This is a genomic window from Exiguobacterium sp. s157, assembly GCF_018618205.1.
Classification (GTDB): domain Bacteria; phylum Bacillota; class Bacilli; order Exiguobacteriales; family Exiguobacteriaceae; genus Exiguobacterium; species Exiguobacterium chiriqhucha.
This window is the reverse complement of record NZ_JACSLQ010000002.1, coordinates 482,471-540,141: the sequence shown is the minus strand read 5'-3', so window position 1 is coordinate 540,141 and position 57,671 is coordinate 482,471. Positions and strand designations below refer to the sequence as shown.

The following is a 57,671-nucleotide window of genomic DNA, read 5'->3' as shown; positions in this document are numbered from 1 at the left end:
ACGTGCCGCTCAAGTCGGATGACAAGTGGACGGCGATGCCCATGTCATACTGATCTTTGATTCCTTCATACAATGTGACGAAGTCGCCGATGGCCGGTTGGCTCGTCGAGACGCGTTCGCCCGCATCAATCCATTCGTACACGGTCTTGGCATCGACCTCGACCCCATCTTTATACGGTTGATCCCCTTTGACGACGTAGAGCGGGACGATATGGATGTCCGGGTGGTGCTGAATCGAATCTGGAAGGACAACGGTGCTGTCCGTAATATAAGCAATTTTCATGTTAGGGCTCTCCTTCAATCAAAATTAGTACCTGGTAATATTATTTTATCACAGGTGAAGCGGTTTCACTATTTTTTCAAAAATCGAATTCCCTTGAAGTTTCACATATTCCCGTCCACAATGCGCCTGAAACGGGTAAAAGATAGCATCGGACAAAGGAGGAATCGGCATGATTCACATCGAGCACGTCAATAAAATCTATAAGACCGGGGATGTCGAGACGGCGGCGCTTAAAGACATCGAGTTGACGATTCAGGACGGCGCGTTCGTCGTGATCCTGGGACCGAGCGGGAGCGGCAAGAGCACGCTGTTGAACGTCATCAGCGGACTCGACACGGTGACGTCCGGGACAATCATGTTCGGTGATACCGTCCTGACCAAGTTGTCCCCGGAACAAATGACCGCGTTTCGGCGCGACCATCTCGGCTTTATCTTTCAACAGTATAATCTGCTCCAAAACCTGACCGTCTATGAAAACATTCAAATCGGGGCCGATTTATCTGACAACCCACTCCCAATCGATGAATTGCTTGAGCAGGTCGGACTGACGGCCGCCCGCGACAAGTATCCGTACCAACTGTCCGGTGGCGAACAACAGCGCGTCTCGGTCGCCCGCAGCCTCGCCAAAAATCCGTCCATCGTCTTCTGTGACGAACCGACCGGGTCACTCGACGAGGACAACTCGAAACGGGTGCTTGAACTGCTCGAACGGTTGAATAAGGAGTATGACAAGACCGTCGTCGTTATCACGCACAACACCGGCATCAGCGAGATGGCCGATGACGTCATCAAAATGAACTCGGGTCGAATTATTGAACTGACGCATAACCCGATCAAACGATCTGCTCGTGACATCCACTGGGGGTGAGACAGATGCTTTATAAAAATGTATGGAAGACGCTCGCCGGTAAATGGATGCAGCTTCTCGCCATCGCCGTCATTATCGTCATGAGCTCGCTCACGTACACGATGATGTTTTATGGCATCAGCGGCATCGAGGTCCCGACCGAGGAATATCTTGCGTCATCGAATCAAGAAGACTTTGCCGTCGAGATGCTCAACCGCGTCACCGCGGAAGAAGCAACCGCCCCTGCGCTCTCCGACTTCATCGCCTCAGGTCGATATACACTATCGGACTTGCAGCGTGTCGACGAGGCGGCGTTCGATGCGTTGGTCACGGCACGGATCGATGCCGTCGAGCGTGACATGGGCAACGCGACGCTCGAACTGCGTGCTTCAAAACTGATTAACTATCCCTTCGGCTCGAGTGAGCACCGCGGACTCGTCTTGAAAGAAGCGGACGCCATCAACCTCTCGTATCTCGAAGCGGGCAAGCGCCCCGTGCGAGACGACGAGGTCGCCATCAACGCGAAATACGCCGAGAAGAATGACATTGCCATCGGCGACACGATTGACCTCGGCAGCCCGTTCACGGTGAGCGGGTTCGTCCTGTTCCCGGACTATACGTTGCCGCTGTTTGATGAAAATTACTTTAACCTCGACCCGGGCACGCAGACGCTTCTCCTCATGACGGACAACGCTTACGAGGAAGTGACCGGCACGGAATCGTTCCGTTTGGCTGGTGCCACCGACGGGACAGTCGTGACGGACATTGAGCTCCCGTTCGTCATCTCGGTCATGGAGACGGAGAACATCATGCGTAGCGGCGCGATCTATAGCGAAATCTCGTCCGGTAAAGCGATGGCGCTCGGCTTGAGCTTATTCATCGTCTCCATCGCCGTCATCATCGTCGCCATCTTGATTTCGAACATGCTCGAGGCAGAACGCGGACAAATCGGTCTATTGAAAGCAATCGGGTATAACCGACGCCAAATTGCCATACCGTATCTGGTGCTCATCTTGGTGTTCGCGACGATCATGCTCGTCATCGGCTACTTTCTCGGGCTCTATTTCGCCGAACCGCTCAAAAACCTGTATCTCGATTTCTATCTATTGCCGTCCATCACCATCGCTCAAAGCCCGCTCGTCTTTCTCACGGCCGTCTTCGCCCCGCTCTTCTTCTTCGCCCTCGTCGCAGGGGCGGTCATCTATAAAATCATGGGTGAGAGCGCGCTCGCTTTGTTGTCACCTCGCGACAACGTATCGCTCAACCGCCTCAGTCGGATCGTCAGCCGCATGCTCCGCAACACACGCGGCAAGACGAAGTTCAAATATTTATACGCCGTCAAAAGCACGGGCAGTTTCATCATCTTCTTCCTCGGCATCCTGTTCTCCACCCTTCTCATCGTCTTCGCCCTCATGATGAACGGGGCCGTCGACCGGATGACCGTCGGGGAATTGAATGAGGCCGACTATGCGTATGAGGCGTATACGACGACGCAGCCTACGCTTCGTGACGGACAAGAACCGTTCCTCACCTATCCGTTCGCGTTCGTCGAAGACAAGCTCGTCACGTTGAAAGGGCTCGATGCGACGAACACGCTCGATCGGCTTATAGACGAAGATGGGAATGACTTGACGCCCGCCGCAGACGAGGTCATCGTGAGCGCCTCGCTCGCCTTGAAGCTCGGACTCGAGACCGGGGACACCCTCAAGATCGAACTCGAGGACGAGACGCTGTCGTATCCGATTAGAGGCATCGCGGAGGAGTATATGGGGGACACGGTCTATCTATCGCGTGCGGCGCTCAGCGAACAGTTGTCGGACGGGACGACGGACGAGTTGTTCAACGGCATTTACGCGACCGAACGTCCGGACGAGACGGACTATCCGACCATCATCTCTCGGAGCGGCCTCATCGAGCAGTCCCAGTCCATCAATGAATATATGAACTTGATGATGAACGTCATGATCGGCGGGTCGGCATTGATCGCCTTCAGTATCCTGTTCGTCTTGACGGCGCTCACGGTCGAGAAAAACTATTACGTCATCTCGCTGTTGAAAGTGATGGGCTATGACCGTCGTGAGGTCCGTTCGATGATTTTGAACAGCTATTTCATGTACGCGCTCGCCTCTGCGCTCCTCAGCATCCCGATCGCCCTCCTCATCTTGCGGGTCATCATCGTCGTGTTCGCAGAAGATTACGGCCTCGTCCTGCCGCTCGAATTTGAATGGGTGTACGTGCTGTATACGCTCGGCGCGGTGACGCTCCTCTTCTTCGCGAGTACGTTCATCAGTCGTCGGAAAATCGATCAAATCCCGTTACAAGAAGTATTGAAGACATATCAAGAATAATTTGTCGCCAAATAGGGCATAATAAGAGAAGAGACCGGGCCTCTCCCTGTGAGGGGCCTGACTATTAGAAGAAGAGGATGATTCTTATGAACCGTACACAAGTATTGCTCGCCATCCCAGGAAACTGGTCATCGGGCGAGGCAGTCAGCGAACAAATCAGTTTACATAGCGAAGGCTACACGATGGCAGGCCTATTGCTGTTAGAAGACGAGACTGGGAAAGCATTCACGGTCGAAGTCGTCGAGCGCGACCCTGCCCTCGCCGAGGCGATGATTCACGCCAGTTCAGGTGGCTTCACGCCGAAAATCGCGAAAGGGCTCGCCCGCCATACGCACATCGTCTATTTGATTGTTGACGTCAATGACGTGTCAGACATCGCGGCGGCGCGCCGTGCAGCCAACGCCATCTTGAACGCCGGCGGCCTCGGCGTCATGGTCGAGACGGCTGGTGTTGCCTACTCGAAAGACGAATGGCAGGAGTCGAAAGAAGAAGACCTCGCCCTCGACTACTCGCTTCTGACGGCCATCACGGAAGAAGAAGACGCCTACGTCTCGTGGGGCATGAAAGCGTTCGGTCACGCCGACGTCGCCGTACCGGCCACGCTCGAGATTGAAGACGCGATTCACGTCGTCCACTCGTTCAACTTCCACCTCATCTCGGGTGGTTCGATGTTCGGAGACGGAGACAGCTTCACGTTCGAGGACGGCAAGACGTTCACGGTCGAGATGGGTGAAGACGAGCGGACGTCAATCGACAACTTGCTCCATAACCCGTTCGGCTTGATTTACCTCGTGCCACAAGTCGCAGCAGAATAAAAACAAAGGCTCACAGACTTTCGTCTGTGGGCCCTTATTTTGGTTGCGGCGGCATATCGAGCGGCGAGAAATAATGCGCGCACCCTTCCCATCCGAGCTGTTCACTCAATAGGTCGAACGATGTCCGGAAGAACGCTTGGATGTCACTTGACCGGTCTACTTTCTCCAGCGACAGAAAACATTCGCTCATGTTGGCGTCATAGTAGGCATCCGTCGGTTGTAGCCGTTCCGAGGCGAGCTCGGTGTATTGAAACGGATACGGCAAGATAAAGAACATCGGCACGTCGACGGACGCATCCCCGAGCCAAAACCCGAACTCGATCATGTGCTCATCGAACGCCGCCTTCTCAATCAGTTTGTCTTCCGGGAACGGCTCGGACTTCCCGTAGACGATCATCGACGAGACGTCGAACGTGCCCCAAAACAAAGCCGGTTTCACTTTCCGGCATCGGAGCGGGGCGAGAAACGTCGCTTGTTCCCGTGCGGCATATTGGAACAAACGCAGCCCTTTCAGCGCGGCATCGGCATCGTAAGCGAGCGGCGCCTCATCCCGGTCCAAGTATCTGAGTTCTCGCATTTCCTGCGTCTTCGGATTGAGCTCGAGTCGAACACCGGACGCTTGAAGCGTACCGATGATTTCCATGTAATACGTTTTGAGCGATTTTCCGTCCTCAAGCGGAAACATCGTTCGATTCGACTCGACGTGCACCGTAATGATTCCAGCCGCAACGTCGACGTCCACCTCGAACAACGTCTCCCCGCTCCAGAGCGGCCCGGTCGTAAACCCGGTCACGGTGAGCGGCAATGTGACGTGAGCCCATTGCGGTTCTTGCGGGGCGAGTGCAACCTTTAGTTTCCCTAGAATCTGTGACAAAAGATGCAGCGTGAGCTTCGTGTCAGCCCAGTCGGAGTGGCGGATCAGATTCATTCGCGTTTCCCCATTTCTTCTTTCGAACAAGTGACGCAACTACTCTCCTGATTCCCCGTGTCCGGCTCCGACAATCAAAAAAATCCACAGACGTATGTCTGTGGACTTAGCTGCGCATCTCTTGGAGACGTTCGAGTTGATGCGTCAGCTCGCCGATCGGGACGAACTTTGCCCGACGGAGTGTCTCTCTTCCGTCGAGGAAGAATAGGACGACCGGGACGGTGAAAATCGAGTAGGCTCCGGCAATCTCCGGCACCTGATCCGAATCGATGGCGACCGCCTCGATATCGGGGAACTCCGTCAACATCTCCTCGACTTGCGGTTTGAGCGAGTGGCAGACGCTACAGGTCGGATGCGAGACGTAGACGAGCAATTGGTCCGAGTCCGCAATCCGGTCGTGTAACGCCGTGAGCGTGGTGACAGCTTCCATCGAACTCCCTCCTTTTTTGATTACGCGTCGAGCCAAAGCACCCCGACCGTCTCAAAGCCGGCGTGGACCGCGATCGATGGGCAGAAGCGCGTCTTGACGACTTCAATATCTGGCAATTTCGCCTGGATGAGCGCGACGAGATTGTCTTGCATTTCCGGCGCGAGTGCCGTCTGGACGAAGACACGGTTGTTGTGAATCCCGTTCGCGGCGTGGCGGCGTTCAAGCTCGGTTACCATCTCAGCGTACGCTTTTTTGAGCGACCGTGCTTTTTTGAACGGGATGACTTTTCCGGTCTCATCGAGCGTGATAATCGGTTTGATGTTCAAGATGTTAGCAAGGAACATCTCACCAGACGAGACGCGACCGCCGCGGCGCATCGTTTCCATGTTCCCGATGATCATGAAGAAGTTTTTCTTGTCACGCCACGCTTCGAGCAAGGCGACGATTTCTTCGACCGACTTACCTTCAGCCTCAGCGGCGAGACCGAGACGGACGAGTTCTTGCTGCTCCTCGAGCGCTGCGTGCGAGTCGACCGTGTACACTTTGAAGTCGGCCGCTTCGGCCGCCGCACTCGAGTTTTTCACGGTCGAGCTCAAGCCGTTCGAGCAATGGACGGCGATGGCGCAGTCATACCCTTCTTCTTTCAAACGTTCATAACGGGCGATGAAGTCACCGAAGATCGGCTGTGACGTCTTCGCTTCTTTCTTTTGGTCGATCATATAGCGATGCAAGTCTTCGAGCGACAAGTCCACTTCGCTGTAGCCGCTGCCGTCGACGATCAATTGAATCGGGACGATATCGACACCGAGACGGGCCGCCTCTTCTTTCGAGAAATTGGCCATACTATCGGTAATCCATGCGATTTTGGTCATAACAAAAATCCTCCAATGGTCGTTCAATTTTTTCCTAACTCATTATACCTTATTTTTCGAAATCCTTCCTTTCTGACTGATTCGCACGAAAAAGACAGCCCGACTCATCGTCGCGCTGTCTTCGGCTTCGACTCATCGTGTCGAAATCAATTTTGTATGGGCAAACTCATCGTGCGGCAATTCCATGTCTTTGCCTGACTTGATCTGTTGCAACGCTTTTAACAACGGGAGACCGAGCGTGGCCGGATAGACGACATCTTTATACAACGTCCGCTTCACGACTTGTTCGAGCGAGAGCGGTCGACCGTCTTGACTGACGACTTTAATCCCGACGACTTGGTCACCGATCGTCTGGCCATTTTTGTTGAGCAGGAAGTACACTTCCCCGGCCATCGTCACGAGCGTCGGCAAATAGTAACGTTTCACTTCTTTTCCAGGAAACAACTTTTGCCGAATCGTCTTCTCGACGAGTTTCGCTGGGGTTTGAAAAATGAGTTGATCAATTTGACTAGCAACGGCACGTTTCCAAATTGGGACTGCCACGTTCATCATCCTCTCGTTTCGGTTCTAGGCTTTAGATTCCTCTTTTGCCTTCGCTTGAAACGCCGAAAACGGACAACCCGAACGCGCGAACAAGTTGGGCGTCACAATTTTGTCATCATAATGGCGGTGGAACACGTGCGTCGCGGCGGGTGACAGCGGCGGGATGAGCCAGCTCCATTGGCCGGTCACGTCGCGCCCTGCGTCCTGTTCGTTCTTCTCGAACCGTTTGAACTGTTTTGCCGCCGTGTGGTGGTCGACAATCGTCACCCCGGCCCGCTCGAACGACTGCAAGACAGCCACGTTCAATTCGACGAGAGCCCGGTCGCGCCAAAGCGTCCGCTCTTTCGATGTGTCGAGACCGAGCGACGCGCCGACGAGCGGCAAGAGATTATAGCGGTCCGTATCGGCCAAGTTGCGCGCCCCAATCTCAGTCTCCATATACCAGCCGTTGAACGGGATTGATGTGAAGCGCTGGCCACCGATTTCAAGCTCCATATCCGCGATGGCCGGGACGGCGTGCCACTTGATCGTGCGTCCGCTGAACAAGTCGTACGCCTCATGCCGAATCTCGACTTCGAGCACGACATCGTCTGGCAGTTCATAGAGCCGGACCTCACGACCATCCGTAATCAACAGCGGCAAGACGTCAAACTCGGTCCCGGTCCCGCTCCAGCCGAGTCGTTCGGCCTGTCGCGTCATCGTCAAGGATAGCGGGTCGCCAATGATTCCGTCCTCCGTCTCATACGCCGCGTACCGGATGAGTTGCGCGTTCAACAAACGAAACTCATTCGGGAGCACCGTCATCGTCGAGCGAATCTTGCCATCGTTCGTCGCATACCGTAAATGACTGACGAGCGCCTCGAACACGTCGTCGAACGTCTCTGCGTCGCGGGCATCCCGAACGTTCAGCGTCTGCCAAAACAGACGGCCGATACATCGATTCGAGTTGCGCCAGGCGAGTTTTGCCCCTTCCGTCAACTCATCGGTCGTGAGCGTATACGATCCTGTTCGTTCAATCTCATCCGCAATCGTCTGTAGCCGTTTCGAATGATCGCCTTCTAGTTGTGAGAAAAAGTGTCGGGCTACCTGAATGTCCATATTGTCGATCTCCTCTATATAGTCTGTCCCTCTCATCTTAGAGAATATCATAACGGGTTTCTACTTTTAGCGTACAGAAAAAGCGAGCCAATCGGCTCGCTTTCAGTCTGTCTGATCAATCAAGTCTGTCGCTTTTTGAATCGTAAAGCCTCGTGGTTTTTCGCTTTCCAAGGCAGTCAATCGTTTTTCAAGTTCAACCGTCTGTTCATATGACGCCTCATATTGATAGAGGCCATTGGCAAGCTCGGTCAAACGCTTCACTTGAATCGGGAATGGTGCCATTCCATCGTCAAGCAAGATGACGAGGCTGAGATCACTATCAACCGGTAAGCGGATTGACCCGTAAAAGGCGATGGCCTTGAAGCCGCGACGCATGATGACGATTGGTGATGTGCCGACCGCGACGTCTCGATTGCGCAAGCGCGTGATGGTGATGCCCGCATGAATCAATCGACTCGACGACGGTAGCGTCTCGACATACTCTTCGATCGGCGTCAGCGTTCCAGCTTCGAGTGCTTGTTCGAACTCTGACTCTTTGAGCGGACGGCTGAAAATAAATCCTTGAATGACGTGACAGCCAAATTCGCGGAGACGGAGCAGGTCGTCCATCATCTCGACACCCTCGACGACGACATTCATCCCGAACTCCTCGGCGATGAGGAGTAGACTGCGAATGATTCCTTGGGCCTTCCGGCTTTGGTTAACGTTGTGGGCGAACACCCGGTCGATTTTAATCGTCTGAGCGCTATACGCCTGCAAGTACGCGAGCGACGAGTAGCCTTTCCCGGAATCGTCGAACGCGATTGGGATGCCGAGGTCATTCAATCGTTCGAACGCTTGCGTGATTTGTTGGGCGTCTTCTAACAGCGATGTCTCCGAGATTTCGACCTCGAGATAGCTCGCGGGGATATGGTGACGGGCGAGCGTGTCCTCGAGCACATGCTCGAAATGCTCTTGATATAAATATTTGGCTGAGACGTTGATTGAAATCGGCACTTTTTTCGGGAGCGTCATCAAATAGTGGCACACTTCTTCAATCAGCCAATTCGTCAGCTCGAGATGAAGGCTGCTCTCCTCGGCGAGCGGGATGAACTCGGCTGGTGAAATCGATCCCCACGTCGGATGCGTCCAACGCATGAGTGCCTCGGCCCCGACGATTTGTCCGGTTCACGCGTTCACTTTCGGTTGATACATTAAATAAAACTCTTTTTTTTGAAGCGCACCACGCATATCCCGCAGCAGTTCATATCGCTTTAATGACTCAATATCCATTTGTGAGGAATACAGTTCAAGTTGAGCCCCGATTTTCTTGTCGGCTCGGTTCATAGCAATATAGGCGTGTTTAATTAGCTCACTCGCCTGCACCCCGTCTTCCGGATATCGGCTCACCCCGATTGAAATGCGGGCGAATAAGTCATAGACGTCAACGCGGAAGCGATGGGTCGAGAGCGTGCCGAGCTTTTTCCCAAGCGCGAGCACTTCGGGATCTTCCATGCGTCGCGGCAAGACGATGAGCACGTTATCCGCATCTAAATGCCCGAGCATGGCGTCTTTCGGTAATAGGCGAATCAATTGGTTCACCGTCGCGACACGCCACTCGTCGCCAAGTTCGTAGCCGAACGTATGATTGATCTCGGCAATCCGGTTGAACGATAGTGAGAATAGCGTGAACGGGTCCCGCTTGCGAGTCAAATGATATACCGACTCCGTGATCGACTCGCGATTCGGCATGTTCGTAATCGGATCGAGCGAGGCAAGACGCCAAATCTCTTCTTGTTGCTCTTTCAACTGCGTGATGTCTTTGACGAGCGTCCGGAATCCGATGACGTTCCGCCCTCAGAAAAAATCGGTTCCCGATTCTCTTCGATCCACTTGATGTTCCCTTTGGCGAAAATACGATACGAGAACGTCGATGGTTTTCCGTTCAGTGTCACTTCCCGCGCCTGCTTGACTTTCGGAATGTCGTCCGGGACGACAACTTTTTGCCAGTAATCCGGGTGAGCGTTGAATTGGTCTTCCGTATATCCAAAGATAAGTGAGAATCCTGGCGTCAAAAACTTGAATTGTTTTGACTCAAAATAGCGCTCAAAAATGACTGAGTCGACAATCTCGCAAAGCTGCCTTACTTTCGACCGTTCTCTCGTCAATTCTTCCTCGGCCGTGACGAAATTCGTCACATCAAACATCGCCCAGGTGACGGCTTTTCGGTCTTTCGAGACACCGACTTTCACAATCAACTCCAAATACTGTTCCACTTTCGGATTAAAAGCGCGAAGTTGCGTCTCGTATTCAAATTGTTCGGTGTCTTGAAGCAACGTTTCGATTGCCGCCGCGAACGTACCCCGATCGTCTTCATGAATCAATTTCCGAAAATCTTCCCGCTTCATCTCAGCGAGCTGTCGTTTCGTCAAACCAAGCAGTTGTCCGGTTTGCGGAGAATGATAGAACGTGTCCGCTTCAAGGTCGAGTTCAATCAAGATGAGTCCAGGGATCCGCTCGAATAGCGATCGGCTCACTTTCATCCGAATTGTAACGTTCTCTCAACTCCGTCTGTGTCGTCAAATCTTCGACGACCCCGTAAAGGCCCGTGATGACCCGTCCGGTATAGAGTGGCGTGTTCGTAATCGACAGATGAATCGAGCGACCGTCTGCATTACGCGCTTGCAGTTCATAATGTACGGTTTCACCTTGGAGCGACCGTTGATGGAACGTCTGGACCCGTTCACTTTCTGTACGAGGCAACCATGATGCCGGATGAACGAACCGTTCTTCTTCCCCGTTGAAAAGAAGCGACAGTTTTTCATTCGAGTCGACGAGCCTTAACTCTCGATCGAGTACATAGACGGCATCTGGATACTGATCTAACAGGAGCGGATCGATATTGATTCGTTCTCCACGTTCCATTTGTTCAACGTTTGATTCCAATGCATGCTTCCATTGTCGGAAGAAGCCTATTTCCACCACTCCCCGGTGTGACGAACGTCACATGAATGTCGTATTACTTTGATTATATAAGATGGAACCCGTCAAGGAGGCTTCTACTTTTGAAAATAAGGGGAATAATCTCTCTTTTGTACATATTTTGAAATTAATGTCATTATTTCAAGCATCATAAAAGACCACGGCTCAATTGAGTCCGTGGTCTCCCGTTTAACGTTGTTTCACGACGACCGATCCGTAGGCCGGTACATCGACCGTGCCCGAGACGCGTTTAATCGTCTTCGTGCCCGCTTGTTTCCCATCGACGATGAGGTTCCATTGCCCGCTCGGCAATTTCACTTTAACCGTCTTAGCGTTGGCGTTGTGCGTGATGAACAAGTCTTTCTTCTGGCCAGGTGCTTTGTCATCAATCGAGTAGCTGATGACGTTCGCTTCGGCTTTGTAGAATTTCAAGTTTTTCTTCACGTCAACCGCCTTCGTCATGCGGAGACCTGGGTTATCTTTACGCATTTCGATTAAGCCCTTCATGTACTGGACGTCCGCCTTACGGTCGGCGGCCCGTTTCCAGTCCATTTGGTTAATGCGGTCCGGCGATTTGTACGAGTTGTGGTCGCCTTCTTTCGTGCGCATGAACTCTTGACCTGCATGAATGAACGTTGTTCCTTGGCTCGTCAAGAGGATGCTCGACGCGAGACGGTGCATCTTCGTACGGTCCGCTTCCGACGTTTCTGGGTTCGTGAGTTCAAGCTTGTCCCAGAGCGTGTGGTTGTCGTGCGCTTCGACGTACGTGATCGCTTGCGTCGGTTCTTTCGTGAAGCCTTTGATGTCGGCGCTATAATCGATTTCACCGACGATGCCTGTCTTGATGCGGTTCTCAAGGCCGGCTTTCCCGTTGATGAAGCCGTTGTCCGTGTCGATGAAGACACTGCCTTTCAAGCCGTCGCGGATGTTGTCGTTGAAGTGTGCGACGCCTGGCATCTTGTATGCGTTCTTCTGGTTCGCTTTCTTCGCCGGGTCGAGCGGCGTGCTGAGGTCCCAACCTTCGCCGAAGACGAGGATAGATGGATCCACTTTGTTCAACGCCGAACGGACTTGGTTCATCGTCTTGACGTCATGGATGCCCATGAGGTCGAAACGGAACCCGTCCCAATGGTACTCTTGCGCCCAATAGACGACCGAGTCGACGATGAGCTTCTGCATCATCTTGCGTTCCGAAGCGGTATCGTTACCGACACCCGTTCCGTTCGCGAAATCGCCGCCTTCTGTGTAGCGGTAGTAGTAACCTGGAACGATTTTGTGCAAGTTCGAGGCTTGCGCATCGAACATGTGGTTATAGACGACATCCATGACGGCGCGCAAATTGTTGTCATGAAGCCCTTGAATCATTTGTTTCATCTCACGAATCCGGACTTTTGCGTCATATGGATTCGTCGAATACGAGCCTTCCGGCGCGTTATAGTTTTTCGGGTCATACCCCCAGTTGTATGATGCATCCGGTTTCGTCTCATCGACCGAGGCCGTGTTATAGTCGTACACCGGAATGAACTGGACGTGTGTGACACCGAGGTCTTTCATATGGTCGAGGCCAGTCTTTGTGGCTGTCTTCTTGCCGTTGACGAGGAGGCGTGTGCCTGGCTCGACGACACCGAGATATTTGCCTTTGTTTTTAATCCCTGAATCGTACTTGTCTGACGTGACGTCGAAAATCGACAAGTCGCGGACGTGCGTCTCATAGATGATGGCGTCTGTCCGTTTCGCCAATTTCGGCTTCATCGAGTTCCAACGTTTCGGTTTCGTCTCGTTCAAGTCGACGACGACCCCTTGGTCCCCGTTCACACCGACTGCTGTCGCGTACGGATCGACCGCGCGGACGCTGCCTGACGCGTGCTTGACGTTGTACGTGTAGCCGATGCCGTCCAAATCGCCACGGACGTCCGCGACCCATGTGCCGCGCTCGCCACGCTTCATCGAGATCGTCTTCTTCAAGTCTTTATCTGAAGCTGGACGCGTTTTCGGCATGTTCCATAGTTCGAGCTTCACGTCTTGTGCCGTCGGGGCCCAAAGGACGAATTGTGATTTTGACTGCTTGTAAGTCACGCCGAGTTTGCCGTCATAGGCATACTTCGCATCGAACTCCGGTGACCGAAGGACGTCGCCCGCTTGGAGTACTTTATCTCCGAACGTCGGGTGCTTCGCCGTGATGACCGCCGCCAAATCGATGTCGGCACTGAAACGGACGGTGACCGACTTGTCGCCTGACTTCTCAACCGATTCAACGGTCGCACCTTCGACCGTCAATTCGCTCAAGAACTTATTGTCGATGACGCGGTTGAGCGTGAGCTCCGCTTGACGGAACGTGTCCGCCTCGAATGAGACGATTTTCGGTGAACGATCGATTTCTGGTTCTGAATAGTAAATCGTCGAATCCCCTTCGACGAGCCAAATCTCTTTCGCCGTGCTGAGCGCGAAACGGTCTGTGCCGTCTTTTTCGGCCCATTCGCCTTTTTTCGTGACGAGTCCGATGAGTTTCTTCGCGTCCGGGTTGGCAAACTTCACGTTCGCGACACCGCCGAAGGCGTCCGTCTCATCGAAGTTGATGTTTTGACCGTCGCCACCGTCTGGCCATGTCCAAAGACCCCAGTCCGTGTATGTATTGTCGTAACGGAAGTAATGAACTTTCATATCCACGTCCGTTGCTGCCGTCTCCCCGTCTGGGTTCGACGTATAGATTTTCGAGTCCCCTGACTTGATCCATACTTCGGCAACGCCGTCTTTGATCATATCGCTCGTGATGAAGCGGTCGTTCTCCGACCCTTTATCTTTCTCCCAGTTGTCCGTACGGACGATGAGACCGAGCTTTTCAGGTGAATCGACCGGGAATTCGTAGGCCGCCACCTTTCCGAAATCGTCCTCGCCGTTGAAGGCGAAGGCTTTATTCGGGAAATAATCTGGGTTATTCGCCCAAAGCCATAAGTTCCAATCCGTTTGATTGTCCGGGGCCTCTTGATAGTGAACGACGACGAGCGTCGACTTGCCTTTATCGAGAGCGGACGATGACATCGGAAACATTGAGAACACTAGTGCAAACGTTAGCACAACTGCCCATGCCTGTTTCCATCGCTTGTTGACCATGTGGGTCCCTCCTTGTAGCATGATTTTAGGAAAACGCTTACACAAAAATTGTAAACGTTTCCTTTTCGGAATTCAATGTTTTTCTAGACAAACACCTAACGCCTTCCTCTTTGCGCCATCACTTGGGAAACCTCCGCTATTTTCCATTCCGAAAATAATTGCATTTTCGGATTAATGGACTGTATATAGAAGTTAGAGGAGGAATTTTAAATATATGTCACTTACGAACCTCATTAACAACTTGATCGCCAACGCCAGTCTGTTGCTGGTCGGTCTCTATATTATTTCGCGCCTCACGAAGCTGGGCGTGACGACGAAGCTCCCGCTCCGGCGTCAAGTCACCATCTCCTTCTTACTTGCCGGGCTATCGATTGTGATCACCCTGCACGGCGTGTTGTGGAACGCGCAGGCCGACTTTCAATACGGGTTTGTCCCCATCATCATGTCGGCGCTCTATTTCGGCCTGCCGGGTGTACGGATCACGTATGTCGCGAGCATTCTCGTTTTGCCGTTCATCTTGAGCGAGACGCTTTTGTTGATCACGTTTCTCGACTACACGCTCGCCGCATCGATTGCTGTCGCTTTCCTATGGTTCCGTGAACGAATCAAACCGGCGCGGGACATCCGAATTGTCAATGCGATCAGCCTCGGATTCATCTCGTTGTTCTCGCTGTTAAACGTCAGCAATTATAATCAAATCGAAACGTATGTGATGACGCTCCTCGCCTTCATCACCATCGGGTACTCGGCCGGATTCCTTCTCCATATCGTCTACGGGGGCATCCATAAAATCCAACGCTCGGAACGGCTCATCTCGAAATATAAAGAAGCGGCCTTCACCGATTCGTTGACCGGACTTGGCAATCGCCGCCGCTTCGAGGAAGAGATGAAGCGCGTCGACGAGGAAGTGTTCAATGGAACGCAAGACGTCGCCTTGCTCTTCCTCGACATCGATCATTTCAAATCGATTAACGATACGTACGGCCATGATGCCGGTGATGCCATCTTGGTCGAATTAGGCAACCGGTTGACGAAGACGGCCCGGACCGATGACATGGTCTGCCGCAACGGCGGCGAAGAATTCTCGGTTTTATTGGCTGACTGCACGTTGTCGCAAGGGTTCGTCATTGGCAAACGCTATTTGCGGCAAATCGCCGAAACGCCGTTCTTATTGCCGGACGGATCCTTCATTGACGTCACCGTCTCCATCGGCATCGCCAGCACGTCAGAGTCCAAAATCGCCACGTCGAGCCAACTGATTAAAAAAGCCGACGTCGGCTTATATGTCGCCAAACGGAGCGGACGCAACCGACTCGGCAAGTGGAACGAAAAGAAAGCGAACTAACCCCTGATGCGCGGCATCAGGGGTTCATTATAGTTTCTTCCATTCTTCTAACGCCTCTAAGTGCCAACGATAGCTCAGCTTGAACGCTTCGTCCTTCTCATGCAACACCCGATAATATCCTGTTCACCTCACTTCTCAGCATACCAAAAAACGGCGTCCGAATGGCTCGGACGCCGTCTGTGTTAGTTCCCGTATTTTTTAAAGAGTTGATAATTTTTATTCCCACCTGACAAGTTGTAAACGTCGGTGAAACCGAGGTTGCGGAGCACGTTTTGAGCCGCGTTCCCCGTCACCCCGCCGTTGCAATAGACGACGGTCGGCTTGTCTTTTTCCATGTCCTTGGCGGCATCACGCAAGTTACCGAGCGGGATGTTGACCGCACAGTCGACACATGCTTTTTCGAACTGCGAAGCTTTACGCGTATCGATAATCTGCATGTCTTCACCCGCATCGATCCGCTTCTGCAGCTCACCCGGTGTGATGAGTCGCGCCGATTGATTCATACTGTTCGCGAGCGCCATGCCCGTGTACATGACCGGGTCTTTCGTCGTCGAGAACGGCGGAGCGTACGCGAGGTCGAGATGGAACAAGTCATCGACTTTCGCCTTAAACGTGATAGCCGTGACGAACACGTCGATGCGCTTGTCGACACCTTCGAACCCGACGATTTGAACGCCGAGCAATTGGCGTGTCGACCGGTCGCCGATTGCTTTAATCGTCAAGTCTTTCCCGCCCATATAAGCCGGCTTGTCCGGCTTCGTGTTATGGAGCACTTCGACGTCATACCCGAGCTCGCGGGCCTCACGTTCCGATAGACCGGTCTGGGCGACGGCTTGGCCAAACACTTTGAAGATGCCTGTGCCGAGGATGCCACGGTGTTCAAGGTCGCCTCCTGTGATGAGGTCCCCGAGGGCACGCCCCATCTTGTTCGCCGTCGAACCGAGCGGACGCCAAATCGGTTTGCCCGTGACGAGCGAGAAACTTTCGGCGACATCGCCGGCCGCATAGACGTTCTTCACGTTCGTCTCCATCCGCTCATTGATGGCAATCGCACCCGTCTCGCCGATTGTGACACCGATCGATTTCGCGAGTTCTGTGTTCGGACGGACACCGACCGAGAGGATAACGAGGTCCGTATCAATTGTCTTGCCACTCTCCGTGACAACGCGTTCGACATGACCATCACCGACGAGTTCCGTCACCGTCTCACCGAGCATGAGCTCGATCCCGTTCTTCTCGAGGTGGTCCTCGACGCGACAAGCCATATCTTTATCGAGTGGTGGCATCACTTGCGGGAAACGCTCGATGACGGTGACGTCGACGCCGCGCAGTTTGAGTTGCTCGGCCATCTCGAGACCGATGAACCCGGCGCCGATGATGGTTGCATGTTTCGGGTTCGTCGCATCGACGAAGTTACGTGTCGCTTCCGCGTTCTGAATGTTACGGATTGGGAACACGTTGTCCGAATCGACACCCGGAATCGGCGGGATGATGCTCGAGGCACCTGTCGCGAGGACCAACGAATCATAGCTGTCCGTGAACGATTCACCCGTTTCAAGGTTCTCGACCGTGATCGTCTGTGCGTCGGCATCGACTGCCATCACGTTATGACGTGTCATGACGTCGATGTTGTAGCGTTTCTTGAAGAATGCCGCATCGCGAGGCGTCAAATCGTCGCGCGACTCGACTTCACCGCCAACATAATACGGAATGCCGCAACCCGAGTACGAGATATCGTAGTCGCGGTCGTAAATCGTAATCTGTGCGTCTTCGTTGTTACGACGTGCTTTCGCCGCGACCGATGTACCGGCGGCGACTGAACCGATGATGACCAATTTCATAGAAAAACACTCCTTAGTAAAGTAGTAGACTGATATATAGTCCAAGCAACGTGATGGCGAGCGTTGGAATCGTCAAGATGATCCCGACTTTAAAGTATTGACCCCAACCGATCTTAAGCCCTTTCGTACGGAGCACGTGGAGCCATAGCAACGTCGCGAGTGACCCAATCGGTGTGATTTTTGGACCGAGATCGGACCCGATGACGTTCGCATAGATGAGTGCTTCCCGAATCTGACCGGTCGTATTCGTCAAATCGATGGCGAGCGCGTCAATCATGACGGTCGGCATATTGTTCATGACCGATGACAAGATGGCGGCCAAGAAGCCCATCCCGAACGTAGCGCTGAAGGCGTTCACGGCGAACCAGTCGATGAAGTTGGCGAGCACTTGCGTCAGTCCCGCGTTTTGCAGACCGTAGACGACGATATACATCCCGAGCGAGAAGAAGACGATCGCCCATGGCGCCCCGCGTAGAACGGACCGGGTCGGCACGGCCGGTGAACGGTTCGCCATGATCAGGAAGAACAACGAGATAATCCCAGCGACGAGCGAGACCGGAATGCCGACGATGTCACTCGTGAAGTATCCGATGACGAGAAGTGCGAGCACGACCCACGACAAGCGGAACATTTTATGGTCTTTGATGACCGAGGCCGGCTCGACGAGTTTCGATAAATCATATTGCTTCGGAATGTCCTTTTTGAAATACAAATACAAGACAAGTAAACTTCCGGTAACGGCGAAGACGTTGACGAACACCATCCGTGCCGCATATTCGGCGAAACCGATGCCGAAGAAATCGGCCGAGACGATGTTGACGAGGTTCGAGACGACGAACGGCAGACTCGCCGAATCAGCGATGAACCCAGACGCCATGACGTATGCCAAAACGACCGCATCCGGCAGTTTGAGTGCCCGCACCATGGCGAGGACAATCGGCGTCAAGATGAGCGCCGCCCCGTCATTCGCGAACAACGCCGCGACGAGCGCACCGAGCAACGTGATATAGACGAACAGCTTGACGCCGCCGCCTTTGGCGATGCGGGCCATATGTAAGGCAGCCCATTCAAAGAATCCAATCTCGTCCAAAATGAGCGAGATGATGATGATTGCAATAAACGTGAACGTCGCGTTCCAAATGATTCCCCAGACAGTACCGACGTCATCTAAATTGACGACCCCGGTGAGAAGGGCGATGACCGCCATCCCCATCGCCGAGTAACCGATGCCAAGGCCTTTCGGTTGCTTGATGATGAGGAAGAGCGTGACCAAAAAGATAATACTAGCAATCCACTGCACAATGAGTTCCTCCAATAAATCTCTATTTTTTTAGCAAGTCTGTTGCAGACCGCGAAGCACAAGGCTAACGCCGTCTTCTGTCGACTCGACGTCGAGCGTAACGTTTTCCGCCATCGCTTCGGCGTCGTTCGCGACGGCGAACGTGAGGCCGTCGAAGTCTTTGACCGCATCCGTCGCTTCCGGAGCCGCGACGACTAGACCGAGCGTCGGTCCACAGCACCCGGCTTCCGTACAGATACGGACTGATTTGATTTCTTCTTCAACCAGTGCGTCTTTCATAAAATCGATGGCTTCATTCGTGATTTTCATGTAACTTCCTCCTTGAGTAGTTGTGACAGTGCCGGATAACCGACCGGCAGTTGTTCTTGCCATGCGAGTAACGTCGGACGCGGATAGGCGTTCACCCGTTCGAGCCATGGCGTCTCGCTCGCAACTTTCGCCGTCAGCAGCTTGCTTGTCACATCGAGCGGTGTGAACGATTGGTTGACGACCCAGGCGAACGGTTGAATCTCGGCCCGTTTCAAGTCAGCGACGAGCCGTTCGGCTTCATACACCGGTGTCGCTTCAGGTAGCGTCGTGATGATGACGTGCGTCTGTTTCGGATCGCGCAGTTTTGGTAACAGGTCGCGAACCGCTTCCGGGACGACCCCTGTCGATCGTTCGAGTTCGCGGTGATAACTCTCGGTCGCATCCAAGAGAAGCAGCGTATGACCTGTCGGCGCCGTATCGATGACGACGAAGCGGTCTTTCGCTTTCGCCACTTGATCAGCGAAGGCGCGGAAGACTGCAATCTCCTCGGTGCATGGCGAGCGCAAGTCCTCTTCGAGCATCATGCGCTGCTCCTCGTTCATATCCCCCGCTTCCCCGAACACGTCCATCCGGTACTTCTCGATTTCGACTTTCGGGTCGATCGCATCGACGGTGAACGTACCCGGGACATCCAACCCGATTGTGAAAGCCACATGTGCGGCCGGGTCTGTCGTCGTCAAATGGACGGCGTGCCCTCGCTCACTGAGCGCAACGGCGACAAGCGAGGCGAGCGTCGTCTTGCCGACCCCGCCTTTCCCCATCGTCATGATGACGCTCGGTCCATCCCTCTCGATTTCATCGACGAGTCGGTCGATCGAGCCATAATGACTTGTGTCATAGCTTGTAGTTAGGACGGTGGCCGTCTCCCCGTTTACCCAGCGTCGGAGCGCCGGGACACCGACGAGATTCTCGTACGCATATGGCAACGTGAACGTCTCGAGGTCGGCGATGCCTTTCGGCAGTTCGTGGAGCGCTTGTTGTTGACGCTCGATGAACCGTTTCGTATAGCGGTCCGTCCCTTCGTCTGATGCGACGACGCCGTTGATGACAAGTTGCATCTGTTCGATTCCAATCGCGTGAAGCTCGATCGCGGCACGCGCCGCCTCGACGAGCGTCGATGTCTCGGGACGGGCGACGAGCAACAATGTCGTCTCGCTGCCGTCGGTGAGCGTCTCGACAGCCCGTTTGTATTGCAGTTGCTTGTCGGCCAGACCAGCGAGCGGACCGAGGCAAGACGCGCCGGTCGTATTCGTCTCTAAAAATTCGTCCCACGCACTTGGCAACGTCAACAACCGTAGCGTGTGACCAGTCGGTGCCGTGTCAAAGATGACGTGATCGTATGTCTCACGTGCCGACTCAGACGTCAGTAACTCGGTAAACTGGTCGAACGCCGCGATCTCAACCGTACAGGCGCCGGACAGCTGTTCTTCCATCGACTGGATGGCCACGTCCGGAAGGACACCGCGATAAGGACCGACCATCCGTTCCATGTACTGCTTCGCCGCCTCTTCCGGGTCGAAGTTCGCGATGAACAGACCGGTTCCCGGGACGAGGCGTGGTGTCTCGTCGAGCTCCATCTCGAACACGTCCTGAAGGTTGCTCGCAGGGTCGGTCGAGACGAGCAAGACTCGCTTACCGCGGTCAGCAAGCGTCAACGCGAGGCTCGAAGCGGTCGACGTCTTGCCGACACCGCCTTTACCGGTCAAAAACACATAGCGCGTTGGTTCGATTGTCGTGAAATCAAAGCGATTCATCATGACCCGCCTCCTTATTTTTTAAGCGTGATGCGGACTTTCGGCTTTTCGCCATCTTGTTTCGCGAACGCTTCGACCGGGAGTCCTGTCAACTCGGCAATCTCCTCGTTCGTCATGTAAGCGCCTCGTTTGACGACGGCACCGTCGACGACCGTGAGTGGGAGCGTCTCAAGGCCGTTCGCGATTTCAGCTTGAACATGGACGTTCTCGACGAATCGGTTTGGCTCGGAGGCGAGATTATAACGGGCCACATCAAAGCCGCGTTGTTTTAATACGTAATGGATGGTCGCAATCCGCGTCAGCTCCGGATCGATTGAAGGACCACAAAGTCCGGTCGGGCAGCACATGGCTGGTTCGAATACTTCAAGTTTCATCGTTGACTCCTCCTTAAATCGCACAGTCCGTTTCGCAGTCACAATTCGCCTCGACCGTCTCGATTTTGTCGAGCAAATCGATGACGATTGAGTAGAATGGGCTCGTCTCGTTCAATCGATAGTGAATCCATTGCTTGTCGCGGCGCTCTAACAGGAGCCCTGCTTGCCGCATCATCTTCAAGTGGCGGCTGATGGCCGGCTGCGAGATGTCAAAACAATCAACAAAACTGCAGGCACATTGCTCTCCGCCTTGCATTTGTTTGAGCATCGTCAAACGGGTCGGGTCGGCGAGTACTTTGAGCACTTTACTTAAATCATCTACCGTATGCATCGTCATTCTCCTTCTCTGTATAACAAATCCGTTATATAACCTTTACGTTATGAAAATACCATAGTTTCTCATGCGGAGCAATTGTCTTCTCATAAAAAGTTCGGTATGATGGAACACGTTGTGAAAACATGTGTCGGTCGAACGACTTCTCTCATATAATGCGGCGTTTGATCTTCGTGAGACTCGGAGATCAAAGTCAAAAAATATATAGAGAGGTGTGTTCTTTTGGAAAAATTGAATACGATTAAACAAGATTGGCTCGGCAACGTCCGGGCCGACGTCCTAGCCGGCTTCGTCGTCGCACTCGCCCTCATCCCTGAGGCGATTGCGTTCTCGCTCATCGCTGGCGTCGATCCGATGGTAGGGTTATACGCGTCATTCATCATCGCGATGGTCATCTCGATTGCCGGCGGTCGTCCGGCCATGATTTCGGCTGCGACCGGGGCGATGGCGCTCGTCATCGTCTCGCTCGTCGCCGACTACGGGTTGCAGTATTTACTCGCTGCCGGGATTCTCGCAGGAATCATTCAAATCGCGCTCGGCTATTTCGGCATCGCCCGCTTGATGAAGTTCATCCCGCGCGCCGTCATGGTCGGCTTCGTCAACGCGCTCGCGATTTTGATTTTCCAGGCACAGTTGACGAACTTTGAAGGTGAAAGCTGGATTATCTGGGCGCTCGTCATTGGATCGCTCGCCATCATCTTCTTGTTCCCACGCATCAACAAAGTCATCCCGGCACCGCTCGTCGCCATCGTCGTCATGACGATTCTGGCGGTCACGCTCGGGCTCGAGACGAAAAACATTAGCGACATGGGTACGATTTCAGCAACGCTCCCGGAATTTTTATTCCCGAACGTCCCGTTGACGTTTGAGACGTTGATGATCATCCTCCCCTACTCGATCTCCCTCGCCTTCGTCGGATTGATCGAGTCGCTGTTGACGGCACAAATCGTCGATGACATGACGGGCACGGATTCGAACAAGAACCGAGAATCAAAAGGACAAGGTATCGCCAACATCATCGCCGGTCTCTTCGGTGGGATGCCAGGGTGTGCGATGATCGGTCAATCGGTCATCAACGTCTCGTCCGGTGCTCGCGGCCGTCTGTCGACGTTTGTCGCCGGACTCGCGTTATTCATCATGATCATGACGATGAGTGACGTGTTGATGCTCATCCCGGTCGGCGCCCTTGTCGGTGTCATGTTCTTTGTCTCGTATGCGACGTTTGACTGGGGCTCGCTCAAAGCGATGCGCACCGCTCAAAAATCGGATACGGTCGTCATGCTCGTGACGGTGCTCGTCACGGTCGTCACGCACGACTTGTCACTCGGTGTGTTCGCCGGGATCTTGACGGCAGCCATCCTGTTCGCCGCAAAAATCTCGAAAGTCGAACTTGACCGCAGTGTAGACGCCGACCGTGCCCGCTACGTCGTGAACGGTCAGCTCTTCTTCGCTTCGACGTCCGAGTTCGTCAATCAGTTCGATGTGACCGAAGACGCCGAAGCCGGGATCAAACATGTCACAATCGACTTCTCGAACACGCATCTATGGGACGATTCGGCCATCGGTGCCATCGATAAAGTTGTCTTCAAGTACCGTGAAGTCGGGATCGAGCCGGAACTGTTGAACTTGAACAAAGATTCAGAGAAACTGCTCAATACGCTCGCGCTGCACTTGAAGCAACAAGAAACAAGCGTCGGCCATTGATTCAATTTCTTCGGGAGTGAACATTCACGTTCGCTCCCTATTTTATATCCATGGCTCTAGTAAATCGCATATACTAAAAGTAGATTGTGTGAAAGAGGAGGACGTTTCAATGGGAAAGGTATTTTTAGCGGCAGACGGATCTGCCCACTCGAAGCGGGCACTTGAGAAAGCGATTCAGCTCGCCAAGGCATCAGACGCATCCATCGACATCGTCCATGTCGTCAGCGCCAAAGAATCGAAAGAAGCCGCACTCAACTCGACCGGGAAAATCGATCTCGAAGCGAAACGCAAATTGATGTTGCAACCGCTCTTCGATCAAATCGTTGCAGCCGGGCTTGAATATGAATATATTGAACTTCGCGGGGAGCCGGACGTCGAGCTCGTCAAATACGCGAACCATCAACCGTACGAGTACGTCGTCGTCGGTTCACGCGGACTGAACACGTTTCAAGAGTTCGTGCTCGGCAGCGTCAGCCATAAGCTCGCCAAACGCGCCCTCGCCCCGGTCATCATCGTCAAATGATTGCCACCCTTTCTTTACGGAGAAAGGGCTTTTTTCTGTTCCATACAGGAAATAGGTCCTATATGTGGAATGGAATAGTGAACTCATTTATGAAGGAGGAACCTAATTGGACATTACCAATGACTCAAATTTATTGCTCATCCTCTTGCCATTGCTCGTGTTGCAACTCATCTTGCTCGTCGTCGCCTTGATTGATTTGCTCAAACGGCAAGAAACGAATGGACCGAAATGGGTATGGCTTCTCGTCATCCTATTCATCAACATCCTCGGGCCGATCGTCTACTTCCTATGGGGACGGACGAAGCGATGAACGTCACCCAACTGACGAAACGATTCGGCACGTTCACCGCGCTCGACGACGTCAGCTTCTCGCTCCGCCCCGGCTGTACCTCGCTCCTCGGTGAGAACGGGGCCGGCAAGACGACACTGCTCAATATGATTGCCCGCGTGACGACACCGACGTCCGGACAGATCGTCGGGCATGACGCCATCCGCATCGGCTATCTGCCACAGCGACCGGCGCTCTATCCATCGCTCACACCGGTCGAGACGATTCGCTATGCGGCCGAGTTGACCGGCGTCACGAATGTCGACCCGGTCCATCTGTTGAAACGGGTCGGACTCGAGCCCGTCGATCGACCGGCGGCACACTTGTCCGGCGGCATGCGGCAACGGCTCGGCATCGCCCAGGCACTCGTGCATGACCCGGAGCTGTTACTGCTCGATGAACCCGTCTCGGCGCTCGACCCGCGCGGCCGCCGGGAAGTACTCGACCTCTTAAGCGACTTGAAACGAGAGCGGATGATTCTCTATTCGACGCACGTGCTCCCCGATGCCGAGGAAGCGAGCGACTGGGTACTCCTGCTCCGACAAGGTCGCCTGCTCATGGAAGGGACCGTGACCGATTTGCTCGGCTCGAAGTCCTCGATTCAAGTCCGTCTGTTCAACGACGTCGTGACAGAGGATGAGTGGCGAACGCTCCCGGGTGTCAGCCACGCCACCCGCTCCGGGACGACATGGGAACTGGAGACCGACGCGAAAGACGTGACGGAACGGGCGCTACTGCAGTTGCTGCTGGAGCGCGGTCTAAGACTCCAATCGCTCCATGTCGGGCATCCATCGCTCGAGTCACTCTTTTTGGAGGTGAACGCCTGATGAAACTGGCCATCTTCAAACAAGAGTGGAAAGAGTCATGGCGCAATAAACGGATGATTTGGGTACCGATTGCCTTGATGTTGCTTGCGGCGATGCAACCGCTCACGCTTTATTTCCTCCCGGACATCTTGGCCTCGGGCGGCAACCTGCCGGACGGGGCGGTCATCGAAATTCCGACCCCGTCACCAGAAGAAGTGCTCATGTCGGCGAGCGAACAGTTGCGACAAATCGGCCTGCTCGTCGTGCTGTTATCCGCCATGCATACGTTCAGTCACGAACGGTCGCTCGGCACGCTCGCCTGGCTCAAGTCGCTCAAGATTCCGGGCACGCGCATTGTCCTCAGCAAATGGGGACATTATTCGCTACTCGCCGTCGTCGCCATCGGCCTCGCCCAATTGAGCGCCGCCTACTATACAATCGTTTTGTTCGATTCGTTCGACGTCACCGATTTCTTAATCGCGACCGGGCTGCTCATGCTCCATTTCGTCGTCCAGCTATCGATTTTCTTCTTGTTCGCAGCGTTGCTCGAGAGCGGCCTCGTCGCCCTCGTCATCACGCTCGCCCTCCACTTCATCATGTCGCTCCTTCTCGGGTGGCTCGAGTGGGACTGGATGCCGTGGCGGCTCGGCTCGTTATCGGCCGAAGTGCTCATGGGCGAGAGTTTACTCGTTTGGCCGATCGTCAGCAGCGTCTTGTTGATTGGCGTGACGCTCTTCGTCGCCTCGAAACGGTTGTTGTTCATAAGCCGTTCGTCCTGATGTAACACCTTCTCAAAATAGTCCTTTAGCCGCCGAGTCAGGGCGGCTTTTCTCATGTATACTTAATTTACAAAATAATTCCAATTTTGAAAATCGATTGTGGAGGAACGACTATGAAGTGGAGTCATATAGTGGCAGGGGTGGCCATCAGTATGAGCATCATCCTCAGTAACGACCACGTCCATGCCGCGGCCGGGTTTCAAACGACGGCGACGGGAACAGTCTATACGACAGAAGACGGCACGGTGCTGACCGGCTGGCAAGTGATTGACGGCAAGACGTACTATTTCGCGGCAGATGGGACGATGGCCGTCGGTTGGCAAGCAATCGATGGCGCTACATATTATTTTGAAACGGACGGTGTGCTCGTCACCGGGCGCTATTCGATTGACGGGGCGACCTACTTGTTCGCCGCCGACGGGAAGCAGCTGAAAGGCTGGCAACAACTCACGGACGGTCTCTATTACTTCAAATCGAATGGCGTCATGGCAACCGGCTTTTTGACCGTGGACGGGAAACGCTACTTGTTCTCTCTTGAAGGGAAACGGTTGAGCGGTTGGCAAACCGTCAACGGCGTGAAGCATTACATATTCGAAAACGGAACGATCCGGTCGGGCATGTACACGATCAACGGTAAGAAATACTTGCTCTTGAAAGACGGACAGGTCGCGACCGGCTGGCAACAAATCGGCACGCGCCACTACTACTTCGGTACAAGCGGTGTACGCCAGCACGGGCTGAAAAAGATTGGGACGACCGTTTACGGTTTCCATGAGACGTACGGCTATCGGTTGGCCGGCGTCCAAAAAGTCGCCTCTCGCTATTACTATTTCGGGACGGACGGAAAACGTCGCTACGGCCTGCAGACGATTGACGGCAAAGTGTACGGGTTCCATCCCGTTTACGGCTATCGTTTGCAAGGAAAACACAAAGTCGGGACCCGCTATTACTACTTCCACTCGACCGGCGTCCGTGAGACTGGTTGGAAGTATACGACGCAATACGAATATTTTGCACCGACCTTGACGAAGAAGACAGATTGGCAAGTCATCAACGGCAAATGGTATTTCTTCGATCCGTCGGGCGTCATGTATAAGAACAAACGCATCGGCAACGCCGCGTTCGATACCCGGGGTGCCTATAGCAACCCGCTCTCCACCTATAAGATGAGCGTGCCGCTCTATCGTCAGTTCCAGATGGGCTACCCGTCCGGCTGCGAGTTCTTTTCGCTCAAGATGGCGCTCGAGAAAAAAGGACGCGTCGTCAGCGCCGAGACGCTGTACCGGGAGATGCCGAAAAGCATGTGGAACGCCCGCTATGAGAATCGGCTCTACCGCTGGGTCGACCCGAACGTTATGTTCACAGGCGACCCGAAAGGCAAGCTCAGCAAATATCGCAACTACGGGATTTATCCGAAAGGCATGATTAACTTCTCGAGCAAATACCGGCCTGTGAAAGACTTGTCCGGCCAAGGATTAGCTTCAATTGAGCGCGAACTCTCACTCGGCAACCCGGTCATCGTCTGGGCGAGCGTCGACTTCAAACAGCCATACGGTCACTTCAATTGGTACACCGCTTCGAACAAAAAATTCACCGGTTTCGTCAATTATCATGTCATGCTCGCGACGGGCTATGACAAGAATAACTTCTACATCAACGACCCGTACCGCGGTCGCCTCGTCATCCCGAAAAGCCAAGTCAGCTCTGTCATGGGCGCGACGGGATGGAAAGCACTTGCCGTACGATAATCGTCCAGCCATCGGAAAAATCCGGTGGCTTTTTAGGTACAACGAATCAAATTCAGAAATAAAATTTCCTATTTTACTCACTTTATATTGAATTAAAAATACAGAATGGTACACTTTCCAATAAGTAGTAAAGCGCTTACATTCATAAAGGAGGAATAGTTATGAAGAAATGGATTGGCGGCCTCGCCGCCCTCACGCTCGTCACGTCATCTGTCATGTTGCTCGATGCCGATGCCAAGTCAGAGCCGAAGAAACCGAAAGTCGAGCTCGGGGTCGACCGGTTGATGGCCAATCCTGAAATCTTGGCCGGTAAACGAGTCGGACTGATTACGAATCCGACCGGAATCGATGCTAACATGACGAGCATCGTCGACTTGTTCCATAACTCAGATGATTTCGAATTGACGGCACTGTACGGACCAGAACACGGTGTCCGCGGTGATGCGCAAGCCGGATCGACAATCAGTTCATATATCGACGAAGTGACGGGACTCCCCGTCTATAGTCTGTATGGGGCGACGAAAAAACCGACGGCCGAGATGCTCAAAGACGTCGATGTGCTCGTCTTCGACATTCAGGACGTCGGCACACGCTTCTATACGTACATCTATACGATGGCGTATGCGATGGAAGCAGCAGCCGAGAATGGCATCCCGTTCGTCGTCCTTGATCGTCCAAACCCGCAAGGTGGCCTCCGCGTCGAAGGTCCAGTGCTCAACCCGGCCTATTCGAGCTTCATCGGCCTCTATCCGATCCCGCTCAAGCATGGGATGACCGTCGGTGAGCTCGCACGCTTGTTCAATTCGGAGTATCAGATTCAAGCCGACCTCGAAGTCGTCAAGATGAAGGGTTGGAAGCGCTCGATGCTGTACGAGGATACGGGACTCCCGTTCGTCATGCCGTCACCGAACATGCCGACGACGGACACGGTCAACGTCTATCCGGCGACCGGTCTGTTCGAAGGGACGAACCTGTCAGAAGGACGCGGCACAACGAAACCGTTCCAATTGATTGGCGCCCCTTACGTGAAGGCGCATGACTATGCTAAGACGCTGAACGCGCTCGAGCTTCCGGGCGTCACGTTCCGTGCCGCCTCGTTCACGCCGACGTTCTCGAAGAACGCGGGCAAACTGTCGCACGGCGTCGAGGTGTACGTCACAGAGCCGACGAAGTTCGAAGCGGTCAAGACCGGTATCGCCATGGTCAAGACGGCGCACGACCTGTATCCGGACGAGTTCGAGTTCCTCTCAAACGACTTCATCACGAAGCTGACCGGGAACGCCTACGTGAAAGACATGATTCTCGCCGGCGAGTCGCTTGAGGCGATCATGACGAAAGTCGATGCCGAGCGCGATGCGTTCTTGCCGATTCGGAAAGAGTATTTGTTGTATAAATAAGGAGCAGGCAGGCTCACTTGAGTCTGCCTCTTTTTGTAATCAAATGGTAATACCCATTCCCGCCCTATTCAATATATTATATGGTTATATGATCGAAAAAGGAGCTTCCCATTTTGAAAAAATCTGCCTCAGTCTTGCTCGCTGCCGCCTTAGCGACCGCGTTCACATTTACCCCGACGTCCCCGCTCACCGTCAATCCGATCACGGTCGAAGCCTCATATCGTGAGACGGCCGTCAACACGAAAGGTTCCGTTACGGGAATCAGTCAAATCAACGTCCGAAAAACACCGTCAAGCTCAGCGACGAGTGTAGGTAAAATTGTTCGCGACGGCACGATAATGGTCCGGACGTCATTTACGACGAACGGGGCCCGCTGGTACAAAATCCAATGGGGCACGGGGTACGGTTACGTTCCGGCCACGTATATCAAGCTGTCGACAGCCGAAGTCGCGTTCACGAAGGCGACGTACGTCGCCCCATCGAGCGTCTACTTAAAGTCGCGTCCGCTCACGACCTCGTCGAACGTCGTGTTCTTGCGCCAAGGAATGAAGCTTGAGACGATTTCGTACCGGTACACAGGCACGACGCGTTGGTATAAAGTGAACATCGGCACGAAGACGGGGTATATTTTGGCGAAACACATCACGTTCAAAGCCCCGGCGAGCGGTGTCTTGGCTGAGACGAACGAAGAGCGGCAGACGGCAGGCTTGTCGGCGCTCGCAGCGTCGAGCGAGGCGAACCGTGTCGCCCAAGTTCGGGCCGACGAGATGGCACGGACGGGACAGTTCTCACATCAGCTCCGTGAGAACGGGAGCCCAGGCGACACGCTCGATGCCTACAATGTCAGCTATCGCGGTTGGGGCGAGAACATCTATATGGGGTCGAACGACCCAGGCGCAGCGGTGAACGCCTGGATGAACTCGAGCGGCCACCGCGCGAACATCTTGAACGAGAACTTCACGCACCTCGGTGTCGGCACAGCCAAGAACGCGCAAGGCTCGACGATTCACGTCCAAGTCTTTTTGACCAAATGAAAAAACGGGAAGTCGCTGTTGTCTCGACTTCCCGTTTTGTATTAGCGGCGTTCGTCTTTCAGGCTTTCGAGGTTTTGTTGGGCTTGGCCGGTCTTCTCTTTGGCCGTACCCTTCACTTGATCTTTCTGGCCTTCACGCTTGAGCGATTGATTGTCCGTCGCTTTGCCGACCGCTTCTTTCGCTTTGCCTGCCGCTTTATCGATCAAACCATCAACTTTTTTGTTTAGTCCGTCTTTCATGTGAATCTCCTCCTCGTGGTATCATGTCTAATTCATGTACCACTCTGAGGAAAATTCAAACGTAATGCTCTTTGACAAGAACCCGGAAACGCGGTCGGACGGTCAACTCGATCGTCGTCACCGTGCGGTTCCGGTCTTCGTTCATGACGATCAACAGTTCGCCGTGATCGCGTCGATCCTCGAGCACCTCGACTTTCCCGACCGTTCGCAGCAGCTGATAGTACAACAACTCCCCCGACGCGTCCTTGACGTTCACCTCAAACTCGTGATAGCTCGGGGAGATTTTAAAATAAAATGACTCCGTCCCGTTCGAGAAACGGAACACCGACTCGTCATAATAAAACGGGAGTGTCGTATCCATCCGCTTCGGCTCGACCGTACAAAACAACGCCCACGCCATCTCATCTGGAAACTTCTCGCTCGACTCTTCTTTGTTGAACTGCCACCCTTTCATCGCGATCCCTCACTTCAACTTCCATTAATTGTCTGAATAATTCGACTATTATAATTCATTCGTCATTGGGTTCGGAAGTTCCTGCAAACGGGAACAAAACATTGTATGCTTTTTCACGTTCCTGATTTGAAAGGAGTTGCGTCCATGTGTCTATCATCGCGCTCGACCATGTCACGAAACGGTTCGGTGAGACAATTGCCTTGAACGACTTTTCACTTCACGTCGAGGCCGGCGAGTTGTTCGGCTTGCTCGGACCGAATGGGGCCGGAAAGACGACCGCCATTTCTGTCATGCTGAACTTATATCCTGCCGACAGCGGTACCATCCGTATTTTCGACCACTCGATGCCAAAAGACGAGCAGACGATTAAACGGCGCGTCGGTATCGTCCCGCAGCATGTCTCCGTGTACGACCAGCTGACGGTGTTCGAGAACATTCAATTTTTCGCCGAGCTGTACGGGTTCAAACCGGCCGAGGCCAAACAAAAGACCGTGGCCGCCCTCGACTTCGTCGAACTCACCGCGCACCAAAAGAAACGTCCGCCGGAACTGTCCGGGGGGCTCCTTCGTCGTCTCAACATCGCCTGCGGCATCGTGCATGAACCAGAACTCATCTTTATGGATGAACCGACCGTCGCCATCGACCCGCAGTCACGCAACACCATCCTCGAGAACATCCGTGAGTTGAATCGACGCGGGGCGACGATCATCTATACGTCCCACTATATGGAGGAAGTCGAGATGCTCTGCGACCGTGTCGCCATCGTCGATGAGGGACGAATTATCGCCGAGGGCACGCAAGATGAGCTGAAAGATCAAGTCATGACGCTCGAGACGGCCCGCATCAAAGTCGACGCCCTCACTCCGGGCCTCTTGGAACGACTCGAATCACTCGAGCGGGTGAAGAAAGTCGATTACGAGGAACCGTTCCTCGACGTGTCACTCGAGAAAGACACCCCGCTCGCCCCGCTGCTCGACGTCCTTCATGACGAGCGGGTTCGCTTCACCTCGATCACGGTCGACCGTCCATCCTTGAATACCGTCTTCCTGGCCCTGACCGGTAAGACACTTAGGGAGTGATGACGATGAAACTATGGACGTTCATCAAATATGATGTCAAACAGCAACTGCGGGACCGCTCGACCTTGTTTTGGATGCTCATCTTCCCAATCATTCTCATCTTCGGGCTCGGGACGATGCTGTCGGCCATCTTCAATAGCAACTTCTCGCTCCCGGTCACGGACGTCGCCTACGTCGAACAGTCGACGGATGATTACCGGGTGCCGCTCGAGACGTTTCTCGCCGACGACGACATCAAAGCATTCATCAATCTCGTCCCGTACGATAGTATCGCCGCTGCTGAAACCGGCGTGAACGATGGCGACGCCGACGTCATCCTCCATTTGGACGGTCCCGACGTCCGTCTGCTGTACGAGGAACCGTCGACAATCGAATTTGACGTCATCGAGGCCATTCTCCGGCAATATACGGACGTCGCCAATCAGCAGATTATGCTCGCTGAGGCAGGTGTTTCCGCCCCGTTCGAGCCCACGACGTTCATCGACAGCGAGAGCGTCGATTTGTCGGGTCGGACCCCGACATCACTCGAATATTTCACCGTCACGATTTCCATCATGACGGCACTGTTCGGTGCATTCTACATTACCGGCATGCTCAGTGAGGAGAAGCCGATGACCGGGAGTTATCTCCGGATTCAAGCCGCTCCCGTCAAACGGATCGAATATCGCCTGGCTCGCAGCTTGAGCCGATACACACTCATCTTCCTGCAACTCGTGCTCGTGTTTTGGTTCAGCCACTTCGTTTATCGCAGCTTCTCACTCGATTATGTCGAGTTCGGGCTCTTGTTTATCGCTTGGCTCGCCCTCGCCTTATACGGTACCGCGTTCGGTTTTCTCGTATCGAGTCTGCCCCGTCTCTCGCGCGGTACAAAAGATGCGATCGTCAACGGATTCGTCGCCATCATCATGATCCTTTCCGGCGGTTACGTCCCTGGTTTCGATCAAGTGACGCTGAGCGTGGCACCATGGGCCCAATACGTCTTCATGCCGATCTTTATGCGGGAAGGCATGCTCCAGGTGCTTCTGCGCGGTGGGGATACGACCGTGTTTTGGCAGAGCCTTGGTTGGCTCTCCTTGCATCTCCTCGTGTTCGCCGTCCTCAGTCTCTTGCTTTGGAAAGGGGTGAACCGTCGTGGTGCTATTTAGACATGTCGCCAAGCGCATGCTGCGGAAAAAAGGGCTATGGGTGTTCACGTTCGTCTCCGTGTTCGGTTTCGCCTTGATTCTATCGTTCCTCAGCTCGACGTCGGCGTTGAACGCCTCCATCGGCATCCTCGACCGGGATGGCGGGACACTCGCCGGGCGTGTGATTGAAGAAGCGGGACGGTTCGGTTCGGTGACACCGCTCGAGACGAACGAGACCGATGAAGCGTTACTGCAAGGACAAGACGTCGTCCTGACGATTCCGGACGGATTCACCGAGGCGCTCTTGAATGGCGAGACGCCGCGTCTCTCGTTCAGCGCGACCGAAGGAAGTGACGCTGCGTTGATCGAGCAAGCACTCAACTCGCACCTGTCCCGTGAGCGGCAGCTACTGCTTGCAAGTGATTTTGACGAAGAGCGTTTCAACGAACTGGCCGATCTTGAGACGGAGAACGGCTATACGCTCTCGAGCGAGCCGTTTCAACAGAGCGTGGCGACGACGGCGCGAACGCAGGCGTTCCTCGGTCTACTGTCGTTCGTCATGATGTCGGCCTTTCTCCAGTTCATCCCGTTGTTCGTCGCCGACGACCGGGACGAGAAAATCTATTCCCGCCTGTTCGCCGCCCCGGTCACACCGCGGCGTTACATCGGTTCGTTGTTCGTATCGTTCTGTGCGGTCGGGTTGCTCTACGTGCTCATGTTGCTCGCCTTCAGTGCCGTGCTCTATCGACAAGATATTCTGGCTCACCTGCCTGTCCTGACGTTGTTGTTCATCGTCTATTTGTTCGTCTGTCTCGCCATCGGGTCGCTCATCGCCATCCTCGCGACGAATCGGGAGAAAGCGAACATTTGGCAGACGTCCGTGACGATGGCAGCGGCCATCACCGGAGGCGCCTTCATCAGTCTGACGTGGCTTCCGGAGACGCTCCAAGCCGTCGGGCGCTTCTTGCCGACGTATTGGTTCAACTACGGGGTCGCCCAGATGTATGAGGACCGTTTCCCGGTCAACTCGGTCCTCATATTGCTCGGGATGGCGCTCGTCATCTTCCTCGTCATCGCCTGGGCGTTGAAGAAGCGACCGCTCACATGAAAAAGGAGAGCCGCGATGGCTCTCCTTTTTCTAATGCTTCAATCACCGCTGCAACGTCGGCACGATTTTCTTGAAGAACACCTCGACGAGTTCAGGGTCGAACTGCCGGCCCGCTTCTTCTTCGATGACCGCGAGTGCCTCATCAAGCGTCTTCGCTTTCCGGTACGGGCGTCCCGTCACCATCACGTCGAACGTGTCGGCAATCGAGATAATTCGTGCCGCGAGCGGAATCTGCTCGCCGCTGATCCCTTTCGGATATCCTTTCCCGTCCCACCGCTCATGATGGGCGAGTACAATCTCGGATAGTGGCCCATACTCCGGCACCGTGCTCAAGATGTTATAACTCACTTCGGGATGACGTTTAATTTCACGCCATTCGGCCTCAGTCAACATCCCAGGCTTGTCTAAAATCTCATTGCTAATCGCGACCTTGCCGATATCGTGAAGCGTTGCGGCCGTAACGAGCTCGTTCACTTCGGCGCTCGTGAAGTTCATCGCTTGCCCCAGTTGTCGTGACAATTCGGCGACGCGCTGTGAATGGGCCTCCTCGCGCGGAATCTTCTCATAAAGCGTCCGCATGATGAGTTGAATCGAGTAATGTCGCCGGCTCTGTTTCTCGGAAACCTTATGGTGGTACATTCGATTTTCGGCCAAGTTGAACACTTCGGAAATGGAGAGCGAGTCGTCGACTTTCACCGCTTCCCCGAACGATGCCGAGATCGGCAAGCCTTCAATCGCTTTATCGTGAAACAACTGACTCAAACGTTCTGATAGAAGAATTGCCTCATCGCGCGACGTGTTCGGCATGATGATGACGAACTCATCACCTCCGATTCGAGCGACCGTATCCTTGCCACGAATCTCACGCTTGAGCGTCATCGTCGCTTCAATCAACAAACGGTCCCCGACAAGATGACCAAACGCATCGTTCGTCAACTTTAATCCGTTAATATCAACGACAATCAAAGCGAGCGGATAATAGCATGGTTCGTCGTATGTGATCAGTGCCTCATCGAAATATCGACGATTTTTCACTCCGGTCAGTTGATCGTGATAACTCAAGTATTCGATTTCCATCTCATACTTCTTCTTCTCGGTCACGTCACCGATATAGCCATGCCAGAGGACATGACCTTCATCGAGCTTTTCTGGACGCGATGATCCTAAAATCCACGTCGTCCCTCCGTCCGGTGTGATGACGCGGAACTCCGCATCCCAAATCGTCAAATTCTCATACGACGCCTCGATGCTCGCCATCACGTTCGGATAGTCATCAGGATGAATCTTCGAGAAGACGAGACCCGGATCGTCCTTCATCTCCTCGAGCGTGATCCCGGTCAACACTTCGAACCCCCGGCTAAAGAACGGGAAGTTGAAACTACCGTCTGGGAGGCGCTCGAATTGATAGATGGCACCGGGCACTTGATCTGACAGCTTCGTGAGTAAGCGATCTCGTTCGGCCAGCTCTTCTTCGAGCTGGACTCGCTCCGTCACATCTTTGGCGACGGCGTATATATAATTGCCTTGCACTTTTGAGTGCCATTCAATCGAACGATAGTCCCCATCAATCGTGCGGTAACGGTTGATGAATCGATAGATTTCTTGTCCTTCTTCAAGCGAGGCGAACGCTTCCTCTGTCTTCATGACATCGTCGGGATGGACGAGACTCGTGAAGTCCATATTTTCCAGTTCTTCAAGCGGAAAACCGAGCACACGCTCCCAGGCCACGTTCAAATGAAAAATTTCATGTGTTTTCAACGACATGATGCATTCCAAATCAACATTGGCGAACCCTTCGAACATCGATTCTTTCGTCTCACCAATTTGTTGATCCGCTTTCTTCATCTGTTCGAGGATATGGACGATATACAAATCAACGAGACCGAGCCGGTTCGCCTGTCTATTTTTGTCCATCACAATCGTCAAATCTCCATAAAATACACCGTCTTTCTCGATTTTAAAGAGGATGACTTGACCGAGGTCGAAGATGCGCAAAATATTCTTGATGAGTCGTTTTGGCAACATGCCATCGATGAGTGGCATGATGTCATCGAATACGATTGGACTTGGTGCCTTTAACAGCTCTTTACGTTTCGCACTGATCGGCCATTTACGTCCGACCGGGTGAAAACCGAGAACGTCGAGGCTCCGTTCAAGTAGTTCATCCATCCCCGACAACGCCACAGTCGAATACGTCTTCCCGTCATCATCCATCAAGTTGAGCGTCACGGCCTTTGCTCCAGTAAAACCTCGAATCTGATCGAGGAAATGTTGGTTCATCAACAGTTCACGCCCAGTCGTGACAAACCGGTGCGACACGTTAACGAGTTGTTTCAGCGCATTGTTCTCTTGGACGTGCGGTGTGATGTCATGGAACAACGTCGACACATAGCCCGGACGTTCACTGAACACGGACAGCTCATACCAAGCCTTGTTGCGACGTGAGAAATGTTCGAACGTGATTGCTTCACCGCTATCGACGGCTCGAGCGACTTGAACGATCCACTCCCGCTCGCTGTACTCAAAGTCTTTCAACTTGTCGGTGATGCGTCCCCCGAGAAAGTGTTCGCGCTTCGCCTTCATGATGCGCTCGAACGCCTCGTTCACTTCGTGGAACTCGTAATCGACGGGCTCCCCCGCCTCATCGTAGAGCACTTTAAATTCGACGTAGCCTTGGGGCATATGGCGCAACAAGGATTGGAATTTTGTATGGTCTAGGTCTGCCACGTCGTTTCCTCCTCTGCTGACTTCTATTATTCAGTTTACCTCATTTTTTATGAATTCCCTATATTTGCCGATTCGATTCTTATGAATCGGTTACATTACGTTTTTGTAAAGGTGGACGTTCGTCGGTTGCATAAATTTGCTTAGGTTGTTACACTGATTTCGACATCCGATATCGAAAATCGATTTCAAGGAGATGATGTACGTGGAAGACCGCGTCCTTCGCAAGCTGTTCCTCGGCTTTATTCATATTCATATCTTGCATCATGCTGCCGAACATCCGGTATATGGCGCGTGGATGGTCGAAGAACTTCGAGAGCACGGCTACTCAATCAGTGCCGGCACGCTCTATCCAATTTTACACACGATGGAGCAGGATGGCCTGCTCGTCCGGACCAATGAGCTCGTCGGAGGCCATATCCGGAAGAACTATACGACGACCGAAAAAGGTCTCGTCGTATTGGCGGAAGCCCGTCAAAAAGCGTATGAACTATTTAAAGAGATTAAGGAGTGAATCACATGTCTAAACAACGTGTAACGTTTAAGACGTTACTAGAGATTTTATTCGTCTCGACCCGACTCGGACTGACGTCGTTCGGCGGACCGGTCGCCCACCTCGGTTATTTCCATGAGGAGTACGTCCGTCGCCGCAAATGGATGGACGAACGTGCCTACGCCGACCTCGTCGCCCTCTGTCAGTTCTTGCCCGGTCCGGCCAGTAGTCAGGTCGGGATTGGGATTGGCATCGTCCGAGGCGGGATTCTCGGCGGGATCACGTCGTTCATCGGCTTCACATCACCGTCCGTCATCGCCCTCATCTTGTTCGCCTTGCTCGTCTCGGGACTCGACGTCTCCGATGCCGGCTGGCTCTACGGCTTGAAAGTCGTCGCCGTCGCCATCGTCGCCCACGCCATTCTCGGCATGGCCGGCAAATTGACACCGGATGCGAAGACTCGCACGATCGCGTTCTTCGCGCTCGCCGGCGTGTTGTTATGGCAAACCGCCTATAGCCAGGTGCTCGTCATCTTGCTCGCCGGTCTGGCCGGCTTCTTGCTATTCAAACCGAACAACTTGGACGTCAAATCGGCGTCGTTCCCGCTCTCGAAACGACTCGGGGCGACGCTGCTCGGTCTATTCGGTGCGTTGCTCGTCATCTTGCCGATTTTACGTGAGACGATTGAAAGTCAATCGATTGCCCTGTTCGACAGCTTTTACCGGGCCGGTGCACTCGTCTTCGGTGGCGGTCACGTCGTCTTGCCGCTGCTCGAGCGTGAGCTCGTACCGACCGGTTTCTTGAGCGAAGAGGCGTTCCTTGCTGGTTACGGGGCCGCCCAAGCCGTACCGGGACCGCTCTTCACGTTCGCGTCTTACCTCGGGACGGTCATCAATGGTGTGCCGGGCGGACTGCTCGCGACGGTCGCCATCTTCTTGCCAGCGTTCCTGTTGATTCTCGGTGCCTTGCCGTTTTGGGATGCGCTCCGTCGCAACCCGAAAGTCGCGGGCGCACTCATCGGAGTTAACGCCGCCGTCGTCGGGATTTTGATTGCGGCGTTCTATCAGCCGATTTTCACAAGTACCGTCAACGGTGCGGTCGATTTCGTCTTCGCCGCCTTCTTGTTCGCCATGATCGCGTATTGGAAGATGCCGCCTTGGGCGCTCGTCATCGTCGGAGTCATCGGTGGGATGATCATCGGTACGCTATAACACGAAAAAGGGACTTCTCGATGAAGTCCCTTTTGTCATGCTCGCCATTTCCAGCGCATATAGTTGATGAACAGTTTCACGTACGCCAGCTGTTCGCGGACGACGTATTTCAGTTTCGTGGCCGTCGGCGTCTTCGCATAGAGCGCGTCGGTCGAGAGTCCAAAATATAGCCGCCCGACGAGTCGGGCCCGTCTGACGTGAAAGTCGTTCGTAACGATCGTCAGCCCGGGCGCGCCGTCCCAAATCGAGCGGCTCAACTGAAAATTCTCCACCGTCGACGTCGACTCCGCCTCGATATGGATGCGGGTCTCGTCAATCCCTCGGGCCATTAATTCCCGGGCAATGACGTCTGCTTCCGCCATCCCTTCATCAGGTCCTTGTCCTCCGCTAGCAATCAGTTCGACGTGCGGATACCGCTTTGCATAGTCAGCGGCCGCCTCAATCCGATAGCGCAAGGCGCTCGATGGTTGGATGCCATTCACTTTGGCGCCGAGGACGAGGACGTACCGATACGTCCCGTCGGCGGTTCGTCGTTTCATCTCTCTCACCTGCCTACTTGTTAGTATAACGACTTCTCATCAAAAAAAGCCAATCATCACATGGATGATTGGCAGTTTGTTAAAAGCTATCTTCATAATCCCCAGACATCCCGGAGATACGGTCGTTATGCATGAACAAGACGAGGTCGACATCGTTCTCTTCGACGTAGTCCGTGATATCGACTTTGCCTTCCGCGTAGCGGACGTCAATCGCCGAGACCGTTCCGAACGACTCCCCGAGGAAGCCGAGCACAGGGTTCGCATACGAATCCTTCAAGACGAGCACGTGCAAGTCGTTGACCGGATCTTTCTGCTCGATACGCAGCTGTGCGTAGTTGTCTTTCATGAACACTTTATAGAAATCAGCGAATCGGTTCGTCTCTTCCGCTTCTTCGCGGGCGATGACCGAATGACCGCAATCATCCCCGTTCCGGCATACCTCGGTCGTGAAACCGTCTTTCGGTTCCATCCACTCCAAGTAGTCGAGCTTCTCGACGTACGGGAGTGAAATCTCACGAGCGTATGAGCCGTAGTAAGGCTGTTCGATTTTGAACGTCTCCATATCGGACGCCTCTAATTTTGGCACGTCCTCATAGTCCTGTTGGAGCCGCTCGATGATTTGCTGATACCCGAGGAATGCGCCTTGCACGTTCCAGTGGTGATCGTTATAGAAATAGATGTCTTCCATCGGCTGCTCAAAGAGCGTCTCTCCGAGGTCGATGAGCTCAAAGTCGGCTCCTTCGACCGCGTCATGGAGATTGCCTCGGCTCTCTAAGTCGCCACTGATAACGTAGTCCGGAATCATCTCGTTTTGCGCCGCATGGACCGGCTTACTCGGCGCGGACGCGAAGTAGACCGGGACATCCTGTTCTTGCATCGTTGCCCCGAACTCAGGGAACAGACGCTTCATGTTATCGAACCCGCGTACAGGCTCATCCGGACCGATGAGCACCCCGTTGTCGAGGGCGAGTACCCCGTTGTTGATTTTTTGTTGGAAGACGTTCTTTTGGAAGCCTGCCTGCAGACCCATCCAACGGTCACGTTGAAACACTTGGTCGCTCGAGTAGCTTTCGAACTCTTCCATATAAGAACCATCCCGCACGGCACTGACCGAGACGTCCGGCTGTTGCGCGAGCTGACGCCCTTCTAGTACCGATACTTCCCGATCCTGACCGAACCAATACGTGGCCAGTCCGAGGAAAATCACTCCTAAAAAGACACCGAGCAACAGAAAATCGGCGAACCAGGATTGCTCGAGCCCTTTCGGCTTTTGCTCGATCGGCCGCGGGCTAGGTTTTCTAGAATCTAATGGCTTCTGCATCATATTGCCCCTTTCTCTTTAGAAGCGGAAGTAGATGAACGGGTTGAACGTGCTCGATACGATATACGAAATCGACAAGAAGAAGAGCACGAGCACACCGCTCACCCGGACGAGCCCGACGATTCGGCGGGTCGCCGTCGTTTTCGTGTCATCGAGTTCTTGACTCAAGAACTTCCCGACGACGATACGTGGAATCGGTGTGGCCGCAATAATGGCGATCAAGAGCACGACCCCATATTGGACCAAGTAGTAGAGCGCTTGTTGATCGAACAGCGGTCCGCCGTGAAGGCCGAACATCGTCTGCAAGTAAGCAATCGCATACGGGAAATCGTCAGCTCGGAAGAAGACCCAACCGATGATGACGACGAACAGTGTGAATGACAGCGACAGCCAAGACGGCATCGCCTTCAACCATTTCCCAAGGAATGCACGTTCGAGCATGATGAATACCCCATAGTATACACCCCAGGCGATAAACGTCCAGCTCGCCCCGTGCCAAATCCCAGTCAAGAACCAGACGACAGCCAAGTTACGGTACGTCTTCCATTCGCCTTGGCGATTTCCGCCGAGCGGGATATAGACGTAGTCACGGAACCAGCTACCGAGTGACATATGCCATCTGCGCCAAAACTCCGAAACAGAACGAGAGATATACGGGTAGTTAAAGTTCTCTAAGAAGTGGAACCCGAACATACGCCCTAGCCCGATGGCCATATCTGAATACCCTGAGAAATCGAAGTAAATTTGGAGCGAATAGGCGATAATCCCGATCCAGGCGAGTGTCGTCGACATCTCTCCGGCCGGCATGCCGAAAATCTGATCGGCGACGTAGCCAGCGCTGTTCGCTAAAATCATTTTCTTCCCGAGACCGATGACGAAGCGCTGAATCCCAGACACGAAGTCATCAATCGTCTCACGACGATCGACGATCTCATCGGCGACCGTTTGATAGCGGACGATCGGTCCGGCAATCAATTGCGGGAAGAACGAGACGTACAAGGCCAAGTCAAAGATGTTGCGTTGGACTTGCCCATCCTTGCGATACACGTCGATGACGTAACTCATCGCTTGGAACGTGAAGAACGAGATACCGAGCGGGAGCGGAATTTCCGGGTCGTTCAGCGAGAAACCGAGCACGCTGTTGACGTTCTCGACGAAGAAGCTCGCATATTTGAACACCCCAAGCATCCCGAGGTTCCCGAGCACCATGAGTGTCATCCATAGCTTGATTTTCTTTTCATGATGACGGTCGCGGTCGACGAGCAGTCCGAAGACATAGTTCATCGCGATCGACGCAAGCATAATCAATACAAATCGCGGTTCACCCCAGGCGTAGAAAAACAGACTCGCGACGAGCAAAATCGTGTTTTTAATGGGACGCGGTGAGATAAAGTACAGGCCGAGTACAATCGGCAAGAAATAAAATAAAAAGACGGTTGAACTAAATAGCATATCAGTTAGTCCCTTCCTACAAGATTACTCCTCAAACGAGAGGTATAGATCATCGAGTCGAATCGTCTGAGGCTCCGTCGTCTCAATCACATATTTGTAAGAGAGTTTGAAGTACTCTGCCCCTTCGACTTGAGGAATCGACTCCTCGATGTGGTTGTCGCCCGGGTTGAGCGTCAACTTGAAGCGTTTATTCGAGACGCGTTCTTTCTTCGTATACTGCATGAAATACATCTCGAGCTTCACGGGCTTGTCACTGAGCACGTGAATATGCGTATCGAGGCCAATCGTTTGGCAAGGGTCCATCTGCGCGTCCGGCAAAAACATTTGCGACGGCGGAATCTCGAATTTCAAATCGAACAGTTGCACGTAAATCGAGTCGGACTCACTCTCCGGCATGAACGTAACCTCTGTCTTATACCCTTCTTCGCGCATCCGTAAGTGATCCTTTTGGTAACCGCGCGGATAATAATGATAAATCGCAGGGCGGATTCTTTTGACTGCCATATCGTTTCCTCCGTTTTATAAGAAAAGAGTTGCCGTACGCATGTACGAGACAACTCTTATTCTTTTACATTAAGTTATTAGAAGTCTGTTGCCAAAATGGCGTCGACGATGCGACGTGATGCTTCCCCGTCACCGTATGGGTTCGAGGCTTTCGACATCTTCTCGTAAGCCGTTGCGTCCGAGAGAAGCTCATCGGCAAGACCGAAGATGACTTCTTCTTCGACACCAGCGAGTTTCAATGTACCAGCGGCCACGCCTTCCGGACGTTCCGTCGTGTCACGAAGGACGAGGACTGGAACACCGAGTGACGGTGCTTCTTCTTGCACGCCGCCCGAGTCCGTGAGGATCAAGTGCGAAATCGATGCATAGTTGTGGAAGTCAAAGACGTCGAGCGGTTCAATCAAGTGGACACGGTCGATATCGTGCAAAATCTCGTTGGCGAGTTCGCGCACGACCGGGTTCATGTGGACCGGATAGACGACTTCGATATCGTCGTACTTCTCAATCAAACGGCGCACAGCGCGGAACATGTTGCGCATCGGCTCGCCGAGGTTCTCGCGGCGGTGGGCCGTGAGCAAGACGAGACGGCGTCCCGATTCACGGATTGAATCGAGCAATTCGTTCGAGTAGTCCTCGCGGACCGTCGTTTTGAGTGCGTCGATTGCCGTGTTGCCGGTGACGAAGATCTTGTCTTCCGGCTTGTTTTCACGAAGCAAGTTCTCTTTCGACGTTTCCGTCGGAGCGAAGTGAAGGTCGGCCATGACACCTGTGAGCTGACGGTTCATCTCTTCTGGGAATGGCGAGTACTTGTTGTACGTGCGAAGACCTGCTTCGACGTGCCCGACCGCGACTTGATTGTAGAACGCCGCGAGCGATGCCCCGAACGTCGTCGTCGTGTCACCATGGACGAGGACGATGTCCGGCTTCGTTTCAGCGATGACTTCTCCCATTCCTTTGAGGACGCGTGACGTCACGTCATACAACGTTTGCTTGTCTTTCATGATATCTAAATCGTAGTCTGGCTTGATTTCGAACAACTCGAGCACTTGGTCAAGCATTTGACGGTGCTGCGCCGTGACGACGACGATTGGTTCGACCCCTTCACGTTTCTTTAACTCAAGAACGAGTGGTGCCATTTTAATCGCTTCTGGGCGTGTCCCGAAGACAGTCATTACTTTTTTCATCGATTCGCTAACTCCTCTTCTGTGAGCGGCGGCAAGATATACGTCTCGCCGAGCTCTGTAGATTCGACAACGGTTGTCCGGCGTTTCAACTTATCCGCTTTGAACGCGTCTTGCTGATCTTTTGATAAGTTACGGAACCATTTTAAAAACTTGTTATATTCACGCGCGACTTCTTCGACCGGTCCGTATTCGCGGACCTCGCCGAACTCGAGCCAAAGTCCGAGCGTACAGAACTGTCGGACTTGAGACACGGAGTGGCTGATGAAGAAAATCGTCTTGCCTTGATCCTTGAACTCGTTCATCTTGGCGAGACACTTGTCGGTGAACGTTTGGTCCCCGACCGAGAGCGCCTCATCGATGACGAGGATGTCCGGATCGATGTTAATCGAAATCGCAAATCCGAGGCGTGATTTCATCCCGCTCGAATACGTCTTGACGGGTTGATGAATGAAGTCACCGATATCGGCGAAATCAATGATTTCTGGCGTCAACTCGGCAATCTCATGTTTCGTCATCCCGAGCATGAGCCCTTTTAATTCGATATTCTCCATCCCGGTCAAGTTCCCGTTCAGGCCAGACGAGATCGCGATGAGCGCCGTCTTGCCTTTCAGCTCGATTTGACCATGGGTTGGCGGCATGACATCCGCGAGCAGGTTCGACATCGTCGATTTCCCTGACCCGTTGATGCCGATGATGCCGACGACTTCGCCCGGCGGCACTTCAAACGTGACGTTCCGGAGTGCGTAGAATTGCTTGCCGTTCGTTTTATTGAGGAAAATCTCCTTCAATTTGTCGGTCGGCTTGTTGTATAACGTATAACGTTTTGACACGTTCTCAAATTTAACTTGGTACATGATAGCCTCCTCAAATGTAATCGATGAAATATCGACGGAAGCGCATATGGATCATCGAACCGACAAAGAAGAGGACGAGCACGATCGCCCAATAGTAGAGACCATACGCCCAGTTGTTCGCGAGCCAATCGGTCCCGAGGAACATCGAACGATACCCTTCAATCAAATAGTACAACGGGTTGATTTGAAGAACCTCTGCGAGACGGCCGGTCGGAACCCAAAAAATCGGCGTCAAGTACATGAGCATTCGCATGAGCGATTGCAGTAAGTTTTGTAAGTCGCGCACGATGGTCGTCAGTGCGGACGTGATTAACGCTAGCGAGTAAAGTAAGGCAAGAGCACTGATCGCCAAGTATATGAACCAAAGCGAATGGAGCCCCATCGGATAGCCGAACGCCCACATTAACACGTAGGATACCGCCACTAAAATGGCATGGCGATAAAACAACGATAACAGGACGTAAGCAGGAATCGTTGAGATTGGAAAGCTCATCTTGGAAACTAACCCAATCTTCGAATAGACAGACCGAGCCGTAGAAGTGATTGCCGCGGCAATAAAGAACCAGACGACAATCCCTGCAACGAGCCATGGCAGAAACGGCACGCCATCAATCGGCCTGCCGCTTCGAATACCAAATCCAAATACAAACCAATAGACTGCGATTTGCAGCAATGGCGTGACGAATTCCCATAAAAATCCGAGGTACTGCATTGAATAGTTGCTCTTCGTCTCATACGTCGCGAGACGCATGATCAGATACTTACTCGACTGCAGTTCTGAAAGAATAGCTTTCGCGGATTTAAACATGTGAATTCACCTTGAATCAACGTACGAGATTCGTTTCCTTTGTAAATTTGTACAAGTTGCCGTAGTTAACGACTGCCACATCTTCGCCAGCCGGCTTCACGATGTTGCGCGTATCAAAGATCATCGGACGACGCATCGCTCCGCTGAGTTCAGCGAAATCGAGTGTCTTGAACTCGTTGTGGTCGACGAGGACGAGGACGAGGTCCGCGCCTGCGATCGCTTCTTCTTTCGAGACGAGGTCGAAACGGCTCGATGTCGACTTCTCGACGTGACCGTCATGAACCGAGATGTTCACGCCACGGTCGAGCAAGAGCTCACAGATGTCGACAGCTGGGCTTTCACGCATGTCGTCGACGTTTCCTTTGTACGTCACGCCGAAGACAGCGACTTTCGCGTCTTCGATGCCCGCAACGAGCTTCTCGACGTTGTCGGCCACGTAGGCTGGCATGGAGACGTTCGTCTCACGCGACAAGTTGATGATTTGAGCGAGGTCAGGTGACTTCGCGACGATGAAGTATGGGTCGACCGCGAGGCAGTGACCACCGACGCCAGGACCTGGGCTATGCAAGTTGACGCGCGGGTGTTTGTTTGCCATTTCGATGACGTCGAGGACGTTGATATCGAGGTCGTTACAAACTTTAGCGAGTTCGTTCGCGAGGGCGATGTTGACGTCACGGAACGTGTTCTCCATGAGTTTAGACATTTCAGCCGTCTTCGCGTCCGTCTTGACGATTTCGCCTTCGACGAATGTGCCGTAGACGCGTGCGCCAGCTTCCGCACAAGCAGGCGTGATGCCGCCGACGATGCGGTTGTTGTGCACGAGCTCATGCAAGATTTGTCCAGGAAGGACACGCTCTGGGCAGTGAACGAGGAAGATGTCTTCGCCGACGACGAATCCAGCTTCTTCGACGAGTGGCTTGACGAAATCGTCCATCGTACGTGGAGCAATCGTCGACTCGACGATGATGACGTTGCCTTTCTCGACGAATGGAAGGACTTTACGTGTCGCGTCCAAGACGTATGTGAGGTCGCACGACTTGTGCTCGTCATCATTGTTTGGTGTCGGGACAGCGATGATGAATGCGTCCGCTTTCTCCGGTGAGAGTGACGCACGGAACTTGCCTTGCGCGACGACGTCTGCGACGACTTCGCCGAGACCTGGCTCTTCAATGTGGATTTCACCACGGTTCAATTTATCTACGACGTTTTGAGAGATGTCTACCCCAACGACGTCGACGCCGTATTTAGCGAAGACTGCCGATGTCGGCAAACCAATATACCCAAGACCTACTGTACATACTTTCATTTGTAGTAACCTCCAAGTGTGTGTGTGCCCTGCGATTTCTCGATGCGAGCATGTCCATCATTTTATTTCAGTTTCGACAATAAAACAATACTCATTATACTCTTGAACAAATCAGCCGGGCAATTACATTTTAATGACAAATCAATGTTTTTCAGTTTCGGACAACGCCTCTAGTATAAGCTGTTCCAGCTTTTTAGCAAGTGTTTCGACCGCGAAGTGCTCAAATGCATAGGTTTGAAGCGGTTTTGCCGCTTCGAGCAGACGATCGGAATCGTCGGCGTACGAACGGATGATGCCGACGGCGTCGGACACATCTTCCAATAATAACGCGTCCGGATAAATCGTCTCGCTCCCCGTCCAGTGACGGATGAGCGGATACGTGCCCGACGTCATCGCTTCGGCAGGTGCCAAATGGAAGCTCTCGAGATCGCTCATCGAGAGGACGAAGCCAATTTTTTGTAGCCATTCAGCGACATCATCGCCGTGTCCGTCGAACTGGACGCTCGTTTGGAACTGCGGCTCTTCAAGTCGGGCGAGCAACTTGTCGTAATACGCTCTTTCATCTTCCCGTTTATTGATCCAATAAATCTCGTTCGGATGATGTCCTTTAATGAAGAGTTTATAGCGACGATCTTGTTGCAACAGCTGCTCGAGCAAATCGAGCGCCAAATCGAGTCGCTTCAGTTTCGGGTTGACGCCAATCATACCGAGGTGGAACGTCAAATCTTGTTTCACTTTCGGCTGAGCCAAGCGTTTCCCGTCGACGGCGTTATAAATCATCGTCATCTTGTGGCGCGGAATGCGGAACAGACGGTACATCTCTTCGAGCATATACGGCGAGACGAGGATGATTTTGTCAATGTTATGCAAGTTGTACTGACGTGGGAACGGTGTCTCTTTCTCTTGACGGTGAATCCGCACGATCAGCTTCTGGTGCGGCAACTTGTGCTCCGAGTACCAGACGGCGTTGCCGAGTCCCCATTCACAGAAGATGATATCGGCCTGCTCGAGGCACGCCTTACTGTGATTGACGTTGTGAATCTTATGGCCGTCCCATTGGTCGACGAGCACGTTGAAGCGCGGGTTCTCCGAGAACTTCTGCATGAACAGCTTCAAGAACTTCAAGTCGTGGCCCGCGAAGACGATCGTCAACTTCTTCATCGCCCACAGCTCGTCACGGAGGCGCGCATGCGTGTTCGTGAACGTATAATACTGGGCCATGTCATACAGACGCTTGGCGGCCTCACGGTAGATGGTGGCGTCCGTGAGCGCGAGACGCGCCTTGTCGATGAACTCTGACTCTGAATTGACGAACAACGGATAGTCCGCCCCGAGGATGAGCTCATGCATCGGATTACGGTTGAGCAGCACCGGCTTTCCGAGCGCACCATACTCGAGCAGCTTCGTCGACAGTTCGAGCGAGGCGTCGAGTTCCGGATGGCGCCAAGATACTCCGACCGCACTCGACTCGATTAACGTCTCGACGTCGCGACGCGGGATTCCTTTCAGCCATGTCACGCCTGGATCGTGACCGAGTCGATGTGTCACGTCTTTGCGGAAGTTCGGGTTGTTCGGGTCTTGATTGAACTTGTCACCGGCGACATGAAGCTCGGCCGTCGGATGTGCTGCGCGCAGTTTTGCGAACGCCGTCAAAATCTCGCTCGAATACCAGAGCGGCGCAAACTTGCCTGTATAGACGAGGCGGTCGTTCGGTTTCGTGAACGATGGCGTCGCCTCTTTCACGTTCGGAATCATCGGGTTCAAGATGAGGAACGGTCGCTCCGTCGGGAGGAACGTCTCAAAATAATCTTTCATCGCCGACGTCTGGCAGAGCATGCGGGCCGAGCGTGAGGCGATTTGCTTCAAGCGGGCCAATTCTTCGTCCGACGCCTGCGTATGGTCGTGGGTGAAGTCGGTGATATACGTCCACGTCTTCGCCATCGTGTCCTTATACGCCGACAAGTTGTAGGCGAGCTGGAAGCCACGGATGAAGGCCAAGTCGTACGAGCCGCTCATCATGAGCTCATGGATGAGTTGGGCCGCTTCAGACGGCTCGAGTACTTTCTTCTCATAGTACGGTTCGTCTTTCTTCGGTGACGTCTCGCCAAATACGTCGAGGAAGCGGACGTTCGGCAACTCACGAATCGACGCCGTCACTTCCGGTTTGACGATCGAGCGTTTCAATAAGACGTCGACGTGAATCGACGGGTCTTGTTTCAACATATGGACGACGGACGTCAGCCAGATGGCCGACCCGTCAATCAAGTTCAAGTTCACGTCCCCATAGACGAGGACGCGAAGCGGTGCTTTCGTCATAACGTTACCTCCTGGGCCATCTCGTCGGAGAGATTGGCTCCGCCTTTGACGTATTGATACGGGTCGATGCTAAAGATCCGCTCGCCGGACTGGGCCAACTCTTGGAGCGACGCATCGTTCGTCAGCACGTCGAGTGCCTCTTGGATGCTGTAGAAACGGAGCGCCGCCGGTTTGACGAGCGAACGCGTCGGCACGGCGTCGAACACGTAGCGATAGCTCGCATCCACATCTTGTTTCTCGAGCGTCCCATCAAACGTATAGTGGTCGCCTTTCGTCAAGATGTTGGCGTCGGCATAACGCGCCGCCAAAATATAGTCGGACACGTACGACGGGCCGTAATAGTCGTCCCGGTTCACGAACGCCATCCATTCGAAGCCGTCCAAAATCTCAGATAAGGCGTTATATTGCGTCAAATAACTGAGCATGAACGTCGAGATCGTCTCGGTGTTGTACTCGTTATAGACGTCGATATAGCCGTCGAACTTATCGAGGAACACGACGAGGTGCGTATGCTTGTAGTCTTGCGTTTCAAAAATCGATACGACCCGCTCCATCTCCTCTTTCGAGCGGACGATGGCGACCATGGCCACCCGCGCGTGGTCGACACGGTATGGGATACCGATTGCCCCGACGACTTGGGCGAGACGTTGCGTGTACGTATGATACGTCAACACGTGACGCATCCCGCGCATGGCGACGTCCTCATAGAACGCGTCATCAGTCAACAGCTTCTTGAACGTCTCGTCGAGCATGGCGTCACCCTCATCGAGGAAGACATAATCGCCGAGCATCTGTTTGACACCGATGGAGCGCGTGCTAACGACCGGCGTCGCACAAGCGAGGCCTTCGAACACACGACGCGAGAACATCGTCGGTGAGTCGTTGACCGAGTTGACGTTCAGCATGACTTTAAAGCCTTTATACGCTTTCGCGATTTGGTTATATTTCAAACTTCCGCGAATCGAGTCACGGAACTGTTCCGGGAATTGGAGCTGATCCGTCTCGCCGCGTTGGTTCATCTCATAGTTGCGGTCATAGATGACGAGGCCGTAGCGGTCCGCCGCGGCGAACAAACGGTCCATGTCCTGACGGCGCGACTCGTGTCGGTTCGCGTAATACGAGCCCGCGAACGAGGCGTACGGTTCACGTGTCCCCGGTAAACGAATCGGGTTGTGTTCTTTCGGTTGTGCGGCGAACGGAAGTGCGCCGACACGGTCGTGTCCGCAGTCGCGGATGTAATCCTCGACCCGGTTCTCGTCCGTCGTATAGACGTAGTCGAACCGTTTCGCCGTCTCGATGAAACGGTCGTAGTGAATCGGGTCTTCTTTGTTCCAGAACACGGTCGGGATGTTGTTGTGACAGCACCATTCAAGCAGGCCATCGAGCTCTTCCCACGTGTTCGTGCCGTATTTGACGACCTTCTTCTCCCACGCCCCGGCGTTCCCTTTCCACGCCGACTCGACCATCAAGAAGTCCGGTTGTTCATCGGCGAGGACGGCCGGCCAGTTATCCGGTGTGAACGTGATCAAGTCACATTCTGGGCGGTACGAGGCGGTCGTGAACTCATCAAAGATGGCCGCGACTTTCAATTCGTGCAACTCACGCGGCACGGCACGGAAGAGACGGGCCTCGCGCACATCGAGCCATTCCGGGCTACGCGTGCGGTCGCTGATGATCTCTTCAGTGACGCGAATCCGGTCGATGACTGCTTCCCCATCGCCGTCGACACGGAGCGCGAAGCGGAGACGACGCGCCTCTTTCTCAAACTCGAAAATCTTCTCCGAGCCGAGTTGGACTTGCTGCATGTTCAAGCGACCTTCCGTCGAGTACGTGATGATATAGAGGACGACGTTTGTCCCTTCTCCCATCTCGCCGTCGAGCGTGACCCGGTAACGGCTGTTCGATTTGACGTCGAACAAGAAGTCGACCGGTAACAGCTTGAAGCTGTTGTTCGTCTCAGCATACGAGATGTAACGGCGATTGCCTTCCCCGGTTTTCAACTTGACGACGAGCTGGTCGTGCTTATGTTTCAGTTTGATCGTGTCCGGTGTCGGCACCGTCCACATCGATGGTTTGAGCGATAAAATTTCTTCACGGCGGACGCTCTTCTCGCGGACCATGCCGAGTTTCAAACCATGTAGTTCACCGTGGCCAGACAAGCGGACGAAATAACGGACCGTCGTATGACTCGGTGTCAGACGGATGATGCCACTCAGTCCGAGCGGGACCTCGATCATTTGATCTTGTCCATCGGCCGTATACGTGACGACGAACAGCGAGGCGTTCGCCGTGCCCGTCACCGTCCCTTTTAAATAGAAACGATAGACGTCATCGTCCATATCCCCGAGCGGGAAGTCGATGGCGCGTTTCGTGTTCACATGCGGGAGGGCCGATTCGCCGACACCGAAGTGGACGTATTGGCCACCAACACCGTGCAGCAACAGTTTGTCATCTTCAAAGTCGACGACACGGTTGATGGCCGAAATCAATTCGAGCTGTTTCGGCGTCAAATCGATGCGATAGTCGAAATCGCTATCCTGCATGTGATAAGCCATTCCTTCGACGTCCCAGAGCGAGACACCGTTGACGTTCAGTTCGATGACACTATACGAGCCTTTTCCTTCCGTCTCGACCGTGAAGCGGACTTTCGTCTCGTTCGCGAGCAAGGCGATATCGGTCGGCGTCTGATTGTAGACGAACACGTCACGTGAATGTTTGTTCCGTTGATAGAGCGACACTTTGATGGCAGGTGTGACATCACCGGCCGCCTTCGCGCGGAACTGGACGTGCATCGTCCGATTCGATTTCGAGAAAACTTTTTTGATGTCGATCGTGTCTTCTTTCTCGTCCGGACGATACGTCAAGACGACCGCTTCCGGGCGTGAGATGACGACGTCGGCCCCTTCTAGATGGACCGCATCCGATGCGGTGTACCAATTCGGGACGATCGGTCCCGCTTGACGAGATGTCACGCGGTTGAGCGCCTTGTTGATGATGCGTTTCCCGACGCGACGCGAGCGTTGAACACCGAGATGTGCCGCCCGACGTGCTTTCGTTTGCCAACCCATATGTCTTTCCTCCAAACTGCGGGGTATTCCCCTCGATTTCACTAATAAGGAAGCGACACATCACATGTCGCTCCCGGCTGGTCATTTCCGTTTGACGATTTTGCCGACACGGCTTCGGACGGCACGCGCTGCGAGCAATCCTTTTCCGACTTTCGACTGGGTCAAACTTTGATATTTACGATTAAGTTGGCGATAGCGTTTATCGGCCTTATCGACTTCTTTTGAAATCCATTCCACCGTATAGAGCAGTTCGGCGTACCGATGCAACAGACGTTGATATTGTTGGCTCGTGATGCGGTATTCACGTTGAAGTCGTTTATTTTCCTCGATTTGTTCAGCGAGCTGCATCTCGAGAAGGTTCTTTTCTTGTTTCAATTGTTCACTCATGTTGTCACCTCAACGGAATACGTCGAAATACAGACGTTTCAATTCATTTTTTTGACCGCTCTCATACAGATCGATGAACTGTTTGAAGCGGGGGCTCTTCGGTTCGAGCGGCTTGAACTGCTCGTAGATGGCATATAACAAATCGGCGTTGCCGAAGAAGTCCTCGTCCCGCGACCGGCGGATGAACTGGAGATACCATAGCTCAAAGAACCGTTCGAAGCGAGTCTCACGATAGACATCGAGCACACCTTCACGCTCGAACGCCTTCGCCCGGGCCGTCTCGCGCAACACACATTTCTCGAAGTAACGACGGGTGATCGTATTGACGGTCGATCCCGCCACGGCCGCGTAATAGTCGTGAATCGTCAAGTCGACGAGTGCGACACGTTCGGCCGATAAGAACATCTCTTGGAAGAAGAGCGAATCTTGACCGACCGCCCCGATGACTTGTTTCAAGCCGTTGTCGACGATGAAGTCGCGACGGATGACCATCGCCTGGATGCTTTGCACTTTGAAGTTGTGCTCGAGCAGGTAGGCACGCGGGTCTTCAATCATGCGGATGCCGCCTTTCTCGAGTCCTTCAAGTTCGATCATCGCTTCGCGGTTCGACAGCTTCAACATGCTGCCGACAGCGAGATCGAGTCCCGGTTCGCGCGTCATCAACTGATACAGCTCGTGATAACCATCGTTGACCGCCTCGTTATCCGGGTCAAGGAAAGCGATATATGGAGTCGTCGCCAGCTCGACCCCTTTGTTACGAGGGCGTGAGGCACTGCCGCTGCCGCCGTCTGCGAACGAGTACGTGTAGACGTTCGCATGTTCGCGCGCCAAGCGCTCGACGTAACGGCTCGTCTCGTTGTCGGTCGAACCGTCATCCACGAGCCAAATCTCCATATCGTCAAACATCGTGCTCCGCTTCAAGCTGAAGAAGCACTTGTTGTACAAGTAACGACCATTGTTATAGACCGGCACGACGACAGACAATTTGTAGTCGCGCGGTGCGTTCGGTTGGAAGACGACCTCGCCTTTGACGAGTTCGAACCGGTCGACGGCATAACCCGGCAACGTCCGGCTCTTGAGCGTCCGTGTTGCGACTTCTTTGAGCGACAGTTGCTCCGCGACGAACACGGAACGATGGACATCGGTCACGTCCGTCACGAAATCGTGTTCCGGACCCGAGACGAGCGTCTCGCCGTCGAAGTAGGCCGCTTTCGTCACGAACGATACGTCCGTATATTTGAAAGCGTTAATCAAGTCTTCTAAATAATAGGCTTCATACGTATAAGCCGAGTCAAAGAACGCGACGAACGCCGCTTCCTGCAAATCGGTCTCCGTCACGGCATCTGCCATCCGGAAACGGACGTTAGCGTACGTCTGGTCGTCGACCATAGCTTGAAGACGCGACTCGACACCTGAGCCGACGACGAGAACCGGACGGGCCCCGAGTGCTTCCGTCTCAAGTCCGAGCGCGAACAACATCTCTTCGAACCGGTCATGCATCGTATGTCCGGCCATGATCGTACGGACGCCCGCTAATTGCTGGCGGTACTTCTCGTCCTCGGTCTTGAACATGTTCAAAATCTGTTTGGCGTCGAGACGGCCCGTCGCGATGAACACGTTCGGGAAATCGTTGTTGACGGCGATATTATAGTTCGTCAAGACGAGGTTACCGCGTGCTTGCGCATCGTAAATCGCTTGTGCGCTATACGTCGGGCTGTTCTTCACTTCGTTGACGTGAAGGACCCAATCGACGGACTTTTTCAAACGGTCCATGTCCGTCTCGCTCGCGACGAGATATTGACGGTACGCTTCGCCGACTTCCTCGTTTTTGTCACGGTCTGATTTAATCACGTGGAGACGGTGGTCCGTCTCTAAGACGCCATCCATCAATTTGTCGACGTCTTCCATGAACGCTTTTCGCATTGGGAACTCATTCGTGACGAGCACGTCGTTCAAACGGGCGCGTGTCATGCCGATCGGATTGTGACGCAATTGGTTGACAAACGGCTTGATGACGAAGACACGGTCATGTTTGCACAGTTCGGTGTAATCTTGGACCCGCTCTTCATTGGCCGTAAAGACGATGTCACACTTCGCTGCGAGTGATGCGTAACGCGCGTAATGATTCGTGTCGGCCTCGGTATGGAACACGACCGGGATGTCGCGATAGTTGGCTTGCTTAATCAATTTTTCGAGCCATTGGCGCGAGTGTGAGCGCGGTGTCGCCATGTGTTCAAAACTTGTCGCCTCATCACCTGGAAGGATTGGGCTAATCATGAGGAACTCGATGTTCACACCTGCATTGACGAGCTCTAAAAACTCGGTGACCGTCTTGAACGTATGGACGTTACAGACGTGATTCCACATGTCGGCCCGTTCGACCGGTCCGACGAACGCCACATCGATGAGTTTCTTCTTATAATAAGTACTCCCGTTCGATGCTGGATATTCCGGTAAGTCGTTCGGGAAACGCGCGGTCGCCGCATCCCATTCTTGTTTGAGACCGGTGTTATACGTCTCAAGCTTTTGGTCATCCCAATATGGGAGTTGTGCTTTTTTCGTCAACGACGGCAAGTCATTGATGAGAATGACATCGCCTTCATCTAGCGGTTCTTTTTGTGAAATCCGTTCCCGTTCTGCACGTACCCATTTCGCGTGCTCTTGAACGTCGGACAATAATCGTCTTACATCCATTCAATTCGCCTCATTCTTTCATCATGTCGTATCGTAGGTTTCACACCTACACCCTCTGTCATAGTATCAAATATCAGATAGGCAAGCAATTTCAGTCAGATGACAATCGGACGACTTGCCATTCCCCTCTTTTGTAATACCCGACTTTCCTTCCCTGTAACAAAAAAACTCCCCTGAATCATCAGGAGAGTTTGACTGCTTATTCGGCTGCTACGTCGACGATGCGACCTTCCACTTTCGGCTCGACCGTGACAAGGCTTGCCACGTGGTCGCGCAAGTTTTCCCAGTCCGAGAGACCGAGGTCTTGGACTCGGCCTTCAGTGTAAGCAACACCGAGCTCCGCGAAACCGTCGCCGCCTTTCGCTGTGAAGGCGTTCGTTGCAACTTTATATTTCGTTGGTCCGTTTTCCACAAGTACCGGTGCTCCGTCTTTCATGTACTCGATTTTCGTCACGCGTTCGCCTGACGGTTGCGAGCTATCGTACGTCACTTTCAAACCAGCGACGTGAAGGAACCCACCGTTTTCATTCGGAAGCGGTCCGACACTGCGCTCGAACGTTTGGTAAATCTCTGTCCCTGTAAGGTCAGCGATGGCGAGCGTGTTTCCGAATGGAAGCGTCGTGAGCACTTCGCCGATCGTGATCTCACCTTCGTCGATCGCCGCACGGATGCCGCCGCCGTTTTGAATCGCGCCGATGACGTCAGGGCTGAACGTCTTCGCTTTCGCGAGCATGCCGTCCGTGATCAAGTTCCCGAGTGCCGTTTCGTTCTTACGAACGCTCACGCCAGTCGTGTTGTCTGGATCGCTCGTACGTGGGTTCGTGAGCGCTGCTGTTGTCGTGGCGCCAGTCGGTTGGTTTTTCAACTCATCAACTTCTTCTTTAAACGGTGCGAGGAGTTGAGTCGCTTTCGCGTCCGCCTCAAGCTTCGTCACATCGATTAAAGCACCCTCGTGGGCGACAACTTTTCCGTCATGGTCGAACGTGACGTCAAGTGTGCCGAGGTATTGGCTGTACTGGTACGCTTGGACGATCAACGTCGGGTTGTCCGTATCCGCATTCTTCACGACCGGTGCTGCGAGAAGCGAGTGCGAGTGTCCGCCAATGATGACGTCGATGCCTTCGACTTCTTCTGCGAGGATTTGGTCGTTGTCGACTGCTGGGTTGTCATCGTAACCTAAGTGCGTGACGGCGACGATTTGGTTGACGCCAGCTGCTTCGAACGCTGCGACAGCCGCTTTCGCTTCCGCGATGTAGTCTTGGAACTGGGCGTTGCCCGGGCTTGCGATTTCAGACGTCTCTTCTGTCGTGAGACCGAAGAATCCGACTTTGACGCCGTCCACTTCTTTGATGACGCCTTCATACAGACGACCGTTATACGGCTTGTCTGTCACCGCGTCACGGAAGAGCGGGTTCAAGTCTGTGTCTGCTGAGAAGTCGAGGTTCGAGCTGACGAACGGGAAGTTCGCGTAGCGGATGAACTTGGCAAGTTCGGCGTTGCCGTCTTCGTCGCCACCGAGATCGAACTCGTGGTTCCCGAGTGTCATCAAGTCGTACTTCATGTAGTTCATGAGTTTCAAGTCAGCCATTCCTTCAAACTTGTTGAAGTAAAGCGAACCTGAGAAAACGTCCCCAGCGTCAATCAAGAGTGCGTTCGGCTTCTCGGCGCGGACTTGTTTCACAGCTGTCGCGCGTTTTGGTGCCAAGTCGAGTGAAGCGTGCGTGTCGTTCGTGTGCATGAACGATACCGTGTTCCCACCGACCGAATATGGAAGTTCAGCTTCGATTGTGCGGCCATTGCTCGTAAATTTCGCATGCGCCGTGAACGAACCGATTTTAGATGTATCGATGCCGTGAACACGGACGAGACGCTCGACCGTACCGTTCGCGAAGCGAACATCGAGACGAAGTGCGCTCGGCACGTTCTCCCCTTGTTTGAACGAGAGTGCTTCTCCCGGTTCGATGGCAACCGGATAGTTCAAGACGCGGACACGCTTCTCGACTTTAATCCCCTTGCCGACCACGATCCCTTTCGCCGTTTGATATGTACCGAGTTTGTTCAACTTCACCGATGATTTGTACCAATGGATTTTGGCACCTTGATATGTCTTGTCGAGCGTGGCGTCGAGGTCGCCTCCGCGGACGAAGTCGGCTTTCAGTTTGACCGTCTTAACTTTTGGTGCCGCGTCAGCTGTCGCTGCCGGAACGATCGATGAAGCGGTGATAGCCGCCACAGCGAGTGAAGCGTACAACTTGTTCGTTTTACGTGTGAGCATTTGATTTTCCCCTTTCAAATGTGGTGAAGCAGAACTAAAACGAATGATAGCGCTTACAATGTCCGACGGATGATAATCGGCCTTGCTCCCTATTCCGTCTTCAGACCTATCGTTTCAGAGACCACTTTCCTCTCTAAACATATCCAATTCCACTAGTAAATACAATTAATTTTTCGTTAATTCCGTGTATCTTTTCCAAAAAATCCCCCGATTGCAACATCGAGGGATTCCATGGAAATTAAAATACGATAGGCAAAAAGACCTTATTCGGTTTCAATCAGTTCATGAAGCTGGGTGAACGGACTCGACGCCCCTGCCTTCAAATGCCCGTGCTCGATTTCTTGGAGACGGAGCGCCTCGAGCTGCATCTTCGAGGCCGCGCCCCACTTGTTTGGCCCACAATCACGAAGGGCAACCGTCCGGACCATGAGTTCCGTCGCGTCATCCGTGGCATCGAACTCGACCCAAACTTGGTTCGGTCCGCCCCAGGCGGCGATGTCTTCAGATAAATAGAGAACGGCGTCGACCCAAATCTCATAGCGCATCCGCCCCAAGCCAAGCGACGACCGCTTCTCGAACGGGTTGAGCACGTTCAAATTCAAACGATACGTCTGTCCCGGTTTCGTCGTCAGGATTTGTGAATACGCCATATGGTCGCCTTTTTGCATCGTGTTCGCCTCGAGGTGGTATGACACGTTCGTCGTCAAGCGCCGGACGGT

Annotated in this window: 50 protein-coding genes and 1 pseudogene (2 of these 51 running past the window's edge); 17 read left to right on the top strand and 34 right to left on the bottom strand. The window is 53.5% G+C overall.

Features of this window, described 5'->3' with window-relative positions:
• Positions 1-283: the beginning of a DegV family protein gene (locus tag KNP67_RS06530; protein ID WP_021066472.1), read on the bottom strand. The gene continues 548 nt to the left of window position 1, outside the view; 283 of the gene's 831 nt are visible here — the first part of the coding sequence; it begins with the start codon at positions 281-283; its stop codon lies beyond the left edge, outside the window.
• Between the two features lie 169 nt (positions 284-452).
• Here KNP67_RS06530 and KNP67_RS06525 point away from each other — a divergent pair, with 169 nt between their 5' ends.
• The 3 genes from KNP67_RS06525 to KNP67_RS06515 all read left to right on the top strand — a co-directional run bounded on the left by KNP67_RS06525 (position 453) and on the right by KNP67_RS06515 (position 4,293).
• On the top strand, positions 453-1,151 hold the full coding sequence (locus KNP67_RS06525) for an ABC transporter ATP-binding protein (protein WP_214756271.1): 699 nt from the start codon (positions 453-455) through the stop codon (positions 1,149-1,151).
• A gap of 5 nt (positions 1,152-1,156) precedes the next feature.
• Positions 1,157-3,478: an ABC transporter permease gene (locus KNP67_RS06520; protein WP_214756270.1), complete on the top strand. Its 2,322-nt coding sequence runs from the start codon at positions 1,157-1,159 to the stop codon at positions 3,476-3,478.
• A gap of 86 nt (positions 3,479-3,564) precedes the next feature.
• Positions 3,565-4,293 carry a DUF4261 domain-containing protein gene (locus tag KNP67_RS06515; protein WP_241764574.1) on the top strand — a complete coding sequence of 243 codons (729 nt, stop codon included), beginning with the start codon at positions 3,565-3,567 and terminating at the stop codon, positions 4,291-4,293.
• 34 nt (positions 4,294-4,327) lie between these two features.
• Here the strand turns inward: KNP67_RS06515 and KNP67_RS06510 are convergent, their stop codons facing one another.
• The 10 genes from KNP67_RS06510 to pulA all read right to left on the bottom strand — a co-directional run bounded on the left by KNP67_RS06510 (position 4,328) and on the right by pulA (position 14,236).
• Positions 4,328-5,221 carry a DUF5996 family protein gene (locus tag KNP67_RS06510; RefSeq protein WP_214756268.1) on the bottom strand — a complete coding sequence of 298 codons (894 nt, stop codon included), beginning with the start codon at positions 5,219-5,221 and terminating at the stop codon, positions 4,328-4,330.
• A gap of 106 nt (positions 5,222-5,327) precedes the next feature.
• Complete coding sequence (locus tag KNP67_RS06505) at positions 5,328-5,651, bottom strand: thioredoxin family protein (RefSeq protein WP_214756267.1); 324 nt, start codon at positions 5,649-5,651, stop codon at positions 5,328-5,330.
• 20 nt (positions 5,652-5,671) lie between these two features.
• Positions 5,672-6,523, bottom strand: coding sequence for a DegV family protein (locus KNP67_RS06500; RefSeq protein WP_214756266.1), 852 nt, complete (start codon positions 6,521-6,523; stop codon positions 5,672-5,674).
• Between the two features lie 132 nt (positions 6,524-6,655).
• A complete protein-coding gene (locus KNP67_RS06495; RefSeq protein ID WP_241764573.1) occupies positions 6,656-7,072 on the bottom strand; it encodes an RDD family protein in 417 nt (138 codons plus the stop codon).
• 18 nt (positions 7,073-7,090) lie between these two features.
• Positions 7,091-8,164 (bottom strand): nitric oxide synthase oxygenase, encoded by a 1,074-nt coding sequence (locus tag KNP67_RS06490; RefSeq protein WP_131471886.1) that lies wholly within the window; start codon positions 8,162-8,164, stop codon positions 7,091-7,093.
• A 102-nt stretch (positions 8,165-8,266) separates the two neighbouring features.
• Positions 8,267-9,322 carry an EAL domain-containing protein gene (locus KNP67_RS06485; protein ID WP_255569768.1) on the bottom strand — a complete coding sequence of 352 codons (1,056 nt, stop codon included), beginning with the start codon at positions 9,320-9,322 and terminating at the stop codon, positions 8,267-8,269.
• Positions 9,323-9,331: 9 nt separating this feature from the next.
• The gene (locus KNP67_RS06480; protein ID WP_131471882.1) at positions 9,332-9,952 is read right to left on the bottom strand and encodes a GGDEF domain-containing protein; all 621 of its coding nucleotides are present in this window, start codon (positions 9,950-9,952) and stop codon (positions 9,332-9,334) included.
• Positions 9,949-10,686, bottom strand: coding sequence for a PAS domain-containing protein (locus tag KNP67_RS06475; protein ID WP_131471879.1), 738 nt, complete (start codon positions 10,684-10,686; stop codon positions 9,949-9,951). Before KNP67_RS06475 ends, KNP67_RS06480 begins: the two co-directional genes overlap by 4 nt.
• The gene (locus tag KNP67_RS06470; protein WP_131471877.1) at positions 10,634-11,089 is read right to left on the bottom strand and encodes a PAS domain-containing protein; all 456 of its coding nucleotides are present in this window, start codon (positions 11,087-11,089) and stop codon (positions 10,634-10,636) included. Before KNP67_RS06470 ends, KNP67_RS06475 begins: the two co-directional genes overlap by 53 nt.
• 225 nt (positions 11,090-11,314) lie before the next feature.
• Positions 11,315-14,236, bottom strand: a complete 2,922-nt coding sequence (gene pulA, locus KNP67_RS06465) for a type I pullulanase (protein ID WP_251130799.1) — start codon at positions 14,234-14,236, stop codon at positions 11,315-11,317.
• A gap of 214 nt (positions 14,237-14,450) precedes the next feature.
• Between pulA and KNP67_RS06460 the strand changes: the two genes are divergently transcribed.
• Positions 14,451-15,581 carry a GGDEF domain-containing protein gene (locus tag KNP67_RS06460; RefSeq protein ID WP_214756265.1) on the top strand — a complete coding sequence of 377 codons (1,131 nt, stop codon included), beginning with the start codon at positions 14,451-14,453 and terminating at the stop codon, positions 15,579-15,581.
• Between the two features lie 182 nt (positions 15,582-15,763).
• Here the strand turns inward: KNP67_RS06460 and KNP67_RS06455 are convergent, their stop codons facing one another.
• From KNP67_RS06455 to KNP67_RS06430, 6 genes are read right to left on the bottom strand one after another with little or no spacing between them, the layout of a single operon-like run.
• Positions 15,764-17,422: an FAD-dependent oxidoreductase gene (locus KNP67_RS06455; RefSeq protein ID WP_214756264.1), complete on the bottom strand. Its 1,659-nt coding sequence runs from the start codon at positions 17,420-17,422 to the stop codon at positions 15,764-15,766.
• A 13-nt stretch (positions 17,423-17,435) separates the two neighbouring features.
• Positions 17,436-18,722, bottom strand: coding sequence for an arsenic transporter (locus KNP67_RS06450; RefSeq protein ID WP_131471873.1), 1,287 nt, complete (start codon positions 18,720-18,722; stop codon positions 17,436-17,438).
• A 30-nt stretch (positions 18,723-18,752) separates the two neighbouring features.
• On the bottom strand, positions 18,753-19,031 hold the full coding sequence (locus KNP67_RS06445) for a Fe-S cluster assembly protein HesB (RefSeq protein ID WP_029594927.1): 279 nt from the start codon (positions 19,029-19,031) through the stop codon (positions 18,753-18,755).
• Positions 19,028-20,785 carry an arsenical pump-driving ATPase gene (gene arsA, locus KNP67_RS06440; RefSeq protein WP_035385731.1) on the bottom strand — a complete coding sequence of 586 codons (1,758 nt, stop codon included), beginning with the start codon at positions 20,783-20,785 and terminating at the stop codon, positions 19,028-19,030. The genes KNP67_RS06445 and arsA overlap by 4 nt, the downstream gene beginning before the upstream one ends.
• A 14-nt stretch (positions 20,786-20,799) precedes the next feature.
• Positions 20,800-21,159, bottom strand: a complete 360-nt coding sequence (gene arsD / locus KNP67_RS06435) for an arsenite efflux transporter metallochaperone ArsD (RefSeq protein ID WP_029594925.1) — start codon at positions 21,157-21,159, stop codon at positions 20,800-20,802.
• Positions 21,160-21,172: 13 nt separating this feature from the next.
• Positions 21,173-21,490, bottom strand: coding sequence for an ArsR/SmtB family transcription factor (locus tag KNP67_RS06430; RefSeq protein ID WP_021066456.1), 318 nt, complete (start codon positions 21,488-21,490; stop codon positions 21,173-21,175).
• Between the two features lie 225 nt (positions 21,491-21,715).
• Here KNP67_RS06430 and KNP67_RS06425 point away from each other — a divergent pair, with 225 nt between their 5' ends.
• From KNP67_RS06425 to KNP67_RS06390, 8 genes are all read left to right on the top strand, one after another.
• Complete coding sequence (locus KNP67_RS06425; RefSeq protein WP_029594923.1) at positions 21,716-23,197, top strand: SulP family inorganic anion transporter; 1,482 nt, start codon at positions 21,716-21,718, stop codon at positions 23,195-23,197.
• A 109-nt stretch (positions 23,198-23,306) separates the two neighbouring features.
• Positions 23,307-23,720 carry a universal stress protein gene (locus KNP67_RS06420; protein ID WP_029594922.1) on the top strand — a complete coding sequence of 138 codons (414 nt, stop codon included), beginning with the start codon at positions 23,307-23,309 and terminating at the stop codon, positions 23,718-23,720.
• 106 nt (positions 23,721-23,826) lie between these two features.
• Positions 23,827-24,030: a PLD nuclease N-terminal domain-containing protein gene (locus KNP67_RS06415; protein ID WP_021066453.1), complete on the top strand. Its 204-nt coding sequence runs from the start codon at positions 23,827-23,829 to the stop codon at positions 24,028-24,030.
• Positions 24,027-24,875, top strand: coding sequence for an ABC transporter ATP-binding protein (locus tag KNP67_RS06410; protein ID WP_021066452.1), 849 nt, complete (start codon positions 24,027-24,029; stop codon positions 24,873-24,875). The genes KNP67_RS06415 and KNP67_RS06410 overlap by 4 nt, the downstream gene beginning before the upstream one ends.
• Positions 24,875-25,633, top strand: a complete 759-nt coding sequence (locus tag KNP67_RS06405) for an ABC transporter permease (RefSeq protein ID WP_214756263.1) — start codon at positions 24,875-24,877, stop codon at positions 25,631-25,633. The genes KNP67_RS06410 and KNP67_RS06405 overlap by 1 nt, the downstream gene beginning before the upstream one ends.
• 113 nt (positions 25,634-25,746) lie before the next feature.
• Positions 25,747-27,381, top strand: a complete 1,635-nt coding sequence (locus tag KNP67_RS06400) for a C39 family peptidase (protein WP_214756261.1) — start codon at positions 25,747-25,749, stop codon at positions 27,379-27,381.
• 215 nt (positions 27,382-27,596) lie between these two features.
• On the top strand, positions 27,597-28,778 hold the full coding sequence (locus tag KNP67_RS06395) for an exo-beta-N-acetylmuramidase NamZ family protein (RefSeq protein ID WP_251130826.1): 1,182 nt from the start codon (positions 27,597-27,599) through the stop codon (positions 28,776-28,778).
• 113 nt (positions 28,779-28,891) lie between these two features.
• A complete protein-coding gene (locus KNP67_RS06390; RefSeq protein ID WP_214756257.1) occupies positions 28,892-29,812 on the top strand; it encodes a CAP domain-containing protein in 921 nt (306 codons plus the stop codon).
• A gap of 41 nt (positions 29,813-29,853) precedes the next feature.
• Here the strand turns inward: KNP67_RS06390 and KNP67_RS06385 are convergent, their stop codons facing one another.
• Together KNP67_RS06385 and KNP67_RS06380 are read right to left on the bottom strand one after the other, a co-directional pair.
• Positions 29,854-30,051, bottom strand: a complete 198-nt coding sequence (locus KNP67_RS06385; protein WP_021066447.1) for a CsbD family protein — start codon at positions 30,049-30,051, stop codon at positions 29,854-29,856.
• A 55-nt stretch (positions 30,052-30,106) separates the two neighbouring features.
• Positions 30,107-30,505: a hypothetical protein gene (locus KNP67_RS06380; RefSeq protein WP_021066446.1), complete on the bottom strand. Its 399-nt coding sequence runs from the start codon at positions 30,503-30,505 to the stop codon at positions 30,107-30,109.
• 146 nt (positions 30,506-30,651) lie between these two features.
• On the opposite strand from KNP67_RS06380, the gene KNP67_RS06375 reads away from it, so the two are divergent.
• The 3 genes from KNP67_RS06375 to KNP67_RS06365 are packed head-to-tail and all read left to right on the top strand — an operon-like array spanning position 30,652 to position 33,816.
• Entirely contained in the window at positions 30,652-31,584 is a 933-nt protein-coding gene (locus tag KNP67_RS06375; RefSeq protein WP_214756255.1) for an ABC transporter ATP-binding protein, read from the top strand.
• Between the two features lie 5 nt (positions 31,585-31,589).
• Positions 31,590-32,729, top strand: a complete 1,140-nt coding sequence (locus KNP67_RS06370) for an ABC transporter permease (RefSeq protein ID WP_021066444.1) — start codon at positions 31,590-31,592, stop codon at positions 32,727-32,729.
• Complete coding sequence (locus tag KNP67_RS06365; protein ID WP_214756254.1) at positions 32,716-33,816, top strand: ABC transporter permease; 1,101 nt, start codon at positions 32,716-32,718, stop codon at positions 33,814-33,816. Before KNP67_RS06370 ends, KNP67_RS06365 begins: the two co-directional genes overlap by 14 nt.
• 42 nt (positions 33,817-33,858) lie before the next feature.
• Here the strand turns inward: KNP67_RS06365 and KNP67_RS06360 are convergent, their stop codons facing one another.
• The gene (locus KNP67_RS06360) at positions 33,859-36,543 is read right to left on the bottom strand and encodes an HD domain-containing phosphohydrolase (protein ID WP_353048250.1); all 2,685 of its coding nucleotides are present in this window, start codon (positions 36,541-36,543) and stop codon (positions 33,859-33,861) included.
• Between the two features lie 202 nt (positions 36,544-36,745).
• On the opposite strand from KNP67_RS06360, the gene KNP67_RS06355 reads away from it, so the two are divergent.
• Both KNP67_RS06355 and chrA read left to right on the top strand, forming a co-directional pair.
• Positions 36,746-37,054 (top strand): PadR family transcriptional regulator, encoded by a 309-nt coding sequence (locus KNP67_RS06355; RefSeq protein ID WP_021066441.1) that lies wholly within the window; start codon positions 36,746-36,748, stop codon positions 37,052-37,054.
• Positions 37,055-37,059: 5 nt separating this feature from the next.
• Positions 37,060-38,244 (top strand): chromate efflux transporter, encoded by a 1,185-nt coding sequence (gene chrA, locus KNP67_RS06350; RefSeq protein WP_214756253.1) that lies wholly within the window; start codon positions 37,060-37,062, stop codon positions 38,242-38,244.
• A 35-nt stretch (positions 38,245-38,279) separates the two neighbouring features.
• Here the strand turns inward: chrA and KNP67_RS06345 are convergent, their stop codons facing one another.
• From KNP67_RS06345 to KNP67_RS06280, 14 genes and pseudogenes are all read right to left on the bottom strand, one after another.
• Positions 38,280-38,783 carry a YdcF family protein gene (locus tag KNP67_RS06345; protein ID WP_214756252.1) on the bottom strand — a complete coding sequence of 168 codons (504 nt, stop codon included), beginning with the start codon at positions 38,781-38,783 and terminating at the stop codon, positions 38,280-38,282.
• Between the two features lie 79 nt (positions 38,784-38,862).
• The gene (locus KNP67_RS06340) at positions 38,863-40,104 is read right to left on the bottom strand and encodes a DHHW family protein (protein ID WP_214756251.1); all 1,242 of its coding nucleotides are present in this window, start codon (positions 40,102-40,104) and stop codon (positions 38,863-38,865) included.
• Positions 40,105-40,122: 18 nt separating this feature from the next.
• On the bottom strand, positions 40,123-41,556 hold the full coding sequence (locus tag KNP67_RS06335; RefSeq protein ID WP_214756250.1) for an MBOAT family O-acyltransferase: 1,434 nt from the start codon (positions 41,554-41,556) through the stop codon (positions 40,123-40,125).
• A 24-nt stretch (positions 41,557-41,580) separates the two neighbouring features.
• Positions 41,581-42,060: a hypothetical protein gene (locus KNP67_RS06330; protein ID WP_214756249.1), complete on the bottom strand. Its 480-nt coding sequence runs from the start codon at positions 42,058-42,060 to the stop codon at positions 41,581-41,583.
• Between the two features lie 77 nt (positions 42,061-42,137).
• Positions 42,138-43,244 carry a non-hydrolyzing UDP-N-acetylglucosamine 2-epimerase gene (gene wecB, locus KNP67_RS06325; RefSeq protein WP_131471841.1) on the bottom strand — a complete coding sequence of 369 codons (1,107 nt, stop codon included), beginning with the start codon at positions 43,242-43,244 and terminating at the stop codon, positions 42,138-42,140.
• Between the two features lie 80 nt (positions 43,245-43,324).
• A pseudogene (gene tagH, locus KNP67_RS06320) lies at positions 43,325-44,101 on the bottom strand (teichoic acids export ABC transporter ATP-binding subunit TagH); the annotation flags it as partial.
• Positions 44,102-44,108: 7 nt separating this feature from the next.
• Positions 44,109-44,906, bottom strand: a complete 798-nt coding sequence (locus KNP67_RS06315) for an ABC transporter permease (protein WP_021066433.1) — start codon at positions 44,904-44,906, stop codon at positions 44,109-44,111.
• A gap of 16 nt (positions 44,907-44,922) precedes the next feature.
• Positions 44,923-46,212, bottom strand: a complete 1,290-nt coding sequence (locus KNP67_RS06310) for a nucleotide sugar dehydrogenase (protein ID WP_021066432.1) — start codon at positions 46,210-46,212, stop codon at positions 44,923-44,925.
• 141 nt (positions 46,213-46,353) lie between these two features.
• Positions 46,354-48,528: a glycosyltransferase gene (locus tag KNP67_RS06305; RefSeq protein ID WP_214756247.1), complete on the bottom strand. Its 2,175-nt coding sequence runs from the start codon at positions 48,526-48,528 to the stop codon at positions 46,354-46,356.
• Positions 48,525-51,596, bottom strand: a complete 3,072-nt coding sequence (locus KNP67_RS06300) for a CgeB family protein (RefSeq protein ID WP_214756245.1) — start codon at positions 51,594-51,596, stop codon at positions 48,525-48,527. Before KNP67_RS06300 ends, KNP67_RS06305 begins: the two co-directional genes overlap by 4 nt.
• A gap of 81 nt (positions 51,597-51,677) precedes the next feature.
• Entirely contained in the window at positions 51,678-51,983 is a 306-nt protein-coding gene (locus KNP67_RS06295; protein ID WP_021066429.1) for a hypothetical protein, read from the bottom strand.
• Between the two features lie 9 nt (positions 51,984-51,992).
• Complete coding sequence (locus KNP67_RS06290) at positions 51,993-54,677, bottom strand: glycosyltransferase (protein WP_131471836.1); 2,685 nt, start codon at positions 54,675-54,677, stop codon at positions 51,993-51,995.
• Positions 54,678-54,876: 199 nt separating this feature from the next.
• A complete protein-coding gene (locus tag KNP67_RS06285) occupies positions 54,877-56,952 on the bottom strand; it encodes a bifunctional metallophosphatase/5'-nucleotidase (RefSeq protein ID WP_214714150.1) in 2,076 nt (691 codons plus the stop codon).
• 263 nt (positions 56,953-57,215) lie between these two features.
• A protein-coding gene (locus KNP67_RS06280; protein WP_214714152.1) for an asparagine synthetase B family protein crosses the window boundary here: on the bottom strand, positions 57,216-57,671 show its 3' end. The gene runs 1,497 nt beyond the window's last position; the window shows 456 of its 1,953 coding nt (coding positions 1,498-1,953); its start codon lies off the right edge, out of view — the gene reads right to left on this strand; its stop codon occupies positions 57,216-57,218.

Coding starts and splice junctions, on each gene's coding strand:
- chrA (WP_214756253.1), top strand. CDS start 37,060: ATGTCTAAACAACGTGTAACGTTTAAGACGTTACTAGAGATTTTATTC.
- KNP67_RS06405 (WP_214756263.1), top strand. CDS start 24,875: ATGAAACTGGCCATCTTCAAACAAGAGTGGAAAGAGTCATGGCGCAAT.
- KNP67_RS06290 (WP_131471836.1), bottom strand. CDS start 54,677: ATGGATGTAAGACGATTATTGTCCGACGTTCAAGAGCACGCGAAATGG.
- KNP67_RS06445 (WP_029594927.1), bottom strand. CDS start 19,031: ATGAAAATCACGAATGAAGCCATCGATTTTATGAAAGACGCACTGGTT.
- KNP67_RS06310 (WP_021066432.1), bottom strand. CDS start 46,212: ATGAAAGTATGTACAGTAGGTCTTGGGTATATTGGTTTGCCGACATCG.
- KNP67_RS06430 (WP_021066456.1), bottom strand. CDS start 21,490: ATGCATACGGTAGATGATTTAAGTAAAGTGCTCAAAGTACTCGCCGAC.
- arsD (WP_029594925.1), bottom strand. CDS start 21,159: ATGAAACTTGAAGTATTCGAACCAGCCATGTGCTGCCCGACCGGACTT.
- KNP67_RS06380 (WP_021066446.1), bottom strand. CDS start 30,505: ATGAAAGGGTGGCAGTTCAACAAAGAAGAGTCGAGCGAGAAGTTTCCA.
- KNP67_RS06410 (WP_021066452.1), top strand. CDS start 24,027: ATGAACGTCACCCAACTGACGAAACGATTCGGCACGTTCACCGCGCTC.
- KNP67_RS06400 (WP_214756261.1), top strand. CDS start 25,747: ATGAAGTGGAGTCATATAGTGGCAGGGGTGGCCATCAGTATGAGCATC.
- arsA (WP_035385731.1), bottom strand. CDS start 20,785: ATGAATCGCTTTGATTTCACGACAATCGAACCAACGCGCTATGTGTTT.
- KNP67_RS06510 (WP_214756268.1), bottom strand. CDS start 5,221: ATGAATCTGATCCGCCACTCCGACTGGGCTGACACGAAGCTCACGCTG.
- KNP67_RS06520 (WP_214756270.1), top strand. CDS start 1,157: ATGCTTTATAAAAATGTATGGAAGACGCTCGCCGGTAAATGGATGCAG.
- KNP67_RS06525 (WP_214756271.1), top strand. CDS start 453: ATGATTCACATCGAGCACGTCAATAAAATCTATAAGACCGGGGATGTC.
- KNP67_RS06395 (WP_251130826.1), top strand. CDS start 27,597: ATGTTGCTCGATGCCGATGCCAAGTCAGAGCCGAAGAAACCGAAAGTC.
- pulA (WP_251130799.1), bottom strand. CDS start 14,236: ATGGTCAACAAGCGATGGAAACAGGCATGGGCAGTTGTGCTAACGTTT.
- KNP67_RS06515 (WP_241764574.1), top strand. CDS start 3,565: ATGAACCGTACACAAGTATTGCTCGCCATCCCAGGAAACTGGTCATCG.
- KNP67_RS06305 (WP_214756247.1), bottom strand. CDS start 48,528: ATGACGAAAGCACCGCTTCGCGTCCTCGTCTATGGGGACGTGAACTTG.
- KNP67_RS06385 (WP_021066447.1), bottom strand. CDS start 30,051: ATGAAAGACGGACTAAACAAAAAAGTTGATGGTTTGATCGATAAAGCG.
- KNP67_RS06460 (WP_214756265.1), top strand. CDS start 14,451: ATGTCACTTACGAACCTCATTAACAACTTGATCGCCAACGCCAGTCTG.
- KNP67_RS06300 (WP_214756245.1), bottom strand. CDS start 51,596: ATGGGTTGGCAAACGAAAGCACGTCGGGCGGCACATCTCGGTGTTCAA.
- KNP67_RS06490 (WP_131471886.1), bottom strand. CDS start 8,164: ATGGACATTCAGGTAGCCCGACACTTTTTCTCACAACTAGAAGGCGAT.
- KNP67_RS06330 (WP_214756249.1), bottom strand. CDS start 42,060: ATGGCAGTCAAAAGAATCCGCCCTGCGATTTATCATTATTATCCGCGC.
- KNP67_RS06420 (WP_029594922.1), top strand. CDS start 23,307: ATGGGAAAGGTATTTTTAGCGGCAGACGGATCTGCCCACTCGAAGCGG.
- KNP67_RS06370 (WP_021066444.1), top strand. CDS start 31,590: ATGAAACTATGGACGTTCATCAAATATGATGTCAAACAGCAACTGCGG.
- KNP67_RS06345 (WP_214756252.1), bottom strand. CDS start 38,783: ATGAAACGACGAACCGCCGACGGGACGTATCGGTACGTCCTCGTCCTC.
- KNP67_RS06500 (WP_214756266.1), bottom strand. CDS start 6,523: ATGACCAAAATCGCATGGATTACCGATAGTATGGCCAATTTCTCGAAA.
- KNP67_RS06315 (WP_021066433.1), bottom strand. CDS start 44,906: ATGTTTAAATCCGCGAAAGCTATTCTTTCAGAACTGCAGTCGAGTAAG.
- KNP67_RS06335 (WP_214756250.1), bottom strand. CDS start 41,556: ATGCTATTTAGTTCAACCGTCTTTTTATTTTATTTCTTGCCGATTGTA.
- KNP67_RS06475 (WP_131471879.1), bottom strand. CDS start 10,686: ATGAAAGTGAGCCGATCGCTATTCGAGCGGATCCCTGGACTCATCTTG.
- KNP67_RS06285 (WP_214714150.1), bottom strand. CDS start 56,952: ATGCTCACACGTAAAACGAACAAGTTGTACGCTTCACTCGCTGTGGCG.
- KNP67_RS06295 (WP_021066429.1), bottom strand. CDS start 51,983: ATGAGTGAACAATTGAAACAAGAAAAGAACCTTCTCGAGATGCAGCTC.
- wecB (WP_131471841.1), bottom strand. CDS start 43,244: ATGAAAAAAGTAATGACTGTCTTCGGGACACGCCCAGAAGCGATTAAA.
- KNP67_RS06505 (WP_214756267.1), bottom strand. CDS start 5,651: ATGGAAGCTGTCACCACGCTCACGGCGTTACACGACCGGATTGCGGAC.
- KNP67_RS06340 (WP_214756251.1), bottom strand. CDS start 40,104: ATGCAGAAGCCATTAGATTCTAGAAAACCTAGCCCGCGGCCGATCGAG.
- KNP67_RS06455 (WP_214756264.1), bottom strand. CDS start 17,422: ATGAAATTGGTCATCATCGGTTCAGTCGCCGCCGGTACATCGGTCGCG.
- KNP67_RS06495 (WP_241764573.1), bottom strand. CDS start 7,072: ATGAACGTGGCAGTCCCAATTTGGAAACGTGCCGTTGCTAGTCAAATT.